Annotated in this window: 38 protein-coding genes, 1 other RNA gene and 1 pseudogene (1 of these 40 running past the window's edge); 32 read left to right on the top strand and 8 right to left on the bottom strand. The window is 51.3% G+C overall.

What is annotated here, in order from left to right; genetic code table 11:
• Positions 1–121: 121 nt before the first annotated feature.
• From E6C55_RS00005 to E6C55_RS00015, 3 genes are all read right to left on the bottom strand, one after another.
• Entirely contained in the window at positions 122–691 is a 570-nt protein-coding gene (locus E6C55_RS00005) for a hypothetical protein (protein WP_136367727.1), read from the bottom strand.
• 182 nt (positions 692–873) lie between these two features.
• Positions 874–6,405: a DUF4011 domain-containing protein gene (locus E6C55_RS00010; protein ID WP_136367728.1), complete on the bottom strand. Its 5,532-nt coding sequence runs from the start codon at positions 6,403–6,405 to the stop codon at positions 874–876.
• 173 nt (positions 6,406–6,578) lie between these two features.
• Positions 6,579–7,610, bottom strand: coding sequence for an IS630 family transposase (locus E6C55_RS00015; RefSeq protein WP_136367729.1), 1,032 nt, complete (start codon positions 7,608–7,610; stop codon positions 6,579–6,581).
• 353 nt (positions 7,611–7,963) lie between these two features.
• On the opposite strand from E6C55_RS00015, the gene E6C55_RS34110 reads away from it, so the two are divergent.
• The 5 genes and pseudogenes from E6C55_RS34110 to E6C55_RS00035 all read left to right on the top strand — a co-directional run.
• On the top strand, positions 7,964–8,986 hold the full coding sequence (locus E6C55_RS34110; RefSeq protein ID WP_211093496.1) for a TIR domain-containing protein: 1,023 nt from the start codon (positions 7,964–7,966) through the stop codon (positions 8,984–8,986).
• A gap of 93 nt (positions 8,987–9,079) precedes the next feature.
• Entirely contained in the window at positions 9,080–10,303 is a 1,224-nt protein-coding gene (locus tag E6C55_RS00025; RefSeq protein WP_136367730.1) for an AAA family ATPase, read from the top strand.
• Complete coding sequence (locus E6C55_RS33530) at positions 10,300–10,989, top strand: hypothetical protein (protein WP_168735366.1); 690 nt, start codon at positions 10,300–10,302, stop codon at positions 10,987–10,989. The genes E6C55_RS00025 and E6C55_RS33530 overlap by 4 nt, the downstream gene beginning before the upstream one ends.
• Positions 10,989–11,314, top strand: a transfer-messenger RNA (tmRNA) gene (gene ssrA / locus E6C55_RS00030). The genes E6C55_RS33530 and ssrA overlap by 1 nt, the downstream gene beginning before the upstream one ends.
• A 307-nt stretch (positions 11,315–11,621) precedes the next feature.
• A pseudogene (locus tag E6C55_RS00035) lies at positions 11,622–11,867 on the top strand (hypothetical protein); the annotation flags it as partial.
• Between the two features lie 167 nt (positions 11,868–12,034).
• Here E6C55_RS00035 and E6C55_RS00040 read toward each other — a convergent pair.
• The 3 genes from E6C55_RS00040 to E6C55_RS00050 all read right to left on the bottom strand — a co-directional run bounded on the left by E6C55_RS00040 (position 12,035) and on the right by E6C55_RS00050 (position 15,131).
• On the bottom strand, positions 12,035–13,462 hold the full coding sequence (locus E6C55_RS00040; RefSeq protein WP_136367732.1) for a DUF4179 domain-containing protein: 1,428 nt from the start codon (positions 13,460–13,462) through the stop codon (positions 12,035–12,037).
• The gene (locus tag E6C55_RS00045) at positions 13,449–13,985 is read right to left on the bottom strand and encodes an RNA polymerase sigma factor (RefSeq protein ID WP_136367733.1); all 537 of its coding nucleotides are present in this window, start codon (positions 13,983–13,985) and stop codon (positions 13,449–13,451) included. The genes E6C55_RS00040 and E6C55_RS00045 overlap by 14 nt, the downstream gene beginning before the upstream one ends.
• Before the next feature lie 177 nt (positions 13,986–14,162).
• On the bottom strand, positions 14,163–15,131 hold the full coding sequence (locus tag E6C55_RS00050) for a helix-turn-helix transcriptional regulator (protein WP_230986438.1): 969 nt from the start codon (positions 15,129–15,131) through the stop codon (positions 14,163–14,165).
• A gap of 81 nt (positions 15,132–15,212) precedes the next feature.
• On the opposite strand from E6C55_RS00050, the gene E6C55_RS00055 reads away from it, so the two are divergent.
• From E6C55_RS00055 to E6C55_RS35150, 3 genes are all read left to right on the top strand, one after another.
• Entirely contained in the window at positions 15,213–15,692 is a 480-nt protein-coding gene (locus tag E6C55_RS00055; protein WP_136367734.1) for a hypothetical protein, read from the top strand.
• Positions 15,693–15,714: 22 nt separating this feature from the next.
• On the top strand, positions 15,715–16,191 hold the full coding sequence (locus tag E6C55_RS00060; RefSeq protein WP_136367735.1) for a GyrI-like domain-containing protein: 477 nt from the start codon (positions 15,715–15,717) through the stop codon (positions 16,189–16,191).
• Positions 16,192–16,615: 424 nt separating this feature from the next.
• A complete protein-coding gene (locus E6C55_RS35150) occupies positions 16,616–21,001 on the top strand; it encodes a rhamnogalacturonan lyase family protein (protein WP_136367736.1) in 4,386 nt (1,461 codons plus the stop codon).
• A 65-nt stretch (positions 21,002–21,066) separates the two neighbouring features.
• Here the strand turns inward: E6C55_RS35150 and E6C55_RS00070 are convergent, their stop codons facing one another.
• Together E6C55_RS00070 and E6C55_RS00075 are read right to left on the bottom strand one after the other, a co-directional pair.
• Positions 21,067–21,870, bottom strand: coding sequence for a WYL domain-containing protein (locus E6C55_RS00070; protein ID WP_136367737.1), 804 nt, complete (start codon positions 21,868–21,870; stop codon positions 21,067–21,069).
• Positions 21,845–23,170 carry a helix-turn-helix transcriptional regulator gene (locus E6C55_RS00075; RefSeq protein ID WP_136367738.1) on the bottom strand — a complete coding sequence of 442 codons (1,326 nt, stop codon included), beginning with the start codon at positions 23,168–23,170 and terminating at the stop codon, positions 21,845–21,847. Before E6C55_RS00075 ends, E6C55_RS00070 begins: the two co-directional genes overlap by 26 nt.
• Positions 23,171–23,981: 811 nt before the next feature.
• Between E6C55_RS00075 and E6C55_RS33535 the strand changes: the two genes are divergently transcribed.
• From E6C55_RS33535 to E6C55_RS35030, 24 genes are all read left to right on the top strand, one after another.
• Positions 23,982–24,383: a DIP1984 family protein gene (locus E6C55_RS33535; RefSeq protein WP_168735367.1), complete on the top strand. Its 402-nt coding sequence runs from the start codon at positions 23,982–23,984 to the stop codon at positions 24,381–24,383.
• Positions 24,384–24,658: 275 nt separating this feature from the next.
• Positions 24,659–25,441 (top strand): nucleotidyltransferase domain-containing protein, encoded by a 783-nt coding sequence (locus E6C55_RS00085; RefSeq protein WP_136368021.1) that lies wholly within the window; start codon positions 24,659–24,661, stop codon positions 25,439–25,441.
• A 24-nt stretch (positions 25,442–25,465) separates the two neighbouring features.
• Positions 25,466–27,043 (top strand): limonene hydroxylase, encoded by a 1,578-nt coding sequence (locus tag E6C55_RS00090; RefSeq protein WP_136367739.1) that lies wholly within the window; start codon positions 25,466–25,468, stop codon positions 27,041–27,043.
• 37 nt (positions 27,044–27,080) lie between these two features.
• Complete coding sequence (locus E6C55_RS00095) at positions 27,081–28,307, top strand: RtcB family protein (RefSeq protein WP_136367740.1); 1,227 nt, start codon at positions 27,081–27,083, stop codon at positions 28,305–28,307.
• A gap of 95 nt (positions 28,308–28,402) precedes the next feature.
• Complete coding sequence (locus tag E6C55_RS00100; protein ID WP_136367741.1) at positions 28,403–29,851, top strand: SWIM zinc finger family protein; 1,449 nt, start codon at positions 28,403–28,405, stop codon at positions 29,849–29,851.
• A gap of 23 nt (positions 29,852–29,874) precedes the next feature.
• Entirely contained in the window at positions 29,875–31,668 is a 1,794-nt protein-coding gene (locus tag E6C55_RS00105) for a HEAT repeat domain-containing protein (protein WP_136367742.1), read from the top strand.
• Positions 31,644–32,735, top strand: a complete 1,092-nt coding sequence (locus E6C55_RS00110; protein WP_136367743.1) for an AAA family ATPase — start codon at positions 31,644–31,646, stop codon at positions 32,733–32,735. Before E6C55_RS00105 ends, E6C55_RS00110 begins: the two co-directional genes overlap by 25 nt.
• The gene (locus tag E6C55_RS00115; protein WP_136367744.1) at positions 32,693–35,047 is read left to right on the top strand and encodes a DUF5682 family protein; all 2,355 of its coding nucleotides are present in this window, start codon (positions 32,693–32,695) and stop codon (positions 35,045–35,047) included. The genes E6C55_RS00110 and E6C55_RS00115 overlap by 43 nt, the downstream gene beginning before the upstream one ends.
• 3 nt (positions 35,048–35,050) lie before the next feature.
• Positions 35,051–36,241, top strand: a complete 1,191-nt coding sequence (locus tag E6C55_RS00120) for a VWA domain-containing protein (protein WP_136367745.1) — start codon at positions 35,051–35,053, stop codon at positions 36,239–36,241.
• 337 nt (positions 36,242–36,578) lie between these two features.
• Complete coding sequence (locus tag E6C55_RS00125) at positions 36,579–38,003, top strand: RtcB family protein (RefSeq protein WP_136367746.1); 1,425 nt, start codon at positions 36,579–36,581, stop codon at positions 38,001–38,003.
• A gap of 8 nt (positions 38,004–38,011) precedes the next feature.
• On the top strand, positions 38,012–39,319 hold the full coding sequence (locus E6C55_RS00130) for an AAA family ATPase (protein WP_136367747.1): 1,308 nt from the start codon (positions 38,012–38,014) through the stop codon (positions 39,317–39,319).
• 213 nt (positions 39,320–39,532) lie between these two features.
• Positions 39,533–40,912: a YecA family protein gene (locus tag E6C55_RS00135; protein ID WP_136367748.1), complete on the top strand. Its 1,380-nt coding sequence runs from the start codon at positions 39,533–39,535 to the stop codon at positions 40,910–40,912.
• Between the two features lie 107 nt (positions 40,913–41,019).
• The gene (locus E6C55_RS00140) at positions 41,020–41,925 is read left to right on the top strand and encodes a carbohydrate ABC transporter permease (protein WP_136367749.1); all 906 of its coding nucleotides are present in this window, start codon (positions 41,020–41,022) and stop codon (positions 41,923–41,925) included.
• A 5-nt stretch (positions 41,926–41,930) separates the two neighbouring features.
• The gene (locus tag E6C55_RS00145; protein ID WP_136367750.1) at positions 41,931–42,749 is read left to right on the top strand and encodes a carbohydrate ABC transporter permease; all 819 of its coding nucleotides are present in this window, start codon (positions 41,931–41,933) and stop codon (positions 42,747–42,749) included.
• A gap of 23 nt (positions 42,750–42,772) precedes the next feature.
• The gene (locus tag E6C55_RS00150) at positions 42,773–44,539 is read left to right on the top strand and encodes a cache domain-containing sensor histidine kinase (protein WP_136367751.1); all 1,767 of its coding nucleotides are present in this window, start codon (positions 42,773–42,775) and stop codon (positions 44,537–44,539) included.
• On the top strand, positions 44,536–46,161 hold the full coding sequence (locus E6C55_RS00155) for a response regulator transcription factor (RefSeq protein ID WP_168735368.1): 1,626 nt from the start codon (positions 44,536–44,538) through the stop codon (positions 46,159–46,161). The genes E6C55_RS00150 and E6C55_RS00155 overlap by 4 nt, the downstream gene beginning before the upstream one ends.
• 150 nt (positions 46,162–46,311) lie before the next feature.
• The gene (locus E6C55_RS00160; protein WP_136367753.1) at positions 46,312–47,670 is read left to right on the top strand and encodes an extracellular solute-binding protein; all 1,359 of its coding nucleotides are present in this window, start codon (positions 46,312–46,314) and stop codon (positions 47,668–47,670) included.
• A gap of 123 nt (positions 47,671–47,793) precedes the next feature.
• Positions 47,794–50,463, top strand: coding sequence for a right-handed parallel beta-helix repeat-containing protein (locus E6C55_RS00165; protein WP_136367754.1), 2,670 nt, complete (start codon positions 47,794–47,796; stop codon positions 50,461–50,463).
• A 330-nt stretch (positions 50,464–50,793) separates the two neighbouring features.
• Positions 50,794–52,932 (top strand): 7TM diverse intracellular signaling domain-containing protein, encoded by a 2,139-nt coding sequence (locus tag E6C55_RS00170; RefSeq protein WP_136367755.1) that lies wholly within the window; start codon positions 50,794–50,796, stop codon positions 52,930–52,932.
• On the top strand, positions 52,922–53,617 hold the full coding sequence (locus E6C55_RS00175) for a response regulator transcription factor (protein ID WP_136367756.1): 696 nt from the start codon (positions 52,922–52,924) through the stop codon (positions 53,615–53,617). Before E6C55_RS00170 ends, E6C55_RS00175 begins: the two co-directional genes overlap by 11 nt.
• A 517-nt stretch (positions 53,618–54,134) precedes the next feature.
• Entirely contained in the window at positions 54,135–54,464 is a 330-nt protein-coding gene (locus tag E6C55_RS00180; RefSeq protein WP_136367757.1) for a nucleoside triphosphate pyrophosphohydrolase, read from the top strand.
• Positions 54,445–56,901, top strand: a complete 2,457-nt coding sequence (locus E6C55_RS00185) for a DEAD/DEAH box helicase family protein (protein ID WP_136367758.1) — start codon at positions 54,445–54,447, stop codon at positions 56,899–56,901. The genes E6C55_RS00180 and E6C55_RS00185 overlap by 20 nt, the downstream gene beginning before the upstream one ends.
• Positions 56,902–57,386: 485 nt before the next feature.
• A complete protein-coding gene (locus E6C55_RS35025) occupies positions 57,387–57,509 on the top strand; it encodes a DUF1861 family protein (RefSeq protein WP_269145531.1) in 123 nt (40 codons plus the stop codon).
• A gap of 115 nt (positions 57,510–57,624) precedes the next feature.
• Positions 57,625–57,671: the beginning of a DUF1861 family protein gene (locus tag E6C55_RS35030; protein WP_269145530.1), read on the top strand. 115 nt of this gene lie beyond the right edge of the window; the window shows 47 of its 162 coding nt (coding positions 1–47); it begins with the start codon at positions 57,625–57,627; its stop codon lies off the right edge, out of view.

Below are 57,671 nucleotides of genomic sequence, written 5' to 3' on the forward strand. Positions count from 1 at the left end.
GACCTGCCGTTTTTCCACTCCCCTGATGATTGGCGTTAGGCTTCTCAGGCAGCTGTCGTGCCTGACGCACGAACGCCCACGTCATTGTCGGTGATTCTTTCACCGACAAAGTACGTGAGCGTTAACAGGATGCAATGCATTCTTTTTTGTAATTTTCAAGGTTGAAGTCGTGCTTTAACATTGCACGAAGGAAGCATAGAATCCTAGGCTTTGAATTTAGTTCATCGGAAGAGTAGGTAGAGAAAGGTATTTTATGGTTTAAGACGTTCCTTGCACTTGGAGCATTTTGAATCATATTACAAAAATCAATAAACTTCTGAGGGTACGAAACTTCACATGTCGGACTGTCCATTGTATCATTCTTTAGTCGCAGGTATGAGTTTTCAAAATCTAACACATTAATACCGATAAGATTTTGTGCTATGACATGTAAGTCCGACTTATTTCTTGACGTAGTAAGATTCCAGTTTGTCTTTTTTACAAGAGCAGTTGGGTCATATTTCTGAAAGGTTAAGTGTCTAAAGCCCATTCTTACCCAGGTCTTAAAATTATGTTCGTGTATAAGTATCTCTTCCATAATGTCGTCCTGAAGTCCACTTACCCAATCATTAGGTGGGTTCGATATACCAACTCCTAACTTAGTTGAAATAATGACGGGCTCTATTTTTCCATACATATTTAAAATAATCATAGTAATCTCCTTACAAAGCGTTATAGAGTGCATTATTATGTGATTATCGCACAATAAGTGAACTTTGAAGAAGGTAAATGTATGGCGAATAAAAAATCCAAAGTAAATTCTTTTCAATGAATAAACAAATAACGGGGATCAATTTGTTTTTGATCTCCCGTTATTTTTTGCAATTATCTATTTTATACTATTATTTTGCCATTCTGGTTTTTAACAATCCCTGATTCGACCAAATACTCACATGCTTGTTGCATTGCATGATTGATGTTGCCGCCAATTCTACTGAACCCAAATGCACGTGCAGTAACCAAGTAAAGGTCGGTGATAGTTATGCCAATACTCTTGCTCACTATCTGGAACATTGCTTCAGCGATTTCTTCCTTTGAAATGTGAGTTACTGTCCTAACCCCAACGTCATTAGAAAGGGGTACTCTCGCTTTGATGTTATCGGCCCCCTTGATCCAGAGGAAGTCATCTCTTTTTTTCAATATATCCGCAAGATACCTATCGATCACATAATTGACTGAATCTCGGACTTTGACAGTTACCTTCTGATTGCCAAACAACCCGGCTACTCTTTTGCACAGCAATTCAAAATGGATAGGGTATTCCTTCTGGACAACATATTTGATTACGTTCTTCAAGTACGTCGTGTCATCGGAAGGGCGTTTAACTTCATACACATTGGCCTCTTCGTAATAATCGAACGAATACGGATTGCCATAAGAATGCTCATCATTCGATACGGGACTCTCAATGACCTCAATGCTTATCGATTCTTGCAAAAGTTCGTCTTGAAATCTGTACATTGCTCCAGAATTAATGCTGCTTTCTTCTGAATATTCATCTAAAGCTTTATGGACAGCTTCGAGTAGCTTCCGGCCCTCCGTTAAAGGATCTTTAATCCAGTCGGTAGACCATATGCGATAGATCCTCCAACCTATATCTTCTAAGACAGTTTGACGCAGCCTATCACGTTCTCTAGCTGTTCGAGCTGAATGGTAAGTGGCTCCATCACATTCTATCCCTAGAACGAACCTACCGCTTAACGTAGGATGTTTAACGGCAAGATCAATTCGATATCCGGAGCAACCCACTTGGGTAGCTATAGAGAATCCATTCTTCACTAAGAAGTCGTAAACAGATTCTTCAAATGGGGAATCTACGTTTACCGTTTCGGTGAACGTCAATTCGTTAAGAATTGCGTTAGGACCATTGATAGCAAACTCAATGTAGGAGCGTAGCATTTTGACACCCTCGGCGTTTGTGCTCTCCAGCTTTATGTCGGTTGGACGAATTGATCCTACTAATTTCACGTTATACTTGGCTCGGGTTATGGCAACGTTTAACCGGCGAAATCCGCCCGATCTGCTTAAAGGCCCGAAGTTCATGTACATTATGCCGTTGGGATCTTTAGCGTAACCAATGCTGAAGATAATCGTATCACGTTCATCACCTTGCACATTCTCCAGGTTCTTGATAAAGAATGCTTCTTCTTTATCCTCATTAAAGAATTTCTCGTACTCTTGGTTTTGTAAACGTAATTGACGAATTGCTGTATCAACGGCTTGCTGTTGGGCTTCACTGAAAGTGACAACTCCTAAGGACCTGTCGGGATAATTACGGAAATGCTCATAAACCAATTCTGCAACACGTGCAGCCTCTTTGGAGTTACACTTTTTGCCTCCCCGATCATAAACTCCGTTTTCAACATGAATGTATTCGACGCCGTGATTAGGAACCTTATCGATGTGAGACGGAAATGTGATCAGATCATGATTGTAGATCTTTGCATTCGAGAATGCGATTAGATGTTCATGTCGGCTTCGGTAATGCCATCTTAGTGTACGCTCTGCAAGAACAGTTAAAGATTCATCAAGGATGGACTCAAAGGCGTCTGTATCGTCTAACCCCTCATCAACAGAATCGTCCACATCAAAGTCACCATCTGATGTACTCGCGGCGAAGAAATTTGTTGGAGGTAACTGTTTATTGTCACCGGCTATTATAACCTGGCTCCCCCTCATAATGGCTCCGATTGCATCTTCGGTACAAACCTGTGAGGCTTCGTCAAAAATTACAACATCAAAATTGTAATTATCTGCGTCAAGAAACAGGCTTACAGAAAGAGGAGACATCATAAGACAAGGTTTTAATGTTAGCAAAAGGTTAGGAATCACCCTGAATAGCTTGCGAAGAGGAAGTATTTTACGCTGCTTTCCTAATTCACGTTTTAATATCCCGACTTCATCTACGGCCATTGTTGCTGTGTTCAGATCCGGTAACCTCGAGACCAACCGTTCTTTAATCCTTGTTCGGGCTAGAGTAAGCTGAGTCAGATCAAGGCGATTAAATTCACGAATGATCTCATCGTGACTTCGACTACGGAATGAGTTAACTGTGGGAAACTTAAGGATCACTGAGTCTACCCAAAGTCGGTAAAATCGCTTTAAGAAAGTACCTGAAATCTGGTTCTTGTCGATCTTAAGCTCTTCTATCTTCTGGACATACTCCGCTAGGCCTTCTTTATTACATTCATCACGACAACTACGGAAATCAATCCATTCTTCCAATGAGGAGATATTATTTAAGCAATTGTCGATCTTTAAGGATAACACTGTTAAGTCTGTCCAGTGTAGCTCTTCTTTATTGTCGAAGAGGTCTGCATACCAACGCCATTCCTTTTGTATCTGGGACAAACTGTCTTTTAAGCTTTTATTGTATGTAGAGACCTCAGTGATGAATGTTGTGTCGGAACAAATGCGAGCAATATAATTCAGTGGTAAAGCGTATTTTTCGTGTATTTTTTTAAGATCACCAGTCCAAGATAACGAGCTTAAGATTGAATTCCAGTCCGTCTGGATACTACCATTGAAGAAGTTTTGATAAGTCTCTTTAAGACGTTCACTCTCCGTATTGATCGTAAGATCAGTAATCTGAATGATTTCGAGCTTGGAGAGGTCGTCCATTACTTCATCAAATGAAAGCTCTTTACTGCTAAGTCTAGTCACCTCTGTAAATAACCCATCTAGATCCTGTAGTAAATTAGTTACTTCAGTAATCGTTTCAAGGATTGCTGATAAATCCATGCCCTTATAATCCGAAGTTGTTGAGAGTACTCTTTGAAGAATAAGCGGTAAATCATTATCCTTAATGATTCCTAAGTTCTCATGGTACGTTTTAAGACTTTGATAGCTAGAATCACTGCTAATAAGGAAGTCCTTAACACTCGAGGGTATTGGTTCACCCGAGAACGAGTTAATGATGCTTGAGAAATGTTCAAGTGATTGTTCCAACAGGCCCCAGTCTGTTAGTTTCCCCGAGTAATGGCCTCCAAGCAGTTCAGTCAAGAGGGGATCATTCTCTTTTAGCCATATATGCTTATCGGAGAGATCTTTTAACTGATTTAAAGCGGTGATAATTGTTTGATCGTCGATCTTTTGATTACTGCCCTTCATTAAGCCAAGGATATGTTTCTTGTCTGATCTGTAGCTCTTCTTAAGATGTTTAACCCAAGAGGTATATTGCACTTTGAACCGTTTAAGCATAGATGAGAAATCCAACTCAAAGATTTCTTTATCAAAGAGGCTGCTGATTGAAGCTGTAATTTCATTGATTTGGTCGTAGGTAATCTTAGCCTCTAAGGATATCTTCTTGATAGCAGTGTATTTGCCAGGCTCAAACCACGCTTCGGTTGGCCTTGGATTAAGAAGTATATGACTCATTAACATGAATAGGCTTTCTAAGCCGACAATAGATGATTTGTATGGAATTCTGAGCGTTTCAACAATACTTTCAGCCGCGGCAGATGCGGCTTCTAATCTTTTGGAAACCGTGGATAATTCGTTTATGATTGATCTTGCAAACTTTATTACATCATTTTCAGTAGGAAAACTTTCAGAGTCTAATAGCTGCTTGGTGTCTGAGATTTTTGTTTGGAGTTGTAACTTTCTAGCTTCCGCTTGCATTGTGAAGTAATCGCTATGGTACATCTTACGCAGATGATCCCGACATTCCTCATACTCTTGTTTCATCCCAAGATACTTCTCTGCTTGCTGAATAAGCAAGGATATGTCGTCCGTTGTTACCCAATGAATCGGAATACCCGGTGATTTCTCAGATATATTGAGGATCTCAATGAGATCGCCTATTTCGGATAAGCTCGATCCCCTATTCAAGCCAAGTGTTATGTTAGCTTTGTTGAAATTCTCCAAAAGTGTTTTGAAGGCAGGGGACAGTTTCCTTAGATTCGTTTCAATATCATGCCTTAATTCGTGAGAGACATTGGGAACAATGCAATTTTTCCATGGGTTAAGAACATAATCTGCGGTCATTTTTCCAATGGTCTTGGATAACTCATTCAGGAGATATTTATATCGATTCAATTGTTCCTGTGTTGTTCCAGCAACGTTGTTAATGGTGAATATCACGTCGGGGGTCTCATACAAGTTTGCCAATTTCCCATTAACCATATATAGAGATTGATTGAGTGGCTGTATGATCGTATGGAGCTCCGCAACATAATGGTTCAATTTTTCTCTTTGTCTCTCTAGTAATTCAAGCTGTGAGATTGCCTCTTCATGAACCTTAAATCTGTTTAAAGCTAATGTACGTCCAAGATCATTCAGAACCTCTTTCTTATTGGCCTTATGGCTGTGTAGAGTCAAACAAAAATCTGAAAGGCCGGCCTGAGACAGACGTTTGTGTACTACCTCAAGGGCTGCCATTTTCTCAGACACAAAGAGGACTCGCTTACCTTCAGCAAGACTCTCTGCGATTATGTTTGTTATGGTCTGGCTTTTCCCCGTGCCTGGGGGGCCTTGCAGCACAAAACTGACACCCTTCTTTGAATAAAGAATGGCATCTTGCTGGCTGGAATCAGCATCTACAACTTGAAACGTATCTATAGCCCGTGTCTTCTTATCATGATTATAATGATTGAATTCAGTTGGCAATGTTTTAATTTGAGTTCTGTCTCCAGATAACCCAAGAAGAACGGGATGGGTTTTAATTTTGTCTTGATTCTTATTCAGGTCTTCATACATATTTATTTTCAAAAATGAGAGTAGACTTAGTCCCGTTTCAAGGACAACTTCCCATTGGTTTTTGATAACTGTTTTGCTGAGGGTTGTGAGATAATCTGTTATGCTGTCTTCATGTGCATCAAATTCAGGTAGAGTTACCCCAAATTCGTGCTCCATCTTATATTTTAATGTTGGGTTGATAACAACCTCGTCTTCATGTAGACGCAGGACGAAAGGGGACGTAATGGACTCTAATGTAAGAGTAACAGGAACAAGCACGATAGGGGACGTGATCGTTTGGTCAGAGTCCAGGCTTTCCTTCCATTTAAGAAAGCCAAATGTAAGATATAGAATATTGACACCTTGTTCTTCAAGTGCTGTCTTAGCTTTATTTCTAAGATTCCTTAAAGTCTTCTGCTGCTCTTTGATTGATTGGTTAGTTTGGATATCACCAAGTGAAGTAAATGGCTCCGTAGCTTCATTGTCCTCATCTTCGAGTTCTTCATAAGGAAAAGGGAATTCTAAGGCTGTCTCATTCACGACTAACAGCCTGAACAATTCAGCAAGGTCAGGACTTACAATCTTTATATTGGAACGCTTGGTTTCCCGATAATTAATGAGTCTGTTTTTCTTGCCCAAATCAAGGAGCCGCTTTTTCCATTTATCTATACGGACATCAATTGCAGCCATTATTAACACCTCAATCATCCTAGGACTTTAATCATGCGTATGCAGGCAACAAAGTTCCTATAAATAATTTCAACAGATAGAAAAAAACTCCTTCTTTCGACTCGAAGTGCTGTTAATTGTCAACATTTATATTATATATAAATTGAACTGAAGACTTTACTACTCGAGTTGGTTCAAGTTAACAATCGATCGATTACCTTTTGAGGGTAACGATTAACTTGTTTGATGAAATCAGTGACATGCTTGCGAATGTGATAGAACTTGCTGAAGAAGACATTGTTGACGACGTCATGCTTGAGCCACTTCCAAAGCCCTTCTACCGGATTTAGTTCGGGACTGTACTTCGGCAGAAAAACGAGCGTCAAACGTTTCTCCTGTTGGAGAAATGGCTGAAGCCGCTTTGCATGATGGATGCGAGCGTTATCGAGTACCATGACGATCTTGCCTTCCGGGTACGCCTCGAGTATTTGTTCGAGAAATTGCCGGAACGCAGCGGTATCACATTCTTCGACTTCTCGATGAGTGACGCGCCCAGTTTCGTAATCGATGGCCGCCAACAGTTTGGCACCTTCGTGACGCCCGTACGTCGGAATTTTCCGTTGCTGTCCCTTGAGAAACCAGTTATATTGCAAGGCCAAATAAGCGCGAATCATGGATTCGTCTTCAAAAAGCAAATGGTCGATTTGTCCCTCCACAATCTGCTCTTTCAGCTTGGGGAGCGTGATTTCACGAAATGCTTTTTGCTCGACCGGGTTGGCGTGTGCAAGCGTATAAGTCGCTTTGGTGTAACTGAATCCAAGCCGTTTAAGTAGTTTCGACACCCCCTTTTCTGTGAAGGATTGTTGAAAGCGTTGCTCGATCCATGACACCAAAATACCAAGCGTCCATGTATGTCGGGCCTCAATGCCAACATCGACTGGCTTCTTATGAACAACCGTTTCAGCAATCTCTTGTTCCTGCTGCTCGGTCAGTTTTTTGGGTCCGCCGGGAGAATGCCCCATATCGAGAGCGGACAACCCGTTTTCTTCGTAGCACTTGCAGTAGCTGCTAATCGATTGGTAGGTTCTTCCGAGAATCTCCGCGATCTCGGTGTAGGTTCGTCCCTCTAAACGAAGTCGAACGGCCAAGTACCGCTCGTACTGACGTTTGTTGTTCGTCTGCTTCATCGCTTCCGTTACTTGCTGAATTTGTTGTGCTGTCGTCATGTGCTTCCCGCCCTTCGGTCGTCTTTCTCTCTTTTACCCGAATTGGGGGGTCAGGCGATTTGTTGGAATCATGAGTTCAATTTATATAACGAAATAGCCGACAACTGCTTTGACAGTCAATTCTTGATATGAGAGCATGTGATTAAGACATGTAATATTTTTGAAGGGACTGATATAGTTGTCGGCTGAACTTCACGTAAGCATTCGAGGTAAGAATCCGCCAGAGTGGGCGACAGGAGATCAAATCCATTCTTTGTTTATATTATGAGAATGAGCATGGGAGTGATAGTGTAGAAGCTGGTTGAAATGATTTTTCGGTTCTAAACTTATAATAAAAACGCAGGTGAAGATGTATGAATGTTTTAAATCTAGTAAGAGAAGCTATTAGAGATATTGAAGAAAGACAAGTTCGAACCAGTTTAGTAATTCAAAAATGTTTACGAATAGCAAGCTATAATCATGACTTTTATCATCTTACATTATTTAGACTGATTATGAGGGATAATGATAATAAGCAGGAAACTCTTAAAATAAGAGATTTCTACCGAACTAATCTTTTGAAAAAAGGGATTGCAGAGACGGAAATTAGAGATAATTATAGTAGGATAATAGAAGAGTACATTCAATTGAAAGCGATTAATTTTGCATTTAAAGACATTAAAGGGGGGGTTCTATCTTTTTCGTTACCTGAAATAGAAACAAAATTAGAAGGGTTTCAAACCAGTTTAGAAAGAAACATTGTTCCAGAAGGGTTACATCCATTAGATTCATACTACGAAAACAAGAGTAAACAGAAAATTGATCAGTTGCTTATAGACACTATTGATGCATACAGAGCATTGTTGCAAAAGATTCGTACCAAGGCCTCAATTTATTTATTAGACACTGAAATGGACTTGATTGAGAATACTGAAACCATTATAGAGGAGCCTATAATGAATAAAAATGTTTTCATAATTCATGGACATAATGAAGCGAAGTGGAGAGAGTTAGAAAAGATACTTAAGACAGATTTTGGACTGAATCCAATAATATTGGGTGAGCAACCTGATAAGGGCATTACAACATTGATTGACAAGTTTGAATTTTATGCTGATCAATGCTCTTATGCATTTGCCCTTTTTACCCCTGATGATATTGTTGAAAATAAGGGGAATAAATATTTTCAAGCTAGACCTAACGTTATATTTGAATTAGGATGGTTTGTGGCAAGGCTAGGAAGACGGAATACATGCCTTATTCTTCAGGATAACCACGAGACCATTCAAATGTTTAGCGATTTTCAAGGAGTAATACAAAAGAGATTTAAACAAGATGTCAAAGAGTTATATCGTGATATAATGCTCGAACTGAAAGATGTGGGAGTTATACAGTGATTTTATTAAGAGTGTAGTCAAAGTATATTTTCTAAACTATAGATTACAATAATAACAGGTATATTGGATAAGTATGAAAACAGGTAGGTGAGAATGGTGAAAGTAACAATACAAGATTTTAAGTCTATTCACAATGTAGAAATTGAACTCGGGTCTGTGAACGTTATGGTAGGGGCTAATGGTGTTGGTAAGAGTGCGTTGCTGGAAGCGGTAGGTATTCTAAGTGCTGCCGTTTCTGGTGAAGTTGGAGATGAGTCGTTGCTCCGCCGCGGTGTGAGATTAGGAACGCCTGAATTATATAAATCCTCATTTAGCAATGGAGAGCGTTTATCCAATACTCTTAATGTAGGCGTTCATCTTGAACTTGATGAAAATATTTTTGATTATCGTGTTCATCTTCAAAACCCTAGTAAAAATCCTAGTCCTTACTGGAAGTATTTTTCCGAACAGCTTGAACGAAATGGTGAAAAAGTCTTTGGACGTTCACGTGCTAGCAGGCTCCAACTCTATGGGATCCAAGATATCGATGTTATTGATGAAAAAGGATGGCTCGCATTTATACAAGGAATTGGTCCTGAAAAAGAAAGTCCTGGTGATGTGAGAACATTCTATGAGTACTTGCGACATTATTCTATTTTCAGTCCGACCACGCTGGTATTACGGGGGTTAGCCTCGGATTCAACACAACGAGAACCCTTAGGGTTACTAGGAGGTCGGCTTCCTGAAGTTGTAGCAGATTTATTAAACAATGAAAAAGAAGAATTTGGTTCGCTTATGATGGATGAATTGCTAGAATTACTTGATTGGGTGGATGCTATTAAAGTTGGGCCTCCTAATAAAGGAAACCTATCCTCTAGTGTATCATTGGGACGTCAAACGATTATTTTTACAGACACATTTATGCGAGACAATAGAAATGAGTTGACTTCATACGATGCAAGTGAAGGGGCATTGTATGTTTTGTTTTTATTATCTTTAGCAATGCATCCTAAGACACCATCTATTTTTTCTGTTGACAATTTTGATCAAGCGTTAAATCCCAGACTTGCAAGAAAACTAACTAAAGTATTTGCTGAAAAAGTAATCGCTCATAATAAGAGGGCGATTGTAACAACACATAATCCCCTTGTATTAGACGGGCTTGATTTGGAGAACGACTCTATTCGTCTTTTTACAGTCAATAGAGATAAAAGAACAGGTAATACTCATGTGGAGCGGATTATAATTGATGAAAATCTGCGTAAACTGGGCAAACAAGGATATACTTTGTCCAGGTTATGGCTAGAGGGACGTCTTGGAGGTGTACCTGATCTATGAGTCGTCTTCATATAGGAATTGTCAGTGAAGGGAACACGGATCAAGCTGTTCTTGAGGGATTATTGTTACATATAGTAAAAGAACATCAATTCATTTTTAATTCTCTTCAACCTGAGCAAGGTGAAACAGAAGGGTTCGGGATAAGGGGAGGTGGGTGGAAAGGAGTTGCTCGTTGGTGTGAGACTATTCCACAAAAGGGTGGTTTAACTACGTACCTATCAACAGGAAGCTCACTAGATCTACTTATAATTCAGATTGATGGTGATGTAGTAAGAGAAGCTGACTCTCTGGAGTACAATGGAGAAAACACGGTTATAGAAATCTCATTGGCGTTAGAGAAATGGTTAAAGAGCTTGTTAAATGAGGATGCACTCCCAGATGGAAGTTTATTCGTTATTACCGTCGATTCATTAGAATCTTGGGCATTAGCTGCATTTATTGCTGAGAAGGGGCTTGACGTTACCGCAATTGAGCCTATTGAGCTGGTAAATAATCCTGCAAGTGTACTGATACGTAATCCGTATAAACTGCTGAAAACAAAGGATGGGGCTCCTTTTAAAAATAGAAGATATTACGAAAAGAATGTAGTACCATTAATCATTAAACACTGGGAATTTGTAAAGCAACATTGTATTCAAGCAGCAAAATTCGATCAAGCAATAACAGGATGGTTGGCTGCAATGTAGGATTTGGTTGTAGATCAATGTTAGAGTTTGTTCGGGTACGGGTAGCGTTAAACGGCAAGAAACAACCAACCTACGCTGTAGCAGCCTAAGAAGCTGCTCACGTGCTCCTACCTTCCATTGCCCATGTGGCGGGATAGGGGCTCAACTTTAGTGGGATACGCTGTCTAGTCTCCGCCTGGGGCTAGCTGAAGAAGACAATCAGGCTGACCCGAAGGGAATCCGGTGACAGGGAGTCTCTAGGGTGACATCAAATCTGTTACTACACCCGTAGAAGCTTATGTTGCGTTATCTTCGGACAGGGGTTCGACTCCCCTCGGCTCCACCATAAGAAACTCTGACCGCATGAGGTCAGAGTTTTTTTGTGGGCCAAATTGGGGAGTCGCCCCGATTCGGAAGAGGACATTAGGGTTCGTTCCACGCGCAGGAAGCGAAGCGGGTGAGCATGGCATCTATGGCCGGATACGATCGGGGCTAGGCACGCGATTCGCTTTCGCGTGTCTGCTTCGTGTGTCTAAGAATTAGCAGGCATGATATACTATTGACGAATGGAGTTGATTGCAGATGAGCAAACTGCTTGATCCTCGCAATGATTTTTTATTCAAACGGATTTTCGGCAGCGAGGAGAACCGGGGGATACATTGGAGTTTCTGAGTCAGGATGCCGAGGCCCGTCGATTGTATGAAGATAGGCAGAAATATTTGCATGATGAAGCTTCCATGATTGAAGGAGCGTTGGCTGAAGGAGAGAAAAGAAAAACGATTGAGATGGCTCTGGAACTTCTTAGGCTTGGAGTGGATACAGCAATTATAGCTAGGGCATCAGGATTATCTGAGGCTGAAATCATCGCTCTAAGAAAGCAAGTTTTGGAGGATTTATAAACCTTATCAAAAACGAACACAATCTTAGTTGGTGGATGTTAATAAAAGGACAGCAAGGGCGATTAAGACGTTTTAGCTGCCCTTTTATTCATAATACATAAGGCTTTTTAATTAAGCTAAGGTGCAGAATAGCGCAACTCTTCTTCTCTACAAACGTCCTTATTTTGTTATTTAACCTGTATTCGAGTGCCATTTATAATTATTGCTTTAACTTTGGTAATATCTAAAGGAGCTTTCGTATTCCAGCTTGAATTGAAGGTATGCTTATCAGGGTTTTGGCTGCCTCCCCCACCTTCCAATGGGATAATACCGTCTACTGTTTCAATTTGAAGCAGCATATCACTGACCATGGAATTCTCACCTTCATAGGTACCGATTACTTGTAAGCCTAAAGGACTAAGGGTTATATATTCAAAAAGCTGATTTTCTACTGAAATATCATTTTTCCAAGTACGTACATTGGCAGTTGTATCCCTTGTATTTACCGCCACCTTCCATTGGCCTTCAACCCCGGAATAAACGGAACCCGTATAATAAAGAGTGTAATGACTAAGATTTTCGCTGTTTACAGGAAATACAAATTCTTCATATTTATATTTAGCATCATCATAATCGTTGAGAAGATTATTTTTCTTATCACTGAGAAATACCAAGCTATAATCATAGGAGATTACATTACCGTCTGGCCCCTTTAGAGAAAGCATGGCATCACTAGGACTGAATTCTTTATTGAAAATTTTTCCTATCTGCACATGCAATTTTCCATCTATAATACCGATATTTGAAACCCATTGATCTTTTTCACCATGGGGCATGGAAGCATAATCCCCGGGCATAAGTGCCTCTGTTAATGAACTGAGGTCACTTGGTACATTACTGCCCCCAAAAATCTCTGCTTGTTCAATAGGAATCGTGTCTGCATCTTCAATTCCTTTAAGAGATACGGAAAGGGGTTCGTCTCTATAGGCTTTTTCGTTAAAATAAACAAGGAAGCTGCCAAGCTCCAACAGATCTGATGATGGTGTGTTTGGATCAACCGTTATATTAAACTCATAATAAATGGTATTCGTGTCTTTATCAAAATAAAGCATTTTTTGTTGCCATGACAGGTAGGATGATAAAACTTCGTCTCCGCCTTTGGCTCCTTCTTTTGTTTGTGAATGCATTTTTACATTGAATCCGTCTCTAAAATCAGTCTGTTCCGTCAATCGGTTTTGACCTGATCTATCCTGAAGAGATAGGTAAACAATCGCCCTATTATCATATTTCTGTGCACCAATGACCTCCATGCGAATTCCTTCGTCCTCACTATAGACTCCAACTGGTTCAACGATCTTGCCGAAATCAGGATTAAATCTCTCCATGAACCAATTAAAATTCCCTAAAGATGCAGCAGTTGCACTAGTAACTAATACGAACGACAGCACAATAGCTGCAATTATTGACTTTGTCCACCGTTTGCGGTGTCTAGCAGGCCTCTTAGAGCTACCTTCGTACAATCGGTTTTTCACCTGCTTGGCAAGTTTACTTGGATCAACCTTGATTTTGGAGAACATGTCATGTATGTGTTTTTCGTCCATATCAAATTTGTCCATAGTTAGACTCCTTTCTGCCATATTCAATATTAAGATATTTAACTATCTTATCTTTGGCTCGTTGATATTGTTTGCGTAATGCAGTTGGAGAACTTCCTGTAAGCTGAGATAGTTCCTCGTAACTCTGCCCATCTATAATCTTCCCATATAACAAAGCACGTTCCATAGGTTTAAGCTTCTGTAATGCACGAAGCATCTCATCACTTAAACCTGTATCTTTCTCTGGTAAAACGACTTCGCTACGAATATCATGGAAATACAGGATCTTACGCTTTTTTAGTTGATTTAAACAACGATTATATGTAATTTTGTACAACCATGCGGATAGGTTATTGCCATCAAAAATATTCCGATTTTGATAGGCTGCAAGAAAAACTTCTTGTACAATATTTTCTGCTTCATGATAATCACATAGAATCGCCGTTGCATAGCGAAGGAGTTTTTCTCCATAGAGATTGATTATCTCTTCCAGTTCATTTTCTCCGCCATTAACAAACCTTTTTCCAATATCTATTTCCTCCATAAGTTCACCTCCTATTATTTATTCGTCGATGTTCCCTTATAACAGTTCAAAGAGCTGGTTTGTGACATATTTTTTATTTAATCGATATTTTATTAATAGTCAGCTCATGTCGGGGTACACTAAAAATAGCCAACCCCTTGATGGTAAGGGATTAGCTATTAAGACGTTATAGCGGCTTCAAAATACCGGAGGACGCCCTAAGCGCTCCTCCAGCATCGTGCGAAGTTCAGCAGGAATCCGTTCAAACTCGACTCCTCTCCCCAAAAACAAAAGCCAATCGACGTAATATGCCAGCGTCTCGACATCGGTTACGTCCAGATGAACATTAAAAACTCCGCTCGACTGAAACATCCCGGTAAAGGACAAAATAATCCCCGGCGGGTGCATGCGTTTAAAGCGCTGAATCCCCGTCTTATCAAGCCTCACAACAAGATTGGACTCACGTGCGCCAAGTCGTTTTTTGCTCAAAATCTCTTGTTCGGACCACTTCATCTCTTGCTCGGAAATAGCCGAATCCCTTAGCAGTTCAACGGGCAAATAGCGGAACTCATCGGTATCAAAATCATAAACCTCGGCCAGCCACCGGGCGTTCGAGTTGAAAATATGCAGTAAAAAAACGTCCATTAACTGCGGCCAGCCAGGACTCATCTCATAAGTCAAGCGCAGGTGCTTATTACGCACAGCAAGCGAAATAAGCTGGTTCAGCTCCGCAGGCGCCGCATCATCAAGCTCCAAAAGATTCGGATTGGCAGGATTCGTATTTTCAAAAAGTAAAATATTATTCAACTCGATCAGCTCGTCTTGTTGGGTTTGAGACGCGATGCCGATGAGTTTCTCCGTGATGGAGCGGCGATTATGCAGATAAGGCAACTGCGAATTCCTTGAGGCGATAAAGCTGATAAAAATCGCCTTCAGCTCTTCCGGGGTGAAGCGGACGGCGGGCAGATACTGATTCTGCAGGACATGGTAGCCGCCACCGCGCCCAAGCTCTGTCGTCAGCGGAAACCCCAATGCCTGAATCTCGTTAATGTCGCGGATCGCCGTCGCGCGGGAAATCTTGAACTCCCGCTGGATCTCGGCAATCGTAAAATGCGCCCGGTTATTGATATAGCGCATGATCAGGTTTACTCGCTCTGTTTTTTTCATTTTAAAAAGAGTATCATTTTTTGATACATTCTGCAAATAGAATCAAGCTTGTAATAATCAACCCACAAGGGAGAGAATAATATGTCTAATTATTCAATCAAAACCATCTCGGAAGACTACAAAATGACGGCTTTCGGTGTCTTATTTGAAGACTTTAACGACTGGGCAGGCAATGCAGCGAAAACGGCAGCGAAAAAAGCGGAAATCACTGAAAACGGCAAGCTTGCTGAACTTCTCGCGCTCGCTGATGGGCAAGAATATCAAATCAATTACGTGCTCGATGGCAAGGCTTGGCGCGGCTTCGGCGTGATGGGCGAGTTCGAAGTGGAAGGGGCAGTCGTCCTTCACTTCCTCGCTGGAGACTACCTCGTCATACCGGGCACAGGAACTGACAAGGACCGCCTTGCTGACGAAATTACAGGCAAAGTGTTCGGCGGCATGATGAACGAAATCACTGACTACAAGTACGTGGGGCCCGGCAACTCGACATTCGTCAAGGCAGCAGGAAACGGTGAATTCTACGGCGAAATGTGGCTTCGTGCGCAAAAAGTTGAAGGCTGATCTTGGATAAAGGAGCACTCACATGGCGAATTACACACTGGAACAAAAAAAGTCATTCACATTGACCGCGTATGGTTTTTCAATCCAGTCGAATTTTCAAGACGTTCCGGCCTTGCAACAGGAAAAAGCCGAGTTTTGGGGGAGACTCAAAGCCGACGGGCGGTTTGATAAGCTCAAAGACGCCGCAAAAGACGATCGCGAATGGTCGGTCAACGAGGTTTATCAAGGCAAACCGTGGAATTATTTTGCGGTAGAAGCCGGAAGAGCGGTGGCTGACGCAACGCGCATTATCGAGTTCCCGGAGAGCGAGTACATCGTAGTTGCAGGAAAAGGCGACAAGGATACTCTATTCGATCAGTTGACTTACCGCGCTTTTGGCGAAGTTCTGGCCCAAGTCACCGACTATGCTTACATCGGCGGGCCCAATGCGACTTTTCGCCAAGATAACGGCGACGGCACTTTCTACGGCGAGTTCTGGGTACCTGTTGTCAAAAGGTAATCGTTAGGCTTGAACCTCCTTGGCACGAAAACCATCCGCATGAGGATGGTTTTTTTTACGTGGAGAAAGAGGTTCGGTGAGCGGGCTTCGTCGGCAGGCAATCAGGAACAGAGGAAGCGATTTCATTTTTGCTCCTACCTATCATTTTTGATACAAAATCAAAAATGATATCGACAATCAATAGTCATGATTTACGGTGAAGTTGGCGATGGCCTACAATGCAGACACATCCTTGCCACTGTAAGATCAGCTATATTCGGGTGAGTATGGTTGAGTATATGCCTACCAATGTGAGGTGAGAGAAGGAAAGTTGGAAGCGTTTCACTTCAAAGTGGAAGCGCTTTATAACGGGGTGAAGCCGAGAACGGGCTTCATGCGGCGGCAGGACTGGACACTCAATGCATTGCTACAAGGAGCGAAGTAAATGAAGAGAAGACTTAAGAAGATCACGTCGATGTTGCTCGCAGTTTCCATGGTAGTCATGCTCATTCCCTCGATGGTTTTGGGGGCGGAAGCAGGCGACGCAACCGGCACCAATACTGACACCGTTCTCTTCCAAGACGACTTCAGCAGCTATACGCCCGGCTCATCGTTTACGATTGGTACCGGCAACAAGTGGACGTCCAAGGGTACGGCTGCTGTCGGCACGGTCGTTCAAGACTCCGTGACCGGTGCCACCTATGGGTCCTTCAACAACGATTCGGTCAATACCAGCTATCTCGGTTTCTCAGGTTCGGCGCAGTCTGGAGGCATGGTGCTGGAGTTCGACATCAATATTCCTTCGAGCAAAGGCGTAACCTTATGGACGACAAGCAGCAGCGATATAAGCAATGTCGGCAAAGGCAACAACCCAATGAGATACGTCCTGAATGGTGGGAAGTTCTATAATTACGGCGACTCTGCGAATCAGATCGCTTACGACGTGACGCATTGGTACCGCTTCAACGTGGTATTCAACATTCCGAACCATACGTATACGATCTCGATCAAGGATCTTACCGCCGACAATCAGCTTGTCACCAATAAGCAGGAGACATTCTACAACGCGGTGGATACGATCAGCAGCTTCATGATTGCTTATGACAAGAATGCACAAGGAGCGACGGTTAATCTGACGAATGTCAGATGGACGGCACTCGATTTGGGCTTGAGCACCTTCCAGTTGGCTGCGAATGGCTCTTCTCTAGTGCTAAACCCTTCGTTCGATCCGAAGGTGACACAATATAGTGTTGATGTTCCTTATTCGACGAGCAGCATTGCGGTTACCGCTGCCGCAGGCAACACGGACAACGTAACCGTGTCTGTCGGGGATAACGATGACGCGAACGGGGCGAGCGTCGATGTTCCTATCTCGTGGGGTTCGGGGGATACGGTTAGCGTTCCGGTTACGGTAAGCTATACTGCGTTCGCGGACATGGTCAAGACGTATACGGTTAACGTCAATCGCTTGGAGAAGTCGCCTAATTTGCAATATGTTGTAACAGAGGCTCATGATGGACAGGTGAAGATTGGGTGGGAAGAACCGCAGGACCCGAGCTACACCGAAGCACGTATTTATCAAGTTGGGGAAGACAACAGTGAGACGCTGGTCAGTGTGGTGCCTCAAGGCAAATACATTGCGACAGTGAATGGCCTGACCAATGACACCGAATATACGTTTGTGGTCAAGGCTGCTTTCTCGGACGATTCGGAATCCAACGGCGTAACGGTTACGGCAACACCGATTAAATTGGACCCTCGTCTGATGGAGAACTTGAACCGCGGGCTTGTCGCGATGAAGCAGTCGGACGGCGTATATGTCGGTTGGCGTCTGCTCGGAACAGATCCCGACAATATCGCCTTCAACGTTTACCGTGACGGAGTGAAAGTGAACGCTTCGCCGATAACCGATAGCACGAACCTGCTGGATTCGGAAGGAACCAGCAGCTCGAATTATTTCGTCCGTACGGTGTTGAATGGGGTTGAATCCGTTCAATCGGAGACGGTCGGCACATGGGATTCGAACTATTTGAGCATTCCGCTCAACAAGCCGGAGGACGGCGTAACGCCAGATAACGTAGCGTATACGTATCGAGCGAACGATGCGACGGTTGCGGATCTGGACGGCGACGGCGATTATGAGGTCATCCTGAAGTGGGACCCGAGCAACTCGAAGGATAACTCGCAATCCGGCTATACGGGCAATACGTATGTAGACGCCTATGAGATGGACGGCACCTTCCTGTGGCGGATCGACCTTGGTCACAATATTCGCTCCGGTGCGCATTATCTGGACGTCATGGCTTATGATCTGGACGGGGACGGCAAGGCCGAAGTGACCTTCCGCACAGCGGATGGCACGATCGATGGACAAGGCAATGCCATTGGCGATGCTGACGCCGATTACCGGAATTCGAGCGGTTATGTCCTTGACGGGCCGGAATACCATACGGTCTTTGAAGGGACAACCGGCAGAGCGTTGGATACGGAAAATTATGAGCCGGCACGCGGCAATGTCGGTGATTGGGGAGATACGTACGGGAACCGTGTAGACCGCTTCTTGGCGACAATCGCTTATTTGGATGGCGTACATCCGAGCGTCGTGATGCAGCGCGGCTACTACACGCGTATGGTGATGGTCGCTTACGATTTTATTGACGGACAATTGGTGAAGCGATGGACGTTCGATTCGAATGATTACCCGGCTTACGCTGGCCAAGGCAATCATAACTTGTCTGTCGCGGACGTGGACGGGGATGGCAAAGACGAGATTATTACAGGTGCCGCCGCTATCGACGATGATGGCACTCCTCTCTGGAATTCCGGACTTGGTCACGGGGACGCCCTGCATGTCGGCGATCTAGACCCGACTCGTCTAGGACTTGAAGAGTGGGCTGTACAAGAGGTTACAAGCGCGCCATACTCCGCCGACCTGAAGGATGCTCGGACAGGTCGCGTGCTGTGGGGCCAAGCGCAAGTTGGCAAGGATATAGGTCGCGGTCTTAGCGCCGATATCGATCCGACGCATATCGGCGAGGAGATGTGGGCGATCGACGATGCTTGGAATAGCACGACCGGTGGATTGTACACGGCGCGGGGGGAGAAAATCTCGACTTCTATTCCATCTTCGAACTTTGCGATCTGGTGGGATGGTGATCTAAGCCGCGAGCTGCTTGATCATAATTATGATGAGGCACTGGGACTGGGTGTTCCGACGATCGATAAGTGGGATTATGTGAACAATCGGTTGGTAAATCTGGTTACCTTTGATGGTATGCGGTCGAATAACGGTACAAAGGGGAATCCATCCCTGCAAGCCGACTTGTTCGGCGACTGGCGCGAGGAGGTGATGGTTCCGACTGACGACAGCACGGAGCTTCGGATCTTCTCGACAACGGATCTGACATCGTATCGTTTCGTGACTCTTATGCACGACCCTGTGTACCGCCTCGGAGTGGCATGGCAGAATACGGGCTATAACCAACCGCCGCATACGAGCTTCTATCTCGGCAATGACATGGAGCAGCCGGATAAGCCTAATATTGTCCCCAATGCGCTTGAAGCGCAAAGTCTGACTGTATATTCAGCGGTCAATGAAGTCGAAGTTGGCGGACAAGTGAGCTTCTTCCCTGTCATGTCATCTGCTTCGAGTCTTAGCAGTGTGACTTGGACGGTAACGAACGAAAGCGATGAACCGACAGAGCTGGCTTCAATTGACCAGAACGGCAGTTTGACAGCCATTGGTGCCGGTACTGTGAAGGTTACAGTAGTCTCTGGCGATCTGACAGGCAGCCAGCTCATCACGATTAATCCTTTAAGCGCTAAACTCTCGGCAACGACGGCAACATACTACACGAATGCCGGAGCCGACATCACCGTGACCGTGACATTAAACGGCAACACGCTTACGGGAATCAAGAACGGCGATACGACCCTGGCCGACACCGATTACAGCGTCGCTGATGCAACTTCGGACGGCAAGCAAGTGGTTACGATCAAGAAGAGCTACTTGGCAACGCTGTCGAATGGCGACGTCCTCACCTTCGAGTTCAGCGCGGGTGAGCCTGCGGAACTGGCGATTACGGTGACGACGCAGCAGACGAATAATCCGACGCCTGATCCGGTAACTTCGACCGATCCTGACTCCGCAACGGATACGGATACGGATTCCGGGACAGATTCCGGAGCCGTGACGCAGACGCCAACTCCGGAGAAGCCGGTGCTGAACAGTGCCATTGCGAACGCAGAGAAGATCAAATCGAATGTGCAGCAAGCGCTGCAGACGAATGCGGCGGTCCACTTCCCCGACGTAGCGGCGACGCATTGGGCGGCCAAAGCAATCGAATACGCTTCGCAGCTTGGCATTGTCGAAGGCGCTCCTAACGGTGAGTTTAAAGGCTCGGCTAACGTAACGCGAGCTGAATTCGCTGCGATGATCGTCCGTGCGCAGGGGATTGATACGACAGGAGAGGACGGCTCCTTCTCCGATACGACCGGTCACTGGGCGGATGCCGTTATCCGGGCCTTGCATCGTGCGGGTATCGTGAACGGTACAGGCAATGGCGCGTTTAATCCCGACCAAGAGATCACTCGCGCCGAGATGGCTGCAATTCTGGCACGTGTGCTGAGCATGAGCGCGGCCAACGGAGCATCGAAGTTCTCCGATATCAACGGTCATTGGGCGGCGGAAAATATCGAGCAGCTTAACCGGGCGGGTATCGTGGACGGTGTAGGCGACGGTAAGTTCGCACCGAACAGTACCGCTACCCGCGATCAATCGGTTGCGATCATCATGCGGATGCTGAACATCGTGCTTGATCTCGATCTGTAAGATTGTTATGCAACAAGCGGCCTCTCGGCGAATGCCGGGAGGCTGTTTAATCAAGGTTGTCCTTCCTAATCTCCTACCCCATACCTGCTTAGCGCTTTGGAAGCCGATTCGCTCATGCGGTCCTTAAGGCGATCCCCTTCAACGATTCTGACACGCAGGCCGAGGAAACGAAGTTTGGACAACAGGAACTCGCTCTCATCGGCCAGATAGGTGACATGTACCCGATAGATGTTCGAACCTTCGTCATACGACACGGACTTCTCGAAGCAGGAGAAGGCATACAGAATGCGCGAGAGCTCGGCGTTATAGGCAGGGATGATCTCGATGACAGCATGTTCTTTGCGCGCTTCCAGCAAGCGGCGAAGCAAGTCCTTCACAGCATCCGCCCGTTCCGCAGACAGCACCGTCTCTTCGGCCGCAACGATATTTTGCAGCTTCGTGGACATCAGAGCATGGTGGCGTGTGTTGTACCAGAGCAGGTACCATTCGCGCTTGACCATGTTGTACTCCAGCTTATACGGGAAGCCGGATTGGTTGGATTTGATTCCGCCATGCTTGATCCTGTAGGTCAGGCGGATGCCTTGATCGCGCATAATGATTCGACGGAGCACGCGAAGCAGGGGATGATAGATTTGCCGCTCCCGGCTCTTGGCCTTCTCGATAATAATGTTGCGTATGTCGGCGGCGTCCTCGTTCTGCAGGATTTCTTCCAACTTGCCGAGCGTATCCGGGGCAAAGGCTTCGGTCGATGCGGCGTGGTTCAGCGTCATTCGGAGCCATGTTCGTTCCTGGGCGGTCAGAGCGAAGGAGCCTGTCTCGTCGAGACGGGAGATAATCTGGTAATTAAAAATCTTCTCGAACAGATTCATAGTAGTTCCGAATCTCCTTCCACTCCGCAATGAACTCCCGGCGAAGCCATGCAGGCTCCAATACTTCGCAGCTTGAACCGAAGCTTCTCAGCCAAGGCTTAATCTCGTAAATTCCGTTAACCGTGATCTCGTACAGGAACGTGGAGTCGGATTCTTCGGTTATCGTCCCCCATTGCCCCTGCGCTTCGACCCTCTCCCGCACGAAGTTCGCGCCGGATCGATCGGGGTTGAAGAAGCGTGCGACGACTTGGACAGGACGCAGCGTATCGGTTACCCAACTGTGCTGCAGTTGCGCTTGCGCCGCGGCGAGTCGCCTGGCGAATTCCTCCTCCGATACCGGCTCGCCTTCCTCGATCTGCGTCAGCCCTTCCATGCGGAACTTCATGAGACCCAGTCGCGGGCTGTGTCCAATCAGATACCAACGACCATATTGGTGATCGTAGACGACCCGAAGAGGGAGCGTCGATTGGGCGACTCCTTCGGTCTCCCGCTCGAACAGCGGATTCGTATTCTGAGAAGCGTAGTTCTTCCCTTTCTTCGGGGACAGGTACAGGAAGTGCAGTCTCCTGCAGTGCCGAATCGCTCGGAAAATCGTATACAAATGAGCTTCGTCGAGAATGCGAGAGTGATAGTGATACTTGTAGCGGTGGGTCTCCATGGTGTCCGGATGATAGCCGCGCTTGATCAGCGCTTTCTTCAAGGTGGACCGAAGCAGGTAGCCTTGAACGGACGGCACCTGCGTATTGGCGATGACATCGACGTAATCGAACAGGTCCAGCAGCTCGTCGTCGGACAGCCGATCAATCAAGTCGTTAGCGGCTATGTATCGGTAAGGACGTCCGCCGCTCAGGCGAACAATGACGCCAACCTCCTCCAGATACTTCAGATCGCCTCGTACCGTTTTCTCATCAGGCAACGGCAAGTCGACAGGCATCTGTTCGCTGCAGATGTCCTGCAAGTCCCTGGCCGTTCGTTCCTGAGACTGAAGCGCAGTCAGCAGCAGCGTCAGCCGAATGGTCTCCGTCTCCTTCAGCGACTTCGCACGGAACAGGAAGAGAAGCAGCGGATCGGCGGATTCGTAGTAATTGTAGCGGAGCCCTTCCGACAACTCGTTCCCGTGTTCCTGCGGCCCCCCTTGTTGAAGCGTGCTTAACATCTCCTTGAGATACCGGAGCGTCTTATCATATGTATGGACGGAGATGCCGAGACGATCGGCGAACTGCTGCCTGCTGTATGCGCCGCCGGCCAGCGCCAGCATCCGAAGGAACCGAATCTCTTTGTCGAAGCTTTCCCGTGCCACTCGCGTCTCCTCCACCCTGTGCCGAATACCGGTATGCTGTCTATTGTATCAAGTGCGGAAGCTGGGGGAAATGGAAAAATTTTAACCCGTCGCCATACTTTCGCCCTGTTCGCCGGATGTTTTGTCAACGATAATCAGGTTACGAGAACGAACACATTCCATTCGAGAAAGGAGTGCAGAAGCATGCATGAGATGAATCGACTTCATTGGGAACAGGAAATATCTTGCAACGATTACCCGATCAAGAGTGAGCAGCAGGAGAGCAACGATTCGCATGACTTCTACATTCAATCTCATACGGGCATTCTTTACAGACGCAGATTCATGAGGACTCGCCGGTTGTTATCTACAGCCTGACGTCGTTCGCAGTGGACCTACATAGGCGTTCTTGTAAAGACTGCTTGAAGCTGAGCGGTCTTTTTCTATGGCTGAATTTGCCATAGGGAAGGATCTCAGGCGACCAGTTCGAGTCTGGTTGGTCTCCCCATATATTGCTCGGTAGCCAAGCGGCAAGGCAGTGTGCGTGTCCACGCCTCCATAAATCAAACTCCAAGAAGAAAGGAAGAAGCCAACCTTGCGTTACAGGTGACACTCATGAAAAGACGACAATTCCCTGCGATTCACGAAAAAGTATTCCGCAACGTCTCCGAGACGGGCATGACGCTGGATGAGGTGTTCGGCCGTAATCAGCGGTTTATGAAACACGATCCCCGCGGGCCTATCAACTGGTTATCGGAACGGATGCCCAAGTGCATGCCGGTCATACGAAGTTCATCACATCGATCGTCATTCTTCGCCCGGGACGCGGTGCGTGCAACGGCTCGAGAGGGTCGTCAAAGTCCAGGAGGGCGAAGTACCGGCCGAGGACCCTGCGGTGCTCATCGCGGAATTGGAGCAGACGCTGAATGAACAGACCGCATGGATTCGAAGAATCAATAAAACCAATGCATTAACGCCGTTTAACGTCGAACTGAGCATTTCGGATGCCCTGGCAGAAAGGGATCAGTTGATGCAGCATCGCAAGCTGTTAAGCGACCTGCTCGAGCATGCGTCCATTAAGCAGGACCGATTCAGCCGTTCCGAAGTGAAATATCAAAGAACGGTGGACGTGGCGCAGATCCAAGCCCAAGTAGATGACCTGTCCAAGGCCTATCGTGAGTTCGACTTCCGCATTCAGGAGACCAATTGGAAGACGGATTTGATCGAGGAGTAGCTGCGAAGGTAACCCATCTCGGCAAAGGCGAGCACAACCTGCCAACGGGTAGTTGGACCTCCGATTAGACGCGGGGCCATGTCTAAGCTATTAATGACGAGCCCAGTAATGTAACAAGAATGCGCCTAAGCATGGAAGTAAAGTGTATCGCGTAATGTGACGACCGCGTGCTGATTTGCTGGAATGGGTGAGGGTGGGGAAGGGGAATTTGCAGCAACCGCCTCATGTGAGAAAGCAAGAACAAGCTGTTTGTTCTACATAGGGGTGAATCGATGATGCAAACCGTACAAGAAGCCATAGCCAAACAACTGGACCGCCTGGAGAGCGAGGAGCAAATCCGCATTCTGTACGCCTGCGAATCGGGCAGCCGCGCTTGGGGATTCCCGTCGCAGGATAGCGATTACGATGTGCGGTTTATTTATATTCGCAAGCCGGAGTGGTACTTGTCCATCTTCGATAAACGGGATGTCATCGAGCGCCCGATCAGCGATAAGCTCGATATCAGCGGCTGGGATTTGCGCAAAGCGCTGAACCTGTATCGCAAGTCGAACCCGCCGCTGCTCGAGTGGCTGCAGTCGCCGATCCGGTATGCCGAGAATTATCGTGTGACGGAGCAATTGCGTGAGAACTCTCCGCTAACCTTTTCGCCGAAGTCTTGCATGTACCACTACTTGAATATGGCACGGGGCAACTATCGGATGTACTTGCAGGGAGAACGGGTTCGGATCAAAAAGTATTTCTACGTGCTGCGTCCTGTTCTGGCTTGCGAGTGGATTGAGCGGTATGGCGAGATGCCTCCGATGGAGTTCGACGTTCTGGTCGAGCGGCTCATACCAAAGAACGGCGAGTTATGGCAGTACGTCCAACAGCTTCTTGCCCGGAAGAAGTCAGGCGAGGAGCTGGATTACGAGCCCAAGCTGAGTCCGATCAACGATTACTTGGAGGAGCGGCTGCGGGAGTTGGAGCAGAGTGCGGTATCGTTAAACACGGTGGAGAACAAGCTGGATGAGCAGCTTGACGTCTTGTTCCGCTTATCTCTGCAGGATGTATGGGGTTAAACTTTATGAATTAGGTGAGCGCAGATGTTTTCATTATTTAAAAAAGAAGTGTTGTACCCTTGGGCGGAAGGTGCTTCGATTTACGAAACGATCCGATCAAAGATCGATGAACGTGGTCGACTACAGGACGACAAATTGCCTGACGATGAGTCGTATTGGGAAGGCCGGCCCCTTCGCTGGGTAGCCGGGGGGCTTGATGGCGCTCTTGGTCATCATGCGGGCGGCGGTAAGGACGAAGAGAAGGTGACAGAAACGCTTCGTTTGCTCGCTCATCTCAGCAGGAAACCAAATCTTAAAACAAGACGGGCAGCGTATCTGAAGCTCATGCAGGCAGACGTGCTTAGCGTCATTGACCCTTTATTGGAAGCGCTGCGTCATGCTCCCGGACTGAACGCGCAAAATTTATACAATGAAGCGCTTTGGCTAACCGAAAAAGGCGCTCACCGGAATGTGATCAAGTTCGGCATTGCGCTGCTGGGCCAGTTTGAAACAGAACATCATCGTGAGTTGATCCTGACCTTGGGCAGGCATGACGAATTCACGCTTTACTCGGCTGTTGCGATTCAAAACAGCTTGAATGCACCGAATGCTGCGCTATTCGAACTTGTCCAAGCGGTGAATGGATGGGGGAAAATTCAACTGGTGGAGCGGCTGGAGCCTGAGACGCAGGAGATGAAAGACTGGCTGCTGCGTAAAGGGTGCCAGAACAGCGTGATGTATGAATATTTGGCCTATATTTGCGCGTTAAAAGGTGAGTTGCACGTTGCGTTGACGGCGGATGAAGTGGATGAAGCACTGTATAACGGAGCAGGAGACATTCTATCGGCCTTGACTCATGGTGGGCCAGCGGAAGATATGGATGACTATGAGCACGCTCCCGCCGTGATTGGAAACTACTTGCGGCTGTCACGAACGATGTGTAAGGATGTCTCTCAACTGACCGTCATTCTCAATCTCTTGGATTGGTTGAAGCAGGACGCTAAGCCGTGGGAGAAGCGATTGTCTAAAGGCTGGGCGGAGGAAACGCGCGGCCAATACAGGGAGATGGCGGAGAATATCATCACCGCGGAAGGCTGGGCGGAAAAAGTATGGACTGCGTTGCGTTCTGGAGATGATCGGCAGCGGTACTGCTCCATTCGCGCGGCGAAAGCGTTGGGACTCGATATATGGGAAGAACTGTTCGAACAACTCCGGCTATCTCCGATGAACGGATCGCTGATCTTCGAGTTGATGCGAACGGACAATGAACAGCGCGTGCGAAAGCTGGTGTCTTTTGCGGAAGAATCACTGCCATTGACGGATATCGCGTCGGGTCCTGCCGATGAGATGGGGCTTGGTCTCGGCTATGAGGCTCACAGCGCATTGGATTTTCTGGTGCAGGAGTTGGATCGCTATCCGGGCGTCGGAAGAAAGTTGATTGCGACGGCATTGCACAGTCCGGTCGTGCGCAACCGTAACATGGCGCTAAAGGCACTGGAAGCTTGGCCGCTTGCCGACTGGGAGGAGTCCCTCGCTGCTGCGGTCAATCGGCTGGCCGAGATTGAGCCGGTATCCGATGTAAAAGAAACAATTGCGGAAATGATGAAGGACAAGAAATTCTGAATCGTTATCCGTCAGCAGAACGGGAGTGTTAAGGAAAATGACTTACCAAACGATAGACGGCGTGCGTGTCTGGGGCAATCCCGATCCGGGTGCGCTGGCTCAGGCCAAGACGTGTGCGGAGCATGGGAATGTGGTGCAGACGCTTCTGATGGCCGATCACCACAAGGGATACAGCCAACCGATTGGCGGCGTAGTAGCGTACGAGGGGCAGATCTCGCCATCGGGCGTCGGCTACGACATTGCGTGCGGCAACAAGGCGGTGCGGACGAACTTGATAGCGGCGGATATCAAGCCGAGGTTGTCTGCGATTATGGATCAAATTGCCCGCAAAGTTTCGTTCGGCGTGGGACGCGTAAACAGCGAGAAGGTGGATCATGATCTGTTCGACGACCCGGATTGGAGCGTCTATGCTTCGGTCGGTCGTCAGGAGCATGACAAGCTGAAGGCGCTGGCTCGCGATCAACTCGGGACGGTCGGCAGCGGCAACCACTTCGTGGATCTGTTCGAAGAGGTGGGAACCGGGAGACTCTGGGTGGGGAACCACTTCGGCAGTAGGGGCTTCGGTCACAAGACAGCCAGCGGGTTCATTAACCTGGCGGCAGGGCGCGAATTCCTGGCGAAAGCACCGGGCGAGAAGATGGATCAGCCGCCTGTGCTGCTCGATCTGGACAGTGAGCTGGGCGACATGTACTTCCGTGCGATGAAGCTGGCCGGCCGTTATGCCTACGCCGGGCGGGACTATGTCATTGCACAGGTATTGTCGATGGTCGGCGCGGCAGCGGACTTTGCAATGCATAACCATCACAACTATGCGTGGCTGGAGTCGCACGGCGGGAAGGATACGATCGTCGTTCGCAAAGGCGCGACGCCTTCGGCTCCGGGACAGGTCGGCTTCATCGGCGGCAGCATGGGGGATATCTCAGTTATCGTGCAGGGCAAGAATACGAATGAAAATCGCGATTCGTTCTACAGTACCGTGCACGGGGCCGGTCGAATCATGAGCCGAACGCAAGCCGCTGGCAAGATGAACTGGAAAACCCGTGCCCGTGCCGGTGGACAGATCTCTTCGGAGCAAATGATGCAAGCCGTCCACAGCTACGGTGTCGAATTACGAGGAGCCGGCACGGATGAAAGTCCGTTCGTCTACCGGAAGCTCCAGGAGGTGCTGGATGCACATGCGGAGACGATTGACGTGCTGCATGTGCTGAAGCCGATCGGCGTGTGCATGGCCGGGGCGGATGAGTTCGATCCGTATAAGGACTAACCTCCGGAACACCTTCTTTTCGCCTTGAGGAAGGTGTTTTTGTTGTAGCGCCGAATATTTAATTTTGTAAAATACTTGTAGCGGTGGGGGTTTTCATGATATCGATAACGGAAGCGTATGTAGACAGCGTGGCTTTGAATGCCGCTGCAAGCAAGAATGGCCGTGATCTCGTGAAGAAGAACAGCTTCCCCCTATTGTGTCGGACGGAAGACGATACGCTTCTGTTCGGCGAGTGCAAAGGCAGCGGCAGCGAGCCTTACCGATGTTCCGCGGATTTTCTCAAGCCCGAAGGTCCGATTTTCCGCTGCTCTTGCCCGAGTCGGCAATTCCCGTGCAAACATATTCTTGGAATGTTATACGCCTATGCGGGTGGAAAACCGTTTGCAGTGGCCGAGGTTCCGCAAGATATTCAGGACAAACGGGACAAAGCCTCGCTTCGCGAGGAGAAGAAAAAGGAAGCGGGGGCGACTGAGGGAAGCGAAGAGAAGCCCCGCAGACGACAGACGAATAAGTCCGCCCTGATCAAAAAGATAGTCGCACAGCTTGAAGGAATCGGGCTGGCGGACAAGCTTCTTACAGGTATCGTGCAGTCCGGTCTTGGCGGCGTAGACAAGAAGGCCGTGCAGATGATGGCCGATCAAGTGAAACAATTGGGTAACTTCTACATTCCCGGCATCCAGGCTTCTTGCCGGGCGCTGCTGCTTGAGCTGCAAACCGACGGCGATCGGGAATCGATGTATACTGCAGCGATCCCTCACTTGACGGTGCTTCATTCTCTGCTGAAGAAGGCCAAGGAATACTTGGAACGTCGAATGGCCGACCCCGACGTGACGCCAATGGATACCGCCTCCGTGCTGGAGGAAGCAATCGGTCATGCCTGGCAGTTGGCGGAGCTTAAAGAATTAGGACTGGTCGATAACGACGCAGCACTGCTTCAGCTTTCTTTCCGCTCTTATTTCGACTCCTCCAGAGAAGAGTTCGTCGATGAAGGACATTGGATTAGGTTGGGCACGGAGCGCATCCATATGACCAGAACGTATAGGCCTTATCGCGCTGCCAAGTACATTCGAGAAGAGGACTCCCAGTTCCAATTGGTGCAGATCAAAGAACTATTCGTGTATCCCGGTGAGCTGAACGCCAGGGTTCGCTGGGAGGATGCTTCCTATTGCGACCCGAATTCGGAAGATATGAAGATGGTGCAAAGCCAAGCCCGTTGTTCCTTCTCCGAAGTCGTTAAGCAGGTTAAAAATCATATCAAGAACCCGCTCTCTGACAAGCATCCCGTCTTGCTGCTCGCTTATCGCGAAATCGTGAGCGTAAATGGGCAGTATGCGCTTGTGGACGAGCAAGGCAAACAAATTCCGTTGGCGGATATTTCCTATTTGAACCATGCGACAACCTCTCTGTTGCCGCTTCTTAAGCAGGACGATTTGCGGAATGGAGCGATGCTTGTCATGTTCGAGCATGATTTTCAGCGGAATGCGTTATCCGCTCAGCCGCTTAGCGTGGTTACCGGTCAAGGCGTTATTCGTCTGTTGTACTAATTCATGCGCAAGGAGGCAATCGGATGAGCATCGAGTTGCTGAAGCAATTGGATCATGAGATACGCCGACTATTTGTCGCCGGCAGCAAGCTGGCTTCGGGCGACGTGCGGCTCGCCAAGCTGCTGCCGGCGCTTGGTCAAATCGGACAATCCAGCCCGGTGTTTGCCAGAATCGCGCAAGCGGTCGAGCAGACGATTGATCCGAACACGGAGCGGTCATCGGCTAAATTGCTTGAACTGGCTGTGCTGATTCGCTCGATCCTATATACGCAAGGTCAAACGGAACTCGCTGGAGTGCAGACTCCGATCACAGGGACCGACCATTTTCCAATCACCTCCCTTCCCTTCCGTGAGCTGAATCCGGTGCTGCTTGCCTTGACCGTCAAAGGACAGGGAAGATTGGAAGTGATCCACCAAGCGCACAAGGACGGTATTTTCCGCGATTACCGCCTGCTTATCCCCGCCGTAACCGCGCTTGATGAGAGCTATTCCGAAATCGCCGACTACTTGGAGGCCTCCATTATTCCGCAGTACGGCGCGGACGCACTCCCGGTGCTGCAGCAGCAGTTCCGCCCAGACGGAGGCAGAGGCCATGCAAGGAGATTGCAGCTTATTCATCGTATCCTCGGCCGGTCGGGCATACAGTTATATGAGCATGCCGCTGCCACGGGTTCGTTGGAGGTTCGGACAGCCGCTATTGGTCTGCTCGGGCATTATCCGGAACAGGAGCCTTTCTTGCTTGAGCAGGCGGACGAGCGCCGCAAAGAAGTTCGTCGGGCCGCCCTGCTGGCGTTGTCTAACGGATACACGTCGAAAGCATCGGACCGTATATATGGAGCGCTTATCTCGAAGGATAGGGAGCTTGCCGTGGAAGCGATTCGCCAATCATCCGATGATAGTCTCAGAAGGCGGACAATCGATTTTGCGGCAGCTATGTTTGATCAATGGAGAACCGGCGCCAAGCAGGAAGAAGCGCTCGATCAGCTCCGCACGGCTTTGGAGGCGTTGCGCGGCCACCGGACGACAGGGCTTCTCGAGCTGCTTCGTTCCTTGCTGTCCGATCCGACATTCTTCACACAAGATACTTCGCAGCTTCAAGAGACTGCTGCGCAGTTGCTGTTAAGCCTGGATACAAGTGAGGCGCAGGCGTTCGCGGTGTCTCTGAAGGACACGAATAAAAACAAGCTTGTAGACTACAGCTTGCGAGCTGCCGTCCGAAGCTTGTCTCCAACCGAAGTGTACGATCAATTTCACGGCTATTTTGCCAAAGGAGCGGGGACGGCGGCAGCCAAACTGTTGTCGGGAGTGTTCCATAGTTTGCTGCCGAGCGTTTATGCACGGATGACGGATGAAGCGGGTCGTGCCGAACCTGTCGTCATCGACCCCAGATGGGGCGACATCTTTATCAAAGCAGATATCGCTGAACTCGTATGCAGAACGGCCCATAAGCCGAATGGGGCTATTATTCGTTATTTGAAGAGCAAGTGTCAGGAGAGCAAGACAGGGCTCGGCAACGATGTGGCCGTCAACGCCTGCTTGGCCTTGTTCCATATCGGTTGCGAGGAGGCGCCTGAGGTGCTGATGAACGATCTTGTTCCGAAGACGCGTCGTACAATCTACTACCTGAATCAGGCCCAATTGCTGCTGCTAGGACTGTTGCCCGCATCGTATGCCAACCGGCTGGCAAGCTTTGCCGAGGAAGCGATCCCTTACGAAAGTGTGCGGAAACAAGTGGCCGAAGTGGCGGATTGGGTACGAACGAGACCGCAGGATGAACAGAGAGGGTGGGTGCAATGGATAACAAGCAGAATGTTCTAAGGCTTCCGTCCGAACGGCTGTATGCCGAGGAGTTGGAGGCTTTGATAGCATCCGACAAGGAATCAAAGCCGGCAGGCTGGCAGCTTTCTCCGCGCGCCGTCCTGGCCTTCATTACGGGGGGTCAGGCCGGGAGCACACGCATTACGCCCAAGTATATCGGTAATCGTCGGCTGGTCGAGATGGCGATTGCGACGCTCTTGACGGATCGGGCGCTGCTGCTTATCGGAGAACCGGGGACGGCCAAGTCGTGGCTGTCCGAGAATTTGACGGCGGCCATCCACGGAGATTCCTCCAAGGTCATTCAAGGCACGGCCGGCACGAGCGAGGAGCATGTTCGCTATTCCTGGAACTACGCCATGCTGCTCGCGCAAGGCCCGTCGGATCAGGCGCTCATCAAGAGTCCGATTTACCGTGCTATGGAGGAGGGCGGCATCGCGAGATTCGAAGAAATTTCCCGCTGTGCATCGGAGGTGCAGGATGCACTGATCTCTATTCTGTCGGAGAAGACGATTGCCATTCCCGAACTGGGGAGAGAAGTTTCCGCAACCAGAGGATTCTCTATTATTGCAACCGCGAATACCCGTGACAGAGGGGTTAACGAGATGTCGGCGGCGCTCAAGAGACGCTTTAACATTATCGTGCTGCCTTCTCCCGCCGATGTGGAGACGGAGGTCGACATCGTCAAACGGCGTGTGGCCGAAATCTCGACAAGCTACGAATTAAGAGCTTCGTTGCCCGAGGAAGAGGCGGTTCGCCAAGTGGTGACGATATTCCGCGAGCTTCGGAATGGGGCCACGCTGGACAATAAGGAGAAGCTCAAATCCCCATCCGGCGTCATCTCGACGGCAGAAGCGATCTCGCTTCTAACCGGCAGCATGGCGCTGGCTGCAAGCTTCGGCAACGGACGCATGACCGAGGACGATCTGGCCGCAGGGCTTCAAGGTGCCGTTGTGAAGGATGAAGAGAAGGATCGGGCGGTATGGAAGGAATATTTGGACAACGTCATGAAGAAGCGGGGATCCGAATGGCGAAGCCTGTACAACGCTTGTCGGGACATGAACGGTTGAATGATGCGGCGGATGGCGTTCACCTGTTCGGCATTCGACATTTGTCGCCGTCCGGCGCTCGCCATCTGCTGTCTTTCTTGAACGACATACGGCCGACGGCCGTGCTGGTGGAAGGACCGAGCGATGCGAGCCACCTGATCTCCCAGATCGCTTCCCGAGGTGTTGTGCCGCCCATCGCTCTGCTCGCATACACCGAAGAGATTCCTGTTCGCTCTCTGTTGTATCCGCTCGCGGCGTATTCCCCCGAGTATCAAGCGTTCCTGTGGGCGAGCCGCGAAGGCGCGGCTTGCGAATTCATCGATTTGCCGTCGGGCCACGCGTTGGCATTGCATGGGCTTAAAGAGAAGGAAGCTGCCGAGCGGGACGAGGAGGAGCGTGCCCGGTATATCCGATACCACAACGGAATCTATGAGCATATTGCCGAGCTTGCGGATGAGCCGGATTATGATGCTTACTGGGAACGGTACTTCGAGCATAACGGCAATATCGGCGCCTATCGCAGTGCCATTCAAGCGTTCTCGGAACGAATGCGCCAACTGACGGCAGAGGAAGAGCTTGCTTATTGGCCACAAGAAACGGCCTATACGGACATTCGCGAAGCTTATATGCGCAGAAGGATTCAGGAGACGATCGCGGCCGGTCATCTCCCTGCCCGAATTGTGGTTGTGACGGGAGCGCATCACGTTTCGGCGCTCGGAAGCGACAAGCCGGCGATGACGGATGAGGAACGGGAACGGCTACCGCTTGCTCCGACAAGACTGACTTTGATGCCTTACACGTACTATAAGCTTTCCTCCCGCTCGGGTTATGGAGCGGGCAACCGGACGCCGGCGTATTTCCAACTGTTCTGGGAGTGTCTCCACGAAGACCGGTTATCCGAATTACCCAAGCGGTACATGTCCAGCCTGGCGGCCGTTCTGCGCGACAAAGGCACCTATCGCTCGACCGCTTCCGTCATCGAAGGCGTCCGAATGGCGGAAGCGCTGGCTTCCATGAAAGGCGGCAGCCAGCCGACCTGGCAAGATCTCCGCGATGCCTCGGTTGTTTGCTTGGGCGGGGGAGAAGTGTCCGTTGTCTCCGAAGCGCACGCTCGAATCGATATCGGTACGGCGATCGGCCTGTTGCCGGAAGGTGTAAGCCAGACGCCGGTACAGGACGACTTGAACCGCGAGCTGCGCCGATTGAAGTTAGACAAGTACAAGACGCCTGTCGCCCAGAATCTCGAACTGGATCTCAGGGAGAACCGTCGTGTCCAATCCGAAGATGCGGCCTATCTGGATTTGAACCGGTCGGTGCTGCTGCATCGGCTTGAATTGCTCGGCATTTCTTTTGCCCGCAAGCTGCCGTTAAGGCAGGACGCCGCCACATGGGCGGAGCATTGGACACTGCAGTGGACGCCGGAGACGGAGATCGGTGCGGTCGAATCGACCCTTAAAGGCGAGACGATTGAGATCGCTGCCGCTTACGTCATTCATGAACGGCTGCAGACGTGCACGAACATCGTCGAAGCCGCCAGAATCATTCGCATGGCGAGCCTATGCCGATTGCTGGGCGCGATGGACGAAGCGCAGCGAATGCTGCAGACGCTCACGGTCGATTCCGACCACTTCGAGGGAATAGCCGAAGCGGCATTTGAGCTGTCCGCGCTTATCCGCTACGGCTCGATCCGCAGGCATGACACCTCGTCTCTCGTGCCGCTGCTGCAGCGGTTGTTCCTTCGCGGGGCGCTTTCCTTGGGCGATGCGGCGAACTGCAACAATGACGCGGCCGCTTCCGTGTTATCCGCCGTGCAGATGCTTCATAGCGTTGCTCAGGAGCACTACCAAGACGTTGACGAATCCCTATGGATGCGCGAATTGCGCCGATTGGCTTCAAGAGACGATCGCAACCCTAAACTATCGGGCTTCGGCTTTGCGATTTTGCTTGAGCGTGATGAGTACTCGCCTAAGGATATCGAGCAGGAAGTATCGCGTCGGCTGTCCCCGGGCGTGTCGGCCGACCTTGGCGCAGGCTGGTTCGAGGGGGTGGCGCTGCTCAACCGTTATGCGTTGTTGTCGCGTGCGTCGCTATGGGGGCAACTGGATACGTATATCGGCTCGCTTGACGACGATCAATTCCGCAGATCGCTGGTTTACTTGCGCCGAGCCTTCTCCTCCTTCGAGCCTAGGGAGAAGGCCGCCATATCCGATATGCTCGGCGACTTGTGGGGGGCGGGAGCGGACGAGACGAGTATTCTGCTCCAGCGCCCTCTTACCGAAGAGGAGAAGGAGAAGTTGGATGAGCTTAACGATTTCGATTTCGGAGAACTTTAGCCTATGACGAGGGATGATCAGATCCAGTTGAGAAGATGGCGGCTCATCCTCGGAGCGGCGGCGGACGAATCGCTGACGGCCATGTCGCAAGACGGAGGCATACTGTTGTCGAATGAGGAAGCGGCGATGGACGCTGCGTTAGCCGCTATCTACGACGAGACTTACGAGTCCCTTCAAGGCGGCGGGGGCGCTCGTTCCGCCGGCCTCGGCAAGTCGTCTCCTCGACTGGCGCAATGGCTGGGAGATGTCAGATCGTTATTCCCCGCAGACATCGTGTCTGTTATTCAGACAGATGCAATCGAACGCAAAGGCTTGAAGCAGCTCTTGCTCGAGCCGGAGATTTTGTCCCAGGTAAAGCCCGATATCCATATGGCAGCCACGCTGATGTCGCTCAAGGGACAAATTCCGGAGAAGGCCAAGGAAGCGGCGAGACGGCTTGTTCGATCGGTCGTCGATGACATCATGAAGCGAATGGAACAGGAGCTTCGTCGTGCCGTGACGGGGGCGCTTAATCGGAGGCAGCATTCGCCGCTTCCGTCGGCGAGCGGCCTGGATTGGAAGACGACGATCCGCCGGAATTTACGGAACTACGACCGCGAGCGCCAGATGCTCGTTCCGGAGAAGGTGTATTTCTTCGACCGGTCGCGTCGGAGCAAGGAATGGACGGTTATTCTCGACATCGACCAGAGCGGCTCGATGGCCGGCTCCGTCATCTATGCCTCACTCGTCGGCTCGATTTTTGCCAGCATGCCCGCTCTCGATACAAGGGTTGTCGTCTTCGATACGGAAGTCGTCGACCTGACGGAAACTTGTGCGCAGGACCCGGTTGATATGCTGTTCGGCATTCAGCTCGGCGGGGGAACGGACATTAACAAGTCCATCTCTTATTGCGAGCAGTTTATTCGGGAACCGAACAAAACATTGTTTATCCTCGTATCCGACTTGTTTGAAGGCGGCAATCAAGCCGAGATGATTCGCCGTCTTGGGGAGATGAAACAAGCGGGGGTCAAAGCGATATGCTTGCTCGCCTTGTCCGATGAAGGAAATCCTTCCTATGACGAGAATGTCGCCAAAAGACTGGCCAAGTTCGATATCCCTTGCTTCGGATGTTCCCCGAACCGACTGCCCGAGCTGGTTGAAGGCGCACTGAAGGGGATGGACTTGCAGGTGTTGGCGGATCGTTTGACAATGTAACTCGGGGAATGTAACTTGGGGGATTGACATTCATTCCCTTCCGCCCTTATGATAGCTTTATCTTGAATTTGGAAAGGAGGTCGCTTGGACATGATCGGAATTGACAATCGTCGCAACGTCGTTCAGCCGCAATTGAATAGTTCGTTCATTGTCCATCGGCCTCTACGGGCCCAAGCAAGGGAAAGACAAGGATAACGCCGCTTCCCGCCTCAGTCGAGGGGGAGATTGCGCGGACGTCCTCTAATTTCACATTGCGAGAAGACCGTAAGCGAGTGGGCTTGCGGTCTTTTTGCGTTCTCATTTATTTTCCAATACAGAGAGGAATTTAACAACCCATATGAATAACAACGTTAACTATTATCGGCGAATCGATCTGCCTGCGGGGGATCTGCACGTGTTCGCCCACGATGATCTGTATCGTGCCATGGGAGCCAAGGTGCTCGAGATGGCGAACAACAATCTGCAAATCCCGAACATCCGGTACATGAGCTACACGCCCGATGCCCATGTCGGAGTCGGCACGTGTATCGGGACGACGGCGGTGTGGGGAATGGAGGCCGGCTTCGTCTCCCCATCCATCGTCGGGAGCGATATCGGGTGCGGCATGCGGGTGCATCTGACGAATCTGCAGGCCGACGATCTGCAGGATGTGAAGCTCCGCCGCAAGCTGGTCAAGGCGATCGAGAAGCGGATTCCGGTGGAAAATCACGCCAGAGGATATTTCTCGGACATTCGGCTGGAGGACGTCCTGCGCAAAGGGCTTCACGGTCTGCCGGGCAAGTACGTGCCGGACATGTACACCCCGCGCAGAGCGACTTCGCTTACGCACGTGGAATGCAGCCGGTTCCGGTTCGACGAGAGCGAACTGGATCGTATCCCCGAACCAGTATGGCACAGGGCCCACCGCCAACTTGGCACGCTCGGCAACGGCAATCATTTTATCGAGATTCAAGCGTTAAGCATTCATGAAGAGAACCGCCGCATCGCGGAGCAATGGGGCTTGAGGGATGGGCAAGTCGTTGTGATGATTCATTCCGGCTCCCGCTCTTGGGGCGGAGCGGTCAACCAGCACTGCGGCTCGCAGGTGGCCAAGACGATGAGCAGGCTTGGGATGGGCACGGCCGATCCGAAGCTCGCCTATGCGCCGCTCGACAGCGAAGCCGGACGGACGTATGCGAACCTGATGTATTCCGCGCTCAACTATGCGGTCGCCAACCGGCACTTGATGGCGTTCGCCGTTCGCGACGCATTGCGGGAGACATTCGGTTCCCAGGCGGAGACGAGCACGCTGTACGACTTGATGCACAATTACGCCTGCGAGGAGAAGCATGGCGAAGATTCGGTGCTCGTTCACCGCAAAGGGACAACGCGGGCTCTGCCGGCCGGACATTCCGGCAATCCGGAGCCTTACCGCGAGACGGGGCATCCCGCACTTATTCCCGGCTCGATGGGGACGGCTTCGTATCTGATGGTTGGGGCGCCCGAAGGCTTGCGGAACTATCATTCCATCTGCCACGGGGCAGGCCGGGTTCGCTCGCGCAATGCGACGAAGCAGCTTGTTACGGTAGACGAGTTCGCTTCCTCGATGCGCATCGGGCAGGAGGACGAGATTGTGCTGAATCACCGGGCGCTGGAATCGCTGATTGACGAGTCGCCTCAAGCATACAAGGACGTAGATCAAATTATCGACAGCGTCGTTCAGGCGCGGCTGGCTTCCGTTGTAGCCAAATGCCGTCCGCTGGCGGCGGTTAAAGGGGTGTGACATGGCTTATGACAATACAATTTATGAAGAAAGAACCGCCGTTTATCGTACGGACGGATCGTGCGGACGGCGGTGCGCTTAACGCGGCAAGCTATTTTAACTATATTTCGATCGTGCAGGCTATCGTTGATTTGCTGCGGGAGCGGTTCGGGGACGGCTTCCGCCTTTATTATCAAGACGATGGCAACGAGGTGTGGAACGGACTCGAAGAGGACCTTCGCAGCGGATTCCCCGGTGTCGAGCATGTGGCCAGCCTGTTCGACCTGGTGGAGACGAGCATATTCGAGTACACTTCCGACGCCGATCCGCGACAGAATGGATATGCGATCCGGCCTGCTGTGCGGAACAATCTGTTTGTCTATCCCAAGCATCTCGTCGCTCTTGCCAGAGTGCCGAGGATGACGCAGCATGGGCTGGGATGCGAGGACCTGATCTTCTGCAAGTCGGATGAGGGACTTGTGCAGTTTCTGGAAGAGATGAGAGCGCGCCAGCTTGCCAATCCGAAGATCGCGGTGTTCACCGATACCCGAGACGGGCTGGAGCAGACCCGCGAACCGGCCGCTTACGCTGTTAGTCGGAGCGAGGTGTTCATGGAGGAAGAACTGAAGACACAAATTTATCGCTCCATCGACGAGTTTTTCTCCAAGGACCGCACGTTTTACCAAACCTACGGAATTCCCTACAAGAGAGGCATTCTGCTGTACGGGAAGCCGGGCAACGGCAAGACGACACTGGTCAAATCCATCTCGTCCACGACAAGTGCCCCGATCGCCTATTGGCAGATTACCGAGCATACGAGCAGCGGATCGATCAAGGAGGTATTCGAGACAGCGGGCCAGATGGCGCCGATGGTACTCGTCATCGAGGACATTGACTCCATGCCGGCCCATTGCCGCTCTTACTTCCTGAACACGTTGGATGGCGCAACGTCGAAGGAGGGGATTTACTTAATTGGGACAACAAACTATCCGGAGAAAATCGATCCCGCACTCATGAACCGAGCCGGCCGCTTCGACCGGGCGTATGAGGTGAAGTCCCCGAATGAGGCGCTGCGCCGTTCGTACTTGATGCATATCGGCATGTTCCGGCTTGCAGACGAGGAGACGATCGACCGGGCCGCCCGTGAAACGGAAGGGTTCACGCTGGCTCAGCTTAGCGAGCTCTACGCTTCCGCCGCGCTGCAGATGCATTACGAGAACGAGACGGATCTCGATCGATTGATTGCCGGAATGAAGTCGGACTATGCCAAGGGACGCAGCCGCGAGTGGATGACGGACGGGCAATCTCGAAAGCTTGGGTTTATGCAAGGGGAATAGCGTCGAAGCGCCATAATTGCTGCTGTGTAGAGGAATCTGCAGCGGGTATGGCGCTTTCGAATGTCGGTGCAAGTTAAGTTGTTGAGGGGAATTCAGAGAGCCCTATGGTTAGAATGACTTAGGAAGACTATAATTTGGCGTGACAGAGGCGTTTGCACCGTTTCGTTTGCAGAGGACGGGCAGTGGCCAATTATTTACCGAGGAGAGTGCAACATGACAGGAAGAAACGATCCATGCCCATGTGGAAGCGGAAAAAAATATAAGCAATGTTGTTTGGCCAAGGGAGCAGAGAATCAGGCGGGGCAGGTACAGGAGAAGCATTTTTTTGATCGGAAGCATAGGTTGACAAACGATTTGTATGGCTTTCTGGCTAAGAAAGATGGCGGGGAATGGGTATTCGACCGCAAGAAGGTTCAAGTATTCGACTCTTCTATCGGAGGTTTGAGAGACGGGGCCGGCAACTTATGGGCTTACTTCTTCCGTAAGTATGATAACGGGATGCGCGGAATCGACTGGTTTCTCGAAGAGAGGGGGAAGCGGTACTCTGCGGAGGAACGGGCCATGCTTGAAGGGTGGGCGGCAATGAGGATTACATGCTTCCAATTGGTCGATCATTATGAGCAAGGCGCGATTATCGAGGACATTTGGTCCGGCGAGAGGTATCGCATGCCTTACTGTGAGACGATGATAAAGCTTCCTCCTTGGGCTGTCTCTATCGGCATGATTGAGCCGTATGCCGGAGAGTGGTGTATTCATGGTGTCTTTGTATGGGGCCATCCGGATGTTAAATCGGAGGTCATGGCTCGGGTACAGCAACTTCAAGAAGAAGCGCTGCAGAGTTCCGGTCGGAAGCTGTCGCCTTCCGATATCATAGCCGACAACTATCCGGACATGATCCATATGTGCCACAGGATTAATAGGAAGAGCGGAGCGAATATCAAGAGTTCAGCACATACGCGCGAGCAAATTTATGTAACGCACAAGTATACTTGCGATAAGCCCGAGCGGTTGATAGATATGCTGTTGGACATAGAGGATAAATATATTTTGCTCCCCGGCACAGATCCTGCAGAAGACAAAATCGTGATTCGCCGGGCAGATAAGCTGGATGATATATTCAGCGCGATACCGGCGGACCTTAGAGAGCCGATAGGGCTGGATGAGATCCAAATATTCCGTGATATGGGCGGCATTGCCATCGACAAACAGGGGGTAACCGTCTCCGGATGGTGGAGCGACGAACTGGCAGCCACGCTGGAGCTGTTGGAGTCGGACATAGCGTTGGCCGTTGGTCTGACTCGGGACGATGAACGAAGAGAATCTCATCAGATCCCCGAACAGCTCGTAATGCAATCGCATAATGTCATTGCGGCAAGGAGCCTCTCCGAGCAAGAGGTTCAGGCATATAGCAGTCTTCCCGAGCTCTTGCAATGGATTCGCGATGAGCAAGAGAAATATCCCGGGGAGAGCATAGAAGTGCTCGTAAGGCGAAGGGAATATGAGCAATACCGAGCCAATCCGAAGATCAAGAATACGAATTTGCTGCGTATTGTGCTAGGGCTGCCTGAGACTCCGTTCGCAACGAATTGGTGATTGGCCCGGCGAATCCGAAGATTAGGCAATCAATCAGAAGTTAGTATCGTTGTTGGGGCCGGGGGGCGGGGGTATACTGAAGTCACTTTGAGAGAAGGGTGATTTCCATGCCTCCCAGACAGGCTGTCAAGAAGCAATTGCTCGCTTACGCCATGATCTTCCCGGCCCTGTTTTTCTTCGCGCTGTACCTGGTATTCCCACTTGTCAAGTCGCTTCAGATGAGCTTCTACGATTACGACGGGGTCGGGCCGCTCAACAGCTTTATCGGTCTCGGCAACTTCGCCGAGGGGTTCCGGGACTCCCGATTCTATGAGGCGATGGGGCATAATCTCATCCTGATGGTTGTCGAGCTTGTCGTCTCGATGAGCGTCGCCTTCGTGCTCGCCTACTTCCTCTTCCGCGGCGTGTTCGCCTGGAGATGGTTTAACGTCGTGCTGTTCCTCCCCTATATCATTCCTCTTGCCGTGTCCGCCGTTATCTGGTCTCTGATCTTCGAGCCGACGATCGGGATGCTGAACCAATTGCTGGGAGCGCTCGGTCTCGACTCCTGGCAGCGTGTCTGGCTGGGCAGTCAGGACACTTCGCTGCTATCCGTTATTCTCGTGTGGATATGGAGAACGATTCCCTTCGACATGCTGATTCTGCTTGGAAGTCTTCTTAAAATCCCGAAGGAACTGATAGAAGCGTCGAAGATCGACGGCTGCACCGGGATCAGAACGGTTTGGTCGATCATTCTGCCGCTCATGCTGCCGACAATTGTGTTATTGTCTATTATATCGATCGCCAACGACTTCCGTTCGTTCGACATTGTCTGGATTATGACGCAAGGCGGGCCGATCGGCTCTACGGAGATCGCTTCCACCCTCGTCTATAAGCTCGGCTTCCAAGAGAATCATTACGGCTATGCCAATGCCGTCGCGTTCATGGTGTTCGTAATCGTTACGGCGATGGTCGGGCTGGTCAGCTTGATTCTAAGGTCTTGGAATGGGCCGAACGAGCGGGCGGGAGGGTGAGAGGGATGATCAAACGTTCGTGGATGACGGCTGTCGTCGCTTTATTCGCCATAACCTCACTTTATCCGCTTATATGGGTCGTTCTTCAGTCGCTGAAGACGGACACGGATTTTTTCGCAAACCAATGGGGATTGCCTGAACGATTCATCTGGGGGAATTACGCTACAGCCTGGGAGCAGGCGAACTTCGCTACCTATTACGCGAATACGGGGCTCGTGACGCTGGCGAGTCTGGTCGGCGGGGTGGCCGTGTGCATCGTGGCGGGCTATGCGTTCGGGAAGATCCGGTTCAGGGGGAGACGGTCGCTTCAGGTTCTCTTCGCTCTCGTTCTGTTCGTTCCTTCCCCCGTTCTGCTGCTTCCCGTATTCTTCATCAACCGGGACTTGGGCCTTCTCAATACGTATGCCGGGATGATCGGGCCCTACATTGCTTCCATCGTGCCGATGGGCGTCCTGCTTATGCAGTCCTCCTTCGCGGGATTGCCGAACGAGCTTAGCGAATCGGCGAAAATCGACGGGTGTGGGGAGTGGCGGACATTCTATCGAATTCTGCTGCCTCTTACACTGCCGACGGTCGCTACGCTCTGCATTCTGCAATTTATCGGAGTCTGGTCGGAGTACATGTGGGCGTTCATCTCCAATACGAATCCGAAGATGTACACGATAGCGGTCGGCATGGCCCAGATGGCTTCCAAAAAGTACGTGTACGGCTTCGGCCCGGTTTTTGCCGGAATGGTGATTACTTCGATTGTCGTTATTCTTGTGTATGTCGTCCTGCAGAAGTATTTCGTACAGGCGTTATCCGAAGGAGCCGTTAAAGGATAAGGCCGAAGACCGGAGGGAGAGCGTTGGTCAAGAGGCTTCTGGGCACTTACATCCTGTTAATCGTTCTGCCTACGCTGCTGGTCTCTTCCGTAGCCTACTACTTGTTTAAGCAAAGCATGGAGAAGGAAGTGTCCGTCTCGATCGAGCGGACGGTTCGGCTGCTGAATTCGGAGATCGACGCGTACTTCACCGATCTGGTCCGTCTGGCCGCTTCGGTCATGACGGAGGATACGCAGCTTGACGACGATCGCAATCTGCTTCGTATTCTGAAGCTCAGAGCATCGGGGGAGATCGCACCCGGTTCCATGGAATCCTACACGCAGACGCAGCGGATCAACCATTACCTGGACGACTTGCTTAACCGGAAGCGCGATCTCGATTCCGTCTATCTCCATACGGCTTCGAAGGAGCTGTTCGCCAGCCATCGTTCGGACGAGCGCATCGCTCTTCCCCAACTGGAGGAGATGGAGGCACGGCTGCTCGCCTCCGGCCGAGAGTGGATTGTGGAGACGGCGGCGGACAAGGAAACGGACAAGGAAGCGGACAAGGAGACGATCTATCTGATTCGGAAGGTGAACGATCCTGCTCATCAGTTCCTCGGCTCTATCGTTCTAAGTATCGGAACGGACGGCCTCGTGGGGATGATCGGCGGAGCGCAATTGCCGAAGCAGGATATCATCGCGCTGTGGAATCGCGAGCTTCCGGTCTACGACAAGACGGGGCGCTGGGAGAACGACTCCTTCGGGCTGTCCCCTGCTCGCATTCGGTCGTTGAACCTCACGTTCGCAGAGGGCAGCACCTTGGTCACCTACGCCTCGCCGATGCAATCGGAATGGTCGTTGGTGGCTTACTTGCCGTATCGCGCGTTGACGGAGAATATCCGCACCGTACGCTTCTGGATGCTTGCGGCCGGAGCGCTATGCGTGCTGATCTCCATCCTGGCCGCATTCCTGCTTGCGCTCGGAATCGTGAAGCCGGTCCAAGCCGTTCGCAACGCGATGCGCAAGATGGAGAAGGGGCTTCTCCATACGAGAGTCAAGGTCCGGGGGAAGGATGAGGTGGCGGAGCTGGCGCAAGGCTTCAATTCGATGTCCGGTCAGCTTCAGGAGTCGATCGATCGCGTCTATCGTTCCGACTTGGCGCACAAGGAAGCGGAATTGAGGGCGCTGCACGCGCAGATCAACCCGCACTTCCTGTATAACACGCTTGAGGCGATCAGCATGGTCGCCGAGATGCAGCGATCCTCGGAAGCGGCGGAGATGGCTCGCGCTCTGGGGCTGCTATTCCGGGCCGCTACGGAGTTCGAGACATTGGTTCCGGTGCGCACGGAGATCCTGCTGCTGAAGCAATACCTGCTTCTGCAGGAGACGAGATTCGACGGAACGCTGCGGGTTCATTGGGAGGTCGCCGCGGAAGCGGAGGAAGCGCAGGTGCCCAAGCTGTCGCTTCAGACGATCGTCGAGAATTGCTTCAAGCACGGCTTCGCGCCCTTGAAGGCTCCGCGGAAGGCGACGATCCGAGTCCGGGCCTTCCGGGCGGAGCAAGGCGTGTCGATCGAGATTGTCGACGACGGGGTCGGGATCGGGAACGACCGGCTGCACGAGCTTAACCGATTGCTGCGGATCGGGGCGAGCGGGGGAGAGGGAGCTCCGGTAGGTCTCGTCAACGTGCATAATCGAGTTCGGCTGCTATGGGGATCTCCTTACGGGATCGAGCTCTCCAGCCAGCCGGGCATCGGAACGGCTGCCAGACTGAATGTTCCCGGAGAGAGGAGGGGCGAATCCGAATGAAGATCGTGATAGCGGACGATGAGAAGCTGATTCGGCAAGGCCTGGCCTATATTATTCGGCAGATGGAGGAGTCGGACGAGATCGCGGCATCCTGTTCGGATGGGGAAGAAGCGCTGTCTTACTGTCTACGGGAGGGAGACGACGTCGATGTTCTGATCACGGACGTATGCATGCCCGGCATGGACGGTCTGGATCTGATCGCCGAGCTGGCCCGGCGTTGTCCGCATATTCAGACGGTCGTCATGAGCGGTTACGGCGAATTCGATTATGTGCGACGAGCCATGCGCGAGGGAGCGATCGATTACCTGCTTAAGCCGATTATCAAGAATGAGCTGCAAGAGGTGCTGGAGCGGATGCGTCAGCAGAAGAAGCTCGCGGCCGGCTCGAAGGAAGACAAGCGGGAATCGCCGATGATCGCGGCCATTCACCAGGATCATCTGCTAAGCGCCCTGTTCCATCCCAATCCGGGAGTTGCTCCCGATGCCCGGGCCTATCTGGAGAACGGCTTCGGCATCGCGGAAGGGGAGGTGCGCTTGTTCGCCGCCGGCGTGACAATCGACGAGAAGGCGGACAGCCGCTTCCAGGAGGCGGATCGGATGCTGTTCCAGTATTTTGTCCGCAAGATGGCGGAAGAGGCGCTCTTCCAGCAGCAGCCCGCTTGCGGAACCGTCTGGCAAGGACAGGACGACTTCGTTGTCCTGCTGTTCTTCGTGCCGAAGGGAGAGGAGGAGCGGGAGACCGCGATGGCGGATTCCCTTAAGCAATTGCTGGCGATTCTATCCTCCCATGTCCAATATCCGGTCACGATCGGCGTCAGCTCGGGGGCGGAGAGGTTCTCCGACATGCCCAAGCTGCTGCTTGAGGTTCAGGCCGCGTTGCGGGCGCGGCTGACGATCGGAACGGGTCAAGTGATCGGCTACGAAGCTTCGCAGAACCTGCAGCGCCAGTGGAGCGTGCAGCCGGACGCCTTCCACAAGGTCGTAACGGCGACCGTGCTGGGCGACGCCGAGGCATTGGAGAAGGAGCTTGGCGTCTTCATGGACGATCTGTACGAGGCGGGCATTCATCCCGAGGTGCTGTTGGATATCGTGCTCCGGCTTTTCCTGCGTGTGGAGAGCATGATGGAAGCCAAGGGAATCGTCCGGACGGGCGATCCGGGAGCTGCCGATCTGGGCAAGCTGCTCGGAGAGCTGCAGCGGTGCCCGACCTGGAGCGTGCTGGAGAGCGAAGTGAAGCGCAAGCTCGCGGAATGGTCGAGCCTTATTCAGGAGCATTCCCGTCAGATCAAGCCTACGTTCATCACCGATGCGGTCCATTACATTCACGAGCACTATCGGAACGATCTGACGCTGGCCGAAGTGGCCGATGTGGTCGGCCTGTATCCGACTTACCTGAGCGAGCAGTTCAAGCAGCATATGGGCGTGAAGTTCGTCGATTACGTCATCCAGGTGCGAATGGACCGGGCGAAGAAGCTGCTGCGCGAGACGAACAAGCCCTCCTTCGAGATCTGCGAGAAGGTCGGATACGCGACGCCTGCCCACTTCACGAAGGTATTCAAGAGCAAGGTCGGCTGCACGCCGCTCGAGTACCGGGAGGGCTGGAGAGGCATCCGCAAGATTTGAAGCAGCTCGAAGGAGCTCGAAGGAGATCGGAAGAGTGCGGGGAGCCGTTATCCGAAAAAAGCGCAATCATTCCGAAGCCAGTCGAGTTCTCAGCCGACAGGGGCGGTGCTACGATAGGCTCGTGTTCAAACGACCTATGGAGGAGATTGCATGAAGAAGAGGGGAACGCTGCTTACGCTCTCGCTGCTTATCGGAATGGCGGGAGCATTGTCGGGCTGCGGGGGCAATCGGAACGGCAACGGCGCCGCCGAGCCGGGAGCCGCGTCGGGAGCCGCGCCGAGCTCGCAGGCAAGCGGAAGCTCGGCATCCGAAGAAGACGTAACGCTAAAGTTCATCTCGTGGTGGTCTTATGTGAAGCCGGAGCTGCTCAAGAAATTCGAGGACGAGAATCCCGGCATCAAGGTGGATTATGAATATGTCGCCGTCGGCGACGCCTACAACAACAAGATCAAGACGTTGACCGCATCCAACGAGCTGCCGGACGTATTCGGCATCCAGGGAGTCACGTTCGAGTCTCTGATCAAGACGAACGATATTCTGGACCTCAAGGAGGCGTTCCAGACCCCCGCATACGATAAGGCCGACAACTGGGGGGATACGATCAACCCCGTGCTCATGACCAACATGAATTCCGGTCTGACCTCGGAAGTGGACGCGGCCAATCATGTATGGGGCGTTCCGTTCGGAGCGGTCAGCGTCGTCGTCGTCTACAACAAGACGCTCTTCGACGGGCTCGGATTGGCGGCCCCGCAGACGTGGGACGAGTTCGAATCGAACAACAAGACGCTCAAGGAAGCGGGCCTCATCCCGATGTCCTACGCGAACAAGGTCGGCTGGGGAGACTGGTGGCTGCGCTTCCTGCTCGATCAATCGACAAGGGACGTCACGACCGACGACTTCCTGACAGGCAAGGCGAAGGTGACGGACCCGGGATTCGTGGAAGCGGTACAGAAGCTGAAGCAGCTATGGGACGACGGAACGTTCGATCCGGCGGGAATGACGAACGGAATCGACGAGACGCAAGCGCTGTTCGTGCAGCAGAAGATGGCGCAGTACATGGTCGTGCCGGAGAACTTCGTTCAGTATCTGCAGGACAACATGCCGAAGGACGTCGAGCTCGGCGCTTACGCGCTTCCCGCCTGGAAGGGCATCGAACCCAGCCGCACGCTCGGAGGAGCTTCGAACATCGTCGCGGTGTCGGCCAAGACGAAGCATCAAGAAGCGGCGATCAAGCTGGCCAAGTTCATGACGTCGGAGACGACGTTCCAGAGTCTGGCCGACAGCAACGTGGTGCCGAGCACGAAGGGGTATACGCCTCCCGAAGGCGACAAGATCATGGGCGCCTACGCGGAGGCCGCCGAGAACGGCTTTATCGTCGAGCATACGCCGGGCGACGAGGCGGGCATCAAGCTGTTCCAGGATGCGCTGCCGAAGATTCTGCTCGGCAACAAAACAATCGACAAGGCGCTGAACGAGGTTCAGGAGCTGATCGACAAGAACGCGAAATAACGGGCAACAGGCGGCGCTTGCCTGCGCCGGCCTTCGCCCCCATCGTACCGGAGTCTTCGAATGGCCATGGCTGAAGGAGAACTCCGGTTTTTTTCTATCCACTAAGAGAGCGGGGAAAAAGACATGAATCATACGCTTGAGAACTCATTCGGCAAGCCGTTCCGCAAGCTCGGGTATCTGCTCCTGCTGGCGCTTGCCGCGGCCGCGGGGCTGCTGCTCCTGTCGTCGGCCAGCGCATCGGCTGCGAGCTACTATGTCAACAACCAAGTTGGAAGCGCTTGCTCGGATGCCGGCTCCGGAACGTCGACGGCGGCGCCCTGGTGCAGCTTCGCTCCGATTAGCAGCCACGGCGCTTTCGCCGCAGGGGATCAGATTCTGCTTGCCAAGGGGGAGACGTGGAACGAGCAGATGTCGATCTCGGGCACCGGAACGGCCGCGAATCCGATTGTGCTGGGAGCGTACGGCTCGGGCGCCAAGCCGAAGATTCTTCGGAACGGTCTGGAGTCGGATAGGGCAATCGCGCTTGCGAATCCCAGCCATTGGACGATAAGCGGGCTTGAGATCGGTCAGGCCGGCGCCGGTATTGTCGTCAGCTTCTCGACGGCGGGCCATGAAGGCCTCGTCTTCAAGGACCTGTATCTGCACGATATCAAGGGCATTCACCAAGGCTCGGGAAGCGGCAACGACGTTACGGGCGACGCGGTGTGGAACTCGGCCGGCATCGAGTTCACATCCAAGACATTCGACGATTCCAATGACGCTTCGCTGCCGATCGTCAAGAACGTCCTCTTCGAGGATATCGAAGGAAGCCGCAATCTCGACACGATCTCCATCGATTGGTACAACGGGACCTATTCGTCCGTCACGGGTTACAAGGCGGCCGAGCAGGTCGTGATGAGGAACTTGAACTTCCACCGCAACGATGCGGGAGGGGGCAGCGCGACCGGGTGCGACGATGGGATGCGGATCACGGACGTCCGCTACCTGACTCTGATCGATTCGAGAATCGACGGGGACGCGGGCTGTCACTCCGACACGGGGACGGCGGCCATTTACTTGGCCGGCGTGTATGACGCGAATATTTTCAACAATGTGTTCACGAACGTTCCGCACACTTCCTCCCCGGATATGGTGGCCTTCGACTTCGAATGCTGCACCAATAACGTGAACATCAGCGAGAACTACTTCGCCGGCAACGCGGGAGCGGGAATCTCGTTCCTGGCCATTCATCCGGGGCTGGGCTACGAGCTGAACACGACGGCGGCCGGCAATACGTTCGTCCAGAACGGCAGCGGGTCGTTCCGTCGGGCGGGGACGGCGGATACGCCGACGGGCGCGATCCGGGACAATCTCTACCATGAGGCGAATGCGTTCCTGTACGAGGACGGCGCGGATTACAGCGGATTCACCGTCTCGAACAACCAGCCGATCAAGTCGGCCTCCGCCATCTCTCACGCATCGGCCAGCTTCGGCTCGTCGCAAGGCGCGGGCAATTGGACATCCAGAGCCTACGACGGCACTTCGTGGACGAATCTGGCTTATTATGACGCGGCCAAGAAGCAATGGCAGCCCTCTTCCTCGGCAGCCTCCCCGAGCGTCTCCGCGTTCGAGCTTCAGCCCTCGGCTTGCGCAAGCTGCGCCGTTGCGCGGGTATGGACGGCACCGCTTCAAGGAACGGTCAGCCTGCGCGCACGCGTTCTGATGGCGGAGGAGGGCGGAGACGGCGTCGTTGTCCGAATTACCAAGAACGGAACGCGAATCTGGCCTGTCTCGGCGGATCAGTCGGTCGCCGGAGGGAATCGGACCGGCTATGAAGCGATTCTGGACGGAATCTCCGTGAACGCGGGCGACGAGTTGCGGTTCGAGGTATCCGCCGGTTCGGCGGGGAATAACGTATCCGACGCGGTCAGTTGGGCTCCGTCGGTCGCTTATACGAACTATGGCTTGCAATGGGACTTCGCCGCGGCCGGCAATCTGGAGAACTGGACGATGGCGAGCCAAATCTCCGGTACCGTCTCCGGAGGCGTCCTGACGCTCACGAGCAGCGGAAGCGATCCCTACATTGTCTCCGCAGACAACCTGAACAGTCCGGCTTCCAATCGCTATCTGAGAATACGCCTGAAGAACAACACGAACGACCCGATGGCGCAGCTCTTCTTCACGACGACAACGGACACCGCCTGGAGCTCGTCGAAGTCGATCACCTTCGCGACGAAGGAGAACGCCTCCGGCTATATGACCTACGTCGTGGATCTGAGCGTCAACCCGAACTGGACCGGCACGATTAAGCAGCTTCGCTTCGATCCGATCTCGAAGAGCGGCACGATGAACGTCGACTTCATCCAGGTGACCGCACTCGGCTCCGGCACGAGCAAGAGCTGGGAGTTCGGAACCGACTCCGATGCCGAGGGCTGGACCTCGGGCAACCAGATCTCGTCCATGACGGTGTCCGGCGGCAGCTTGACCTTAACCTCCGGGGGAACCGATCCCTACATCTACTCTCCGGACAATCTGGGAATCGATAATGCCTTGATCAACCGTTACGTCCGCATTCGCTTGCAGAACCAATCGACCAACACGACGGCGCAATTCTTCTTCACGACGACGACGGATACGACCTGGAACGCGGCGAAGTCGGTTACGTTGCCGATATTGGCCACCAGCGATTACATGGAGTATGTCGTGGATATGGGGGCGGTCGCCGGCTGGACGGGCACGATCAAGCAGCTTCGGTTCGATCCGCTGACGGCGACCGGAACGGTCCAAGTCGACTTTATCCGGATAACGGATTAACGAGGGTAATGACGGAGGGGCGGGGCTGATTGGACCCCTTCCCTATAATCGAGATGTAGTGTAGCAAAGCAACTCAAGGCAACTATTGACGGGCTCAACGCGAAGGCGTGCAGGAGGACTATCTCCTGCACGTCTTCTGCACTTCTCCTGCACGCCTCCTTCCGTGAGCACCGCCGTATTCGAACTCCTTTCAGGCGCCGCTCGGCAAGTGGTCAAAGAGGAAATAGGAAGGGTGTTGTCGAAATTTAATGGAAATCTAGGACTCCAGAACTCCAGGCTTTATGGACTTTCGGTGAACTGGAGAACATCCATTCGTCAGAGGTAACAAGCATGCGGAAGATTTGGGCGGCTATCCTGATCGTTTGTTCGATCTCTTTATTAGTGCCTTGGGGGGCTACCGTTCTCAGGCAATCGGGGGACTCCGGGGCGCATTCCGACTTGCAAGAACAAGCCGGCACGCAGCGTCAAGCCGCGAATGGCGTTCTCCAGCTCGAGGGTTGGGACTTCGTCAGAGATGGCATGGCATCCTTGCAGGGGGAGTGGCAGATCGAATGGGGAGTGATGGGCAATCCGGGCGCACAAGCGGCGGAGGGCTCCTTGGGAACGGTCCAAGTGCCAAGCTCGTGGGGGAGCTTGCCGGAGCCTCGGTCGAATTACGGAGTTGCCACCTATCGATTGCGTGTCATGCTGCCGGAGAAGTGGAAGGGAACCGATCAGGTCAAGACGCTTGCTCTCTATATGCCGGATGTAGCGACTGCGTATGCATTATGGGTCAATGATCAACGTGTCCTGCAGGTTGGCCAAGTGGGCTACAGCAAAGCTGAGATGGTTGCCCGGAATGTGCCTCAGACCGTCTCCTTCGCCGTTGCGCAGGACTGGTTGGATCTGACGATTCAGGTGTCGAACTTCGTTCAGCGCAAGGGCGGGCTATGGACGACTCCACTCTTGGGAACCGAGGAGCAGATCGAGCGGTATCACCAGAAGCGAATGATCTTCGATGTTACCGGGGCAGGCATCCTGATCGTGATGGCGATGTTCCATCTGTCGCTGTATTTGTGGAACAGGAAGACCAAGAGCCCGCTGCTATTTACTTTAATGTGTCTGGCCGTTGCCGCTCGCACCCTTGCGTCGGAGCAAATGGCGTTGTCGTACTTCTTCCCCTCATTCCCTTGGGAATGGAATACCAAGATCGAGTATATGTCCGTTCTTGCCGCGAGTCAGTTTACGCTCCTGTTTGTCCTGCAGATACGCAATGCGGAAGCAAGCTTGCCGCGGCCGGCCTCTCTTTTCGTATGGGCAGGGTGCGCCTATCATCTGTTCGTGCTTCTGCTCCCGGCCTCGATCTATACACCGACGATGAATTTTCTGATGACGTATCTTGTTCTTATCTCCACCTACATCGTTGTCACGGTTGTTCGTGCCTTCGTCGAGAAAGCGGAGGGCTCGGGTCTGGCTCTGATCGGCATGAGCTTCTTCTTTATCTGTGTCATCAATAACGTTCTCTATTACAACTTCATTATCGATTCGATCGACATGACGGCCATCGGCATGCTGTTCTTCCTGATCGTTCAGTCTCTGAACGTCACCAATCGATTCGCCAGCGCGTACAACCGGGCGGAGAAGACCTCTGCCGAGCTGGTTCAACTGAATCAGAGCCTGGATAGGCAAGTGGAAGAGCGGACGCAGAAGCTTAAGATGAGCCATGATGAGTTGGAGCGGGCTTACGGGGAGCTGACCAAGATCAACGAGGAACGCAGGCGATTGTTCACGGACATCTCGCACGAGCTGGCGCATCCCGTTAATTCGATTCAAGGGTATATTCGCGGAATGATTGATGGAGTTCTTCCCTCCGGGAAGCCGGAATACATGCATATTGTCTATGAGAAAACCTTGTATCTGCAACGAATGTTCCATGATTTATTGGAGCTGGCGCGACTCGAATCCGGGCAGATCGAATTAAACAAAAGGCCGATGGATCTCGCTCTGTATCTTAAGGAACTGGTTGAGAGATACCGTTGGGATATAGAGGAGAACGGGATCGAGTTTGTCCATGAGGATGGGGAGTGCGCCGCTCCTTATCGTGCCCATATCGACCCTGACCGGATCGAGCAAGTATTCTGCAATCTGCTGTTTAACGCCAAGAAATTCACGCCTGGCGGAGGGCGGATCACGCTTCAGACCTCTATCGTCATGGACCGATCGCCGTGTATGGAGGTTGCCATACGGGATACGGGCCCCGGCGTGCCGGAGGCGGACATTCCCCATCTGTTCGGTCGCTTCTACCAAGTGTACAAGGGCGATCGCAATGGGAGCGGCTTGGGATTGGCCATCGTTAAGGGAATCGTTGCTTCGCATGGCGGCTATGTGGGCGTGCAGAGCCGAGTAGGCGAAGGGAGCCGCTTCTTCTTCGGCATTCCCGTAACGTCCGTCTCCGAACAAGCTCGGGAAGAGGTGCGGAATGAAGAATAAGGACCGAATCTTAATTGTCGAAGACGATCCGGATTTAAGCGAACTCATACGGCTGTATTTGGAACGGGATGGATTCGATGCGGTGAAAATAGACCGGGGGCTGCAGGCCGTAGCGGAATGCCAAAAGGAGAATTCGCCGGATCTGATCTTGCTTGATATCATGTTGCCGGATTGCAATGGAATCGAGGTCTGCGGAAGGATTCGCCAGCATTCCAATGTCCCTATCGTATTCATCAGCAGCCGGCAGGAGGCCGACGTCATGATCCGCGGGCTGGAAGAGGGCGGGGACGATTATGTGCTCAAGCCCTTCCATCCGAACGTATTGGTAGCGAAGGTCAAAGCATTGCTGCGTCGAGTGCACGGTCCTTTAACGGAGCAATTGGAGTTCGAGCACATTAAATACGATTACAAGAAGGCCGAGCTGCTTGTCAACGGAGAGGCGATTCCGCTATACACCAAAGAAAGGCAGATGCTGGAGTTCTTCTTAAGGAATCCCCATCAGATCTTCCACGTGGAAGAATTGTACCAAGCGATATGGGGCTGGGACAGTTTGAGCGATATAGGGACGGTAATGGTCTATATCAGTCACTTGCGCAGGAAAATCGAGGCTGACCCTTCCAAACCGCGGTTTATTGTCACGGTGAGAGGATTCGGCTACAAGTTCGTGCTGCCCCCTCCGAAATGATAAACATGCTGGTAGCATCGGATCATTATCTGATTCGTAGTGCCTATTCCGTTCGGGCGTACGCCTAGTCCCTTTAAACCAGGTTTAAACTTGCTCATTTATACTGATGACTAGGATGGTTATTGTAACCACCTAATCCCCCCGGCAGCAACGAGTCCGGGAAATTCGTATAGATGAGGAGAGCTTATGCCTAATTATTACTTTGATGAGATATGGACGCCGCTTAAACTGGCCGGCATTCGGTTTTACCGAGATGATCAGGGCGATGTTTGGGTCAAGTATTGGCATAAGAGAAGACGCCGAGTCCGCAAGTAATATAGAAGACCGTAAGCGAGTGGGCTTGCGGTCTTTTGACGTTGTCATTGCCCGCCCCATATGTGTTGGAGAGAAATAAAGGGCAGATTATAATAGAATTGAGGAACGGAGCTGCCTGCAATGCCTGGGGCCAAAGGTGAGGCTCCCGATCAGTACGGCGACTTCTTCGAAGATGAAGATGAGGATGGAGTGGATTGAAGCTATGCCGGTATACAATAAGCTTGTTCGAGATCTTATTCCCCAAGTGATCCAGTCGACGGGGAAGGAATGCCGAACACGTATTCTGGACGAAGAAGAGTACAAGATCGAGTTGACCGTCAAGCTGAGGGAAGAGTCCGAGGAATACTTCTCCGCACAGAATTCAAGAGAGTCGTTAGAAGAGCTTGCTGATATGCTCGAGGTTATTCGGGCGTTAGCTTCCGCACATGGCGCAACGTGGGAACAGCTAGAAGCTATACGGGAGCAAAAGGCGGCAACCAGAGGCGGATTCCAGAAGCGGGTGTACCTGATCGATGTCGACGACAACACTTAATGTTAAACTCATCACCGAGAATCTGGCAGATGAGCTGATAGCCGGGATGCAGAATGCATCCGGTATTTATATCATGACCTCCTTCGTTATGCAGTCGGGAGTGCGTCTGCTTGCGCCCCATCTGCGAAGAGCGGTAGAGCGCGGAGCGGAAGTGAAGGTTCTGGCCGGCGATTATCTATTTGTTACCCAACCGGAAGGTTTGCAGGCATTACTGGATATCGACCCACGGTTGGAGGCGCGGCTGTGGCGAAGTATGGGCACGTCTTTTCACCCGAAGGCGTATTTATTCGATTATGAGAACGGGGAAGGGTTGCTTATCGTCGGCTCTTCCAACTTCTCCATGTCTGCCATGCGGATGGGGATGGAATGGAATCTGGCGATGAACGCCAAGGCGGAGCCTTACACCTTCCAGGTTGCACTGGACAAGTTCATGCAGAACTTCTATCACGATTCCACCTTGCCGTTGAATGAGAATACCCTTCTTCTCTATGAAGAAGAATATCGGACCTGCCATCGCAACAACCCAGAGTTAATCCGCATGATCACAGAGATGGAAGAGGAAGAATACCGTGTCGGGAGTGAGGACCATCTCCCCGAGGAATCCGATGAAGAAGATGAACGAGCCGAATGGGCTGCGATTCATCCCAGGTTCGCCCAAATTGATGCACTGGATGCCTTGGAGAGAGCGCTGGATGAGGAATATGACAAGGCAATGGTCGTCATGGCTACCGGTCTGGGGAAAACCTATCTGGCAGGCTTCTTCGCGCAGCGCTTCCATCGAGTGTTATTCGTGGCGCACCGGGAAGAGATTCTGCATCAAGCGAGAAGATCATTCCAGCACGTCATGCAGGACCGAACATTCGGTATCTATAACGGGGTTCTAAAAGAAGGAGATGCGGACTGCGTATTTGCTTCCATCTATACTCTTGGGATGAAGAAGCATCGAGAATCCTTCGCGCAGGACCGGTTTGATCTTATCATAGTAGACGAATTCCACCATGCGGCGGCGGCCTCCTATCAGTCGGTCATCCAGTACTTCAAGCCGAAGTTCCTGCTTGGCATCACGGCAACGCCGGAACGGATGGATGGCAAGGACGTTTACGCTCTATGCGACGGGAATGTCGCCTACCAGATTCATTTTGTCGAGGCCATCCGTCGCGGCTGGTTATCTCCGTTCCATTATTACGGTGTCTATGATGATACCGACTATTCGTCGATCAGGTGGCTGGGATCTCATTATGACGATGAGCAACTGACTGCAGCACAGTTGAAGCAGACACTGGCCGACAAGATCTACGATGCTTGGACGGAGCATAAGCAAACAAGAACGATTGGGTTCTGCTCATCCATTCGACAGGCGGATTTCTTGGCAGGTTATTTTCAAAACAGGGCAGTCTCGGCAGTCGGCCTTCATTCAGGTACGGCAGGTATTACGAGGGAAGAGGCCATTGCCCGTCTAGCCAGAGGCGAACTGGAAGTTATCTTCACCGTTGATCTGTTTAACGAGGGCGTCGACATTCCCAGTGTAGATACCTTGTTATTCGTTCGCCCGACGGAATCCTTAACGGTCTTCACCCAGCAAGTCGGTCGAGGTCTGCGGCTGTCGGAGATGAAGACGCATTGCACGATCATTGATCTTATTGGCAACTACCGCAATGCGGACGTCAAGCTTCAGCTATTCGCGAGTGCCAAGGATGCGGAAGGCAAAGCGGCTGCGGCACTCACTCCCATCGTGCCCGCCGGATGCGAGTTCCATCTGGAAACAGCAGTTATTAACCTGCTTGATGAATTACGCCATAAAAGAATGCCGCATCGGGAGCGGTTGCATCGTTCCTTCCTCGACTTAAAGAATGAACTCGGCCGCATCCCTGCATATCTGGAGCTTCATCTCTACGGGAGATCAAACAGCTTAGAGTATCGGAATGAATTCGGCTCCTACGTTGGCTTCCTTGGCTGGGCGGAATGCTTAACGCAGGAAGAAGAGGACGTTTATTATCGACACGAAGCCTGGATTCGGGATGTCGAGAAGACGGTCATGACCAAAAGCTACAAAATGATCGTGCTCCTCTACATGCTGGAACGAGGGCCGGAACGCTGGGCGGAGCCCGTAACTCCGCATGAAGTCGCTCCCTTCTTCCACAGGTACCTCATGGAGAAGGAGTTCCGGAAGAGACTCGACTTCTCTGACAAGGAGTCGCTGCGGCTCTGGGAATACAACGAGACCGGAGTCAGCCAGCTTATTGAGCGGATGCCGATGACAAAGTGGAGCTCGGCGAAGGGGAGTATGACCCGATTCGAGGACGGATTGTTTGGCCTGCGAATAGAGCCAGCTCCCGAGCATCGCTCTATTCTGCACCGCTGGACAACAGAAATTTGCGAATATAGGCTTCATCATCATTTTGAGCGTAAAGAGCAGAAGCGGAGTCCCCTGCATTAAGCGAAGTCCCCTGCATTAGTGAGGGGACTTTGTCTTGTGTGTGGTTTGGCGTGATTGTGGAAAAGGCGTGTTCGGGATTGGGGGTTGCTGAACTGGATGTTCTGGATGAAAAGCTTGCGGAATTGTAACCTCGAGACTTAGTGGGGCTTGGAAGCACATGTAAGATAGCCTGCTTCATCCCAAACAAGCAATCGAAGTGTTTTTTTCGATTGATCAAGCAACCTCTGAGAATGTATCCATCTCATTTGGCACAACGGAGAATGCCGTATACGGACAATTATTCACTGTCTTAATTGCTTTTATTCTTCTTAAATGGTTGCGCGACAGCACCAAATCATCCATACTCAAGTGCAATTCGCTGATGATCGTTTCTTTCGTTCGCTTGTTCCTACTCGGACAGCGTTCAAACGAATGGAGAGGTGCCATCTCTCTACCTCTGGATCGGCACAAGAAAAATGATATACCAATAACTGGAAAGTTGGTGGATCTGTAACAAGCGCGGGAAAGACGATTGGGGAGGCTACAATCAAGCTTACTATTTGGATAGCGGCAAGGTAGGCATCATTGGTCACATCTGCTACAAAACCATTGAGAGGACAGTCATTTGAAGCAGGTCTACATGAGCTGTTCCTTCGTGATGGACGCGGACAAACATGAGGGCTGGATCAGAAAATCATCGGTACTCGCTCCAGTTATCCAGAAGGTCCGACGAAGAAACCGGATTTGACCGATTGCGCATTCACCTCAGGCATCGCCATGCGTAATGACGG

Source organism: Cohnella fermenti (assembly GCF_004801405.1).
Classification (GTDB): Bacteria; Bacillota; Bacilli; order Paenibacillales; family Paenibacillaceae; genus Cohnella; species Cohnella fermenti.

Coding starts and splice junctions, on each gene's coding strand:
- E6C55_RS00005 (WP_136367727.1), bottom strand. CDS start 691: ATGATTATTTTAAATATGTATGGAAAAATAGAGCCCGTCATTATTTCA.
- E6C55_RS00010 (WP_136367728.1), bottom strand. CDS start 6,405: ATGGCTGCAATTGATGTCCGTATAGATAAATGGAAAAAGCGGCTCCTT.
- E6C55_RS00015 (WP_136367729.1), bottom strand. CDS start 7,610: ATGACGACAGCACAACAAATTCAGCAAGTAACGGAAGCGATGAAGCAG.
- E6C55_RS34110 (WP_211093496.1), top strand. CDS start 7,964: ATGAATGTTTTAAATCTAGTAAGAGAAGCTATTAGAGATATTGAAGAA.
- E6C55_RS00025 (WP_136367730.1), top strand. CDS start 9,080: ATGGTGAAAGTAACAATACAAGATTTTAAGTCTATTCACAATGTAGAA.
- E6C55_RS33530 (WP_168735366.1), top strand. CDS start 10,300: ATGAGTCGTCTTCATATAGGAATTGTCAGTGAAGGGAACACGGATCAA.
- E6C55_RS00040 (WP_136367732.1), bottom strand. CDS start 13,462: ATGGACAAATTTGATATGGACGAAAAACACATACATGACATGTTCTCC.
- E6C55_RS00045 (WP_136367733.1), bottom strand. CDS start 13,985: ATGGAGGAAATAGATATTGGAAAAAGGTTTGTTAATGGCGGAGAAAAT.
- E6C55_RS00050 (WP_230986438.1), bottom strand. CDS start 15,131: ATGAAAAAAACAGAGCGAGTAAACCTGATCATGCGCTATATCAATAAC.
- E6C55_RS00055 (WP_136367734.1), top strand. CDS start 15,213: ATGTCTAATTATTCAATCAAAACCATCTCGGAAGACTACAAAATGACG.
- E6C55_RS00060 (WP_136367735.1), top strand. CDS start 15,715: ATGGCGAATTACACACTGGAACAAAAAAAGTCATTCACATTGACCGCG.
- E6C55_RS35150 (WP_136367736.1), top strand. CDS start 16,616: ATGAAGAGAAGACTTAAGAAGATCACGTCGATGTTGCTCGCAGTTTCC.
- E6C55_RS00070 (WP_136367737.1), bottom strand. CDS start 21,870: ATGAATCTGTTCGAGAAGATTTTTAATTACCAGATTATCTCCCGTCTC.
- E6C55_RS00085 (WP_136368021.1), top strand. CDS start 24,659: ATGCAAACCGTACAAGAAGCCATAGCCAAACAACTGGACCGCCTGGAG.
- E6C55_RS00090 (WP_136367739.1), top strand. CDS start 25,466: ATGTTTTCATTATTTAAAAAAGAAGTGTTGTACCCTTGGGCGGAAGGT.
- E6C55_RS00095 (WP_136367740.1), top strand. CDS start 27,081: ATGACTTACCAAACGATAGACGGCGTGCGTGTCTGGGGCAATCCCGAT.
- E6C55_RS00100 (WP_136367741.1), top strand. CDS start 28,403: ATGATATCGATAACGGAAGCGTATGTAGACAGCGTGGCTTTGAATGCC.
- E6C55_RS00105 (WP_136367742.1), top strand. CDS start 29,875: ATGAGCATCGAGTTGCTGAAGCAATTGGATCATGAGATACGCCGACTA.
- E6C55_RS00110 (WP_136367743.1), top strand. CDS start 31,644: ATGGATAACAAGCAGAATGTTCTAAGGCTTCCGTCCGAACGGCTGTAT.
- E6C55_RS00115 (WP_136367744.1), top strand. CDS start 32,693: ATGGCGAAGCCTGTACAACGCTTGTCGGGACATGAACGGTTGAATGAT.
- E6C55_RS00120 (WP_136367745.1), top strand. CDS start 35,051: ATGACGAGGGATGATCAGATCCAGTTGAGAAGATGGCGGCTCATCCTC.
- E6C55_RS00125 (WP_136367746.1), top strand. CDS start 36,579: ATGAATAACAACGTTAACTATTATCGGCGAATCGATCTGCCTGCGGGG.
- E6C55_RS00130 (WP_136367747.1), top strand. CDS start 38,012: ATGACAATACAATTTATGAAGAAAGAACCGCCGTTTATCGTACGGACG.
- E6C55_RS00135 (WP_136367748.1), top strand. CDS start 39,533: ATGACAGGAAGAAACGATCCATGCCCATGTGGAAGCGGAAAAAAATAT.
- E6C55_RS00140 (WP_136367749.1), top strand. CDS start 41,020: ATGCCTCCCAGACAGGCTGTCAAGAAGCAATTGCTCGCTTACGCCATG.
- E6C55_RS00145 (WP_136367750.1), top strand. CDS start 41,931: ATGATCAAACGTTCGTGGATGACGGCTGTCGTCGCTTTATTCGCCATA.
- E6C55_RS00155 (WP_168735368.1), top strand. CDS start 44,536: ATGAAGATCGTGATAGCGGACGATGAGAAGCTGATTCGGCAAGGCCTG.
- E6C55_RS00160 (WP_136367753.1), top strand. CDS start 46,312: ATGAAGAAGAGGGGAACGCTGCTTACGCTCTCGCTGCTTATCGGAATG.
- E6C55_RS00165 (WP_136367754.1), top strand. CDS start 47,794: ATGAATCATACGCTTGAGAACTCATTCGGCAAGCCGTTCCGCAAGCTC.
- E6C55_RS00170 (WP_136367755.1), top strand. CDS start 50,794: ATGCGGAAGATTTGGGCGGCTATCCTGATCGTTTGTTCGATCTCTTTA.
- E6C55_RS00175 (WP_136367756.1), top strand. CDS start 52,922: ATGAAGAATAAGGACCGAATCTTAATTGTCGAAGACGATCCGGATTTA.
- E6C55_RS00180 (WP_136367757.1), top strand. CDS start 54,135: ATGCCGGTATACAATAAGCTTGTTCGAGATCTTATTCCCCAAGTGATC.
- E6C55_RS00185 (WP_136367758.1), top strand. CDS start 54,445: ATGTCGACGACAACACTTAATGTTAAACTCATCACCGAGAATCTGGCA.